46 protein-coding genes and 2 riboswitches (2 of these 48 only partly in view) are annotated in these 57,671 nt (G+C 52.6%); of the genes, 22 read left to right on the forward strand and 24 right to left on the reverse strand.

What is annotated here, in order from left to right:
* The 3 genes in view from ACFOLF_RS02055 to ACFOLF_RS02065 are tightly spaced (at most 36 nt apart) and all read left to right on the forward strand, a layout consistent with a single transcriptional unit that may run on beyond the window.
* Window positions 1–762: the 3' portion of a LysR family transcriptional regulator gene (locus tag ACFOLF_RS02055; RefSeq protein ID WP_210040420.1), read on the forward strand. The gene continues 123 nt to the left of window position 1, outside the view; the window shows 762 of its 885 coding nt (coding positions 124–885); the start codon falls outside the window, past its left edge; its stop codon occupies window positions 760–762.
* A gap of 36 nt (window positions 763–798) precedes the next feature.
* Entirely contained in the window at window positions 799–1,617 is an 819-nt protein-coding gene (locus ACFOLF_RS02060) for a ParA family protein (protein WP_210040418.1), read from the forward strand.
* Complete coding sequence (locus tag ACFOLF_RS02065) at window positions 1,580–1,993, forward strand: hypothetical protein (protein WP_210040415.1); 414 nt, start codon at window positions 1,580–1,582, stop codon at window positions 1,991–1,993. The genes ACFOLF_RS02060 and ACFOLF_RS02065 overlap by 38 nt, the downstream gene beginning before the upstream one ends.
* 156 nt (window positions 1,994–2,149) lie before the next feature.
* Here ACFOLF_RS02065 and ACFOLF_RS02070 read toward each other — a convergent pair whose 3' ends face one another.
* Window positions 2,150–2,593: an Hsp20/alpha crystallin family protein gene (locus ACFOLF_RS02070; protein ID WP_210040413.1), complete on the reverse strand. Its 444-nt coding sequence runs from the start codon at window positions 2,591–2,593 to the stop codon at window positions 2,150–2,152.
* Between the two features lie 416 nt (window positions 2,594–3,009).
* Between ACFOLF_RS02070 and ACFOLF_RS02075 the strand changes: the two genes are divergently transcribed.
* Window positions 3,010–3,522 (forward strand): class D sortase, encoded by a 513-nt coding sequence (locus ACFOLF_RS02075; RefSeq protein WP_379113881.1) that lies wholly within the window; start codon window positions 3,010–3,012, stop codon window positions 3,520–3,522.
* 85 nt (window positions 3,523–3,607) lie between these two features.
* A riboswitch (cyclic di-GMP riboswitch) is annotated at window positions 3,608–3,691 on the forward strand.
* A 39-nt stretch (window positions 3,692–3,730) separates the two neighbouring features.
* Window positions 3,731–3,811: riboswitch (cyclic di-GMP riboswitch) on the forward strand.
* A gap of 540 nt (window positions 3,812–4,351) precedes the next feature.
* Window positions 4,352–6,289, forward strand: coding sequence for a terpene cyclase/mutase family protein (locus ACFOLF_RS02080; protein WP_210040412.1), 1,938 nt, complete (start codon window positions 4,352–4,354; stop codon window positions 6,287–6,289).
* A 117-nt stretch (window positions 6,290–6,406) separates the two neighbouring features.
* Here ACFOLF_RS02080 and araA read toward each other — a convergent pair whose 3' ends face one another.
* On the reverse strand, window positions 6,407–7,897 hold the full coding sequence (gene araA / locus ACFOLF_RS02085; protein ID WP_210040411.1) for an L-arabinose isomerase: 1,491 nt from the start codon (window positions 7,895–7,897) through the stop codon (window positions 6,407–6,409).
* 568 nt (window positions 7,898–8,465) lie between these two features.
* Here araA and ACFOLF_RS02090 point away from each other — a divergent pair.
* The gene (locus ACFOLF_RS02090) at window positions 8,466–8,789 is read left to right on the forward strand and encodes a helix-turn-helix domain-containing protein (RefSeq protein WP_210040409.1); all 324 of its coding nucleotides are present in this window, start codon (window positions 8,466–8,468) and stop codon (window positions 8,787–8,789) included.
* A 40-nt stretch (window positions 8,790–8,829) separates the two neighbouring features.
* Here the strand turns inward: ACFOLF_RS02090 and ACFOLF_RS02095 are convergent, their stop codons facing one another.
* Complete coding sequence (locus tag ACFOLF_RS02095; protein WP_210040407.1) at window positions 8,830–10,950, reverse strand: ATP-binding protein; 2,121 nt, start codon at window positions 10,948–10,950, stop codon at window positions 8,830–8,832.
* 47 nt (window positions 10,951–10,997) lie between these two features.
* Here ACFOLF_RS02095 and ACFOLF_RS02100 point away from each other — a divergent pair, with 47 nt between their 5' ends.
* Genes ACFOLF_RS02100 through ACFOLF_RS02115 form a run of 4 tightly spaced genes read left to right on the forward strand, consistent with a single transcriptional unit; the run spans window position 10,998 to window position 14,659 of the window.
* Window positions 10,998–11,726: a response regulator gene (locus tag ACFOLF_RS02100; protein WP_210040405.1), complete on the forward strand. Its 729-nt coding sequence runs from the start codon at window positions 10,998–11,000 to the stop codon at window positions 11,724–11,726.
* A complete protein-coding gene (locus ACFOLF_RS02105; protein ID WP_210040403.1) occupies window positions 11,713–12,579 on the forward strand; it encodes a class I SAM-dependent methyltransferase in 867 nt (288 codons plus the stop codon). Before ACFOLF_RS02100 ends, ACFOLF_RS02105 begins: the two co-directional genes overlap by 14 nt.
* On the forward strand, window positions 12,576–13,334 hold the full coding sequence (locus ACFOLF_RS02110) for an RluA family pseudouridine synthase (protein ID WP_210040400.1): 759 nt from the start codon (window positions 12,576–12,578) through the stop codon (window positions 13,332–13,334). The genes ACFOLF_RS02105 and ACFOLF_RS02110 overlap by 4 nt, the downstream gene beginning before the upstream one ends.
* The gene (locus ACFOLF_RS02115) at window positions 13,331–14,659 is read left to right on the forward strand and encodes a CapA family protein (protein WP_379113883.1); all 1,329 of its coding nucleotides are present in this window, start codon (window positions 13,331–13,333) and stop codon (window positions 14,657–14,659) included. The genes ACFOLF_RS02110 and ACFOLF_RS02115 overlap by 4 nt, the downstream gene beginning before the upstream one ends.
* 137 nt (window positions 14,660–14,796) lie before the next feature.
* Here ACFOLF_RS02115 and ACFOLF_RS02120 read toward each other — a convergent pair whose 3' ends face one another.
* Window positions 14,797–15,204, reverse strand: coding sequence for a MarR family winged helix-turn-helix transcriptional regulator (locus ACFOLF_RS02120; RefSeq protein WP_210040398.1), 408 nt, complete (start codon window positions 15,202–15,204; stop codon window positions 14,797–14,799).
* A gap of 193 nt (window positions 15,205–15,397) precedes the next feature.
* Between ACFOLF_RS02120 and ACFOLF_RS02125 the strand changes: the two genes are divergently transcribed.
* Entirely contained in the window at window positions 15,398–15,568 is a 171-nt protein-coding gene (locus tag ACFOLF_RS02125) for a hypothetical protein (protein ID WP_210040396.1), read from the forward strand.
* A 6-nt stretch (window positions 15,569–15,574) separates the two neighbouring features.
* Here ACFOLF_RS02125 and gyrA read toward each other — a convergent pair whose 3' ends face one another.
* The 16 genes from gyrA to leuC all read right to left on the reverse strand — a co-directional run bounded on the left by gyrA (window position 15,575) and on the right by leuC (window position 41,278).
* Complete coding sequence (gene gyrA / locus ACFOLF_RS02130; protein ID WP_210040394.1) at window positions 15,575–18,010, reverse strand: DNA gyrase subunit A; 2,436 nt, start codon at window positions 18,008–18,010, stop codon at window positions 15,575–15,577.
* 89 nt (window positions 18,011–18,099) lie between these two features.
* Complete coding sequence (parE, locus tag ACFOLF_RS02135) at window positions 18,100–20,076, reverse strand: DNA topoisomerase IV subunit B (protein WP_210040392.1); 1,977 nt, start codon at window positions 20,074–20,076, stop codon at window positions 18,100–18,102.
* Window positions 20,077–20,590: 514 nt separating this feature from the next.
* Complete coding sequence (locus ACFOLF_RS02140) at window positions 20,591–21,577, reverse strand: ABC transporter permease (protein WP_210040390.1); 987 nt, start codon at window positions 21,575–21,577, stop codon at window positions 20,591–20,593.
* Window positions 21,570–22,508, reverse strand: coding sequence for an ABC transporter ATP-binding protein (locus ACFOLF_RS02145; RefSeq protein WP_379113893.1), 939 nt, complete (start codon window positions 22,506–22,508; stop codon window positions 21,570–21,572). Before ACFOLF_RS02145 ends, ACFOLF_RS02140 begins: the two co-directional genes overlap by 8 nt.
* Before the next feature lie 100 nt (window positions 22,509–22,608).
* On the reverse strand, window positions 22,609–23,433 hold the full coding sequence (locus ACFOLF_RS02150) for a GDSL-type esterase/lipase family protein (protein WP_210040386.1): 825 nt from the start codon (window positions 23,431–23,433) through the stop codon (window positions 22,609–22,611).
* Window positions 23,434–23,662: 229 nt separating this feature from the next.
* A complete protein-coding gene (purT, locus tag ACFOLF_RS02155; protein WP_210040383.1) occupies window positions 23,663–24,844 on the reverse strand; it encodes a formate-dependent phosphoribosylglycinamide formyltransferase in 1,182 nt (393 codons plus the stop codon).
* 128 nt (window positions 24,845–24,972) lie between these two features.
* The gene (locus tag ACFOLF_RS02160) at window positions 24,973–26,802 is read right to left on the reverse strand and encodes an ABC transporter ATP-binding protein (RefSeq protein WP_379113885.1); all 1,830 of its coding nucleotides are present in this window, start codon (window positions 26,800–26,802) and stop codon (window positions 24,973–24,975) included.
* Window positions 26,799–28,580 carry an ABC transporter ATP-binding protein gene (locus ACFOLF_RS02165; protein ID WP_210040381.1) on the reverse strand — a complete coding sequence of 594 codons (1,782 nt, stop codon included), beginning with the start codon at window positions 28,578–28,580 and terminating at the stop codon, window positions 26,799–26,801. Before ACFOLF_RS02165 ends, ACFOLF_RS02160 begins: the two co-directional genes overlap by 4 nt.
* Window positions 28,581–28,885: 305 nt before the next feature.
* The gene (locus ACFOLF_RS02170) at window positions 28,886–32,824 is read right to left on the reverse strand and encodes a dynamin family protein (RefSeq protein WP_210040379.1); all 3,939 of its coding nucleotides are present in this window, start codon (window positions 32,822–32,824) and stop codon (window positions 28,886–28,888) included.
* A 56-nt stretch (window positions 32,825–32,880) separates the two neighbouring features.
* The gene (locus ACFOLF_RS02175; protein ID WP_210040377.1) at window positions 32,881–33,147 is read right to left on the reverse strand and encodes an NAD/NADP transhydrogenase alpha subunit; all 267 of its coding nucleotides are present in this window, start codon (window positions 33,145–33,147) and stop codon (window positions 32,881–32,883) included.
* 25 nt (window positions 33,148–33,172) lie between these two features.
* Window positions 33,173–33,826 (reverse strand): endonuclease III, encoded by a 654-nt coding sequence (gene nth, locus ACFOLF_RS02180; protein WP_210040982.1) that lies wholly within the window; start codon window positions 33,824–33,826, stop codon window positions 33,173–33,175.
* Window positions 33,827–34,146: 320 nt separating this feature from the next.
* Complete coding sequence (locus ACFOLF_RS02185) at window positions 34,147–36,846, reverse strand: S-layer homology domain-containing protein (RefSeq protein WP_210040375.1); 2,700 nt, start codon at window positions 36,844–36,846, stop codon at window positions 34,147–34,149.
* Window positions 36,847–36,868: 22 nt separating this feature from the next.
* Window positions 36,869–37,417, reverse strand: a complete 549-nt coding sequence (locus ACFOLF_RS02190; protein WP_210040373.1) for a GerMN domain-containing protein — start codon at window positions 37,415–37,417, stop codon at window positions 36,869–36,871.
* A gap of 10 nt (window positions 37,418–37,427) precedes the next feature.
* The gene (locus tag ACFOLF_RS02195) at window positions 37,428–38,954 is read right to left on the reverse strand and encodes an N-acetylmuramoyl-L-alanine amidase (RefSeq protein ID WP_210040371.1); all 1,527 of its coding nucleotides are present in this window, start codon (window positions 38,952–38,954) and stop codon (window positions 37,428–37,430) included.
* Window positions 38,955–39,212: 258 nt separating this feature from the next.
* Entirely contained in the window at window positions 39,213–39,806 is a 594-nt protein-coding gene (gene leuD / locus ACFOLF_RS02200) for a 3-isopropylmalate dehydratase small subunit (RefSeq protein WP_210040370.1), read from the reverse strand.
* Between the two features lie 50 nt (window positions 39,807–39,856).
* The gene (gene leuC / locus ACFOLF_RS02205) at window positions 39,857–41,278 is read right to left on the reverse strand and encodes a 3-isopropylmalate dehydratase large subunit (RefSeq protein ID WP_210040368.1); all 1,422 of its coding nucleotides are present in this window, start codon (window positions 41,276–41,278) and stop codon (window positions 39,857–39,859) included.
* Between the two features lie 162 nt (window positions 41,279–41,440).
* On the opposite strand from leuC, the gene ACFOLF_RS02210 reads away from it, so the two are divergent.
* Complete coding sequence (locus ACFOLF_RS02210; RefSeq protein ID WP_210040366.1) at window positions 41,441–42,343, forward strand: LysR family transcriptional regulator; 903 nt, start codon at window positions 41,441–41,443, stop codon at window positions 42,341–42,343.
* Window positions 42,344–42,349: 6 nt separating this feature from the next.
* Here ACFOLF_RS02210 and ACFOLF_RS02215 read toward each other — a convergent pair whose 3' ends face one another.
* Window positions 42,350–43,150 carry a carbon-nitrogen family hydrolase gene (locus ACFOLF_RS02215; protein WP_210040364.1) on the reverse strand — a complete coding sequence of 267 codons (801 nt, stop codon included), beginning with the start codon at window positions 43,148–43,150 and terminating at the stop codon, window positions 42,350–42,352.
* A 128-nt stretch (window positions 43,151–43,278) separates the two neighbouring features.
* Here ACFOLF_RS02215 and ACFOLF_RS02220 point away from each other — a divergent pair, with 128 nt between their 5' ends.
* The 9 genes from ACFOLF_RS02220 (at window position 43,279) to ACFOLF_RS02260 (ending at window position 52,994) form a co-directional block, all read left to right on the forward strand.
* Window positions 43,279–43,722: a hypothetical protein gene (locus ACFOLF_RS02220; RefSeq protein WP_379113887.1), complete on the forward strand. Its 444-nt coding sequence runs from the start codon at window positions 43,279–43,281 to the stop codon at window positions 43,720–43,722.
* Window positions 43,723–43,845: 123 nt separating this feature from the next.
* Window positions 43,846–45,036, forward strand: coding sequence for a pyridoxal phosphate-dependent aminotransferase (locus tag ACFOLF_RS02225; protein WP_210040362.1), 1,191 nt, complete (start codon window positions 43,846–43,848; stop codon window positions 45,034–45,036).
* 406 nt (window positions 45,037–45,442) lie between these two features.
* Window positions 45,443–46,558 (forward strand): glutamate 5-kinase, encoded by a 1,116-nt coding sequence (gene proB, locus ACFOLF_RS02230; protein WP_210040360.1) that lies wholly within the window; start codon window positions 45,443–45,445, stop codon window positions 46,556–46,558.
* Window positions 46,559–47,044: 486 nt separating this feature from the next.
* Window positions 47,045–48,292: a glutamate-5-semialdehyde dehydrogenase gene (locus ACFOLF_RS02235; protein ID WP_210047091.1), complete on the forward strand. Its 1,248-nt coding sequence runs from the start codon at window positions 47,045–47,047 to the stop codon at window positions 48,290–48,292.
* Window positions 48,293–48,311: 19 nt separating this feature from the next.
* Window positions 48,312–49,196: a pyrroline-5-carboxylate reductase gene (gene proC, locus ACFOLF_RS02240; RefSeq protein WP_210047090.1), complete on the forward strand. Its 885-nt coding sequence runs from the start codon at window positions 48,312–48,314 to the stop codon at window positions 49,194–49,196.
* On the forward strand, window positions 49,189–50,421 hold the full coding sequence (locus ACFOLF_RS02245; RefSeq protein ID WP_210047089.1) for a 2,3-diketo-5-methylthiopentyl-1-phosphate enolase: 1,233 nt from the start codon (window positions 49,189–49,191) through the stop codon (window positions 50,419–50,421). Before proC ends, ACFOLF_RS02245 begins: the two co-directional genes overlap by 8 nt.
* The gene (locus ACFOLF_RS02250) at window positions 50,418–51,116 is read left to right on the forward strand and encodes a 2-hydroxy-3-keto-5-methylthiopentenyl-1-phosphate phosphatase (RefSeq protein ID WP_210047088.1); all 699 of its coding nucleotides are present in this window, start codon (window positions 50,418–50,420) and stop codon (window positions 51,114–51,116) included. The genes ACFOLF_RS02245 and ACFOLF_RS02250 overlap by 4 nt, the downstream gene beginning before the upstream one ends.
* 1 nt (window position 51,117) lies before the next feature.
* Window positions 51,118–51,765 carry a methylthioribulose 1-phosphate dehydratase gene (mtnB, locus tag ACFOLF_RS02255; RefSeq protein WP_210047087.1) on the forward strand — a complete coding sequence of 216 codons (648 nt, stop codon included), beginning with the start codon at window positions 51,118–51,120 and terminating at the stop codon, window positions 51,763–51,765.
* Window positions 51,766–51,872: 107 nt separating this feature from the next.
* Window positions 51,873–52,994: a MerR family transcriptional regulator gene (locus ACFOLF_RS02260; protein ID WP_210047086.1), complete on the forward strand. Its 1,122-nt coding sequence runs from the start codon at window positions 51,873–51,875 to the stop codon at window positions 52,992–52,994.
* Window positions 52,995–53,030: 36 nt separating this feature from the next.
* Here ACFOLF_RS02260 and ACFOLF_RS02265 read toward each other — a convergent pair whose 3' ends face one another.
* The gene (locus ACFOLF_RS02265; protein ID WP_210047085.1) at window positions 53,031–54,266 is read right to left on the reverse strand and encodes a DUF2515 family protein; all 1,236 of its coding nucleotides are present in this window, start codon (window positions 54,264–54,266) and stop codon (window positions 53,031–53,033) included.
* Window positions 54,267–54,511: 245 nt separating this feature from the next.
* On the opposite strand from ACFOLF_RS02265, the gene ACFOLF_RS02270 reads away from it, so the two are divergent.
* Window positions 54,512–55,198 (forward strand): SOS response-associated peptidase, encoded by a 687-nt coding sequence (locus ACFOLF_RS02270; protein WP_210047084.1) that lies wholly within the window; start codon window positions 54,512–54,514, stop codon window positions 55,196–55,198.
* A gap of 207 nt (window positions 55,199–55,405) precedes the next feature.
* Here ACFOLF_RS02270 and ACFOLF_RS02275 read toward each other — a convergent pair whose 3' ends face one another.
* Window positions 55,406–55,693, reverse strand: coding sequence for a stage VI sporulation protein F (locus ACFOLF_RS02275; protein ID WP_210047083.1), 288 nt, complete (start codon window positions 55,691–55,693; stop codon window positions 55,406–55,408).
* Window positions 55,694–55,768: 75 nt separating this feature from the next.
* Window positions 55,769–57,671, reverse strand: partial view of an ATP-dependent DNA helicase RecG gene (recG, locus tag ACFOLF_RS02280; protein WP_210047095.1) — the 3' portion only. The gene runs 146 nt beyond the window's last position; the window shows 1,903 of its 2,049 coding nt (coding positions 147–2,049); its start codon lies off the right edge, out of view; it ends in the stop codon at window positions 55,769–55,771.

Consider the following 57,671-nt stretch of genomic DNA (forward strand, 5'->3'; position numbering starts at 1 on the left):
GACACCGGGGTGGAGCTGTTCATCAAATACCACCGGCAATTTCGTCTTACGAATGCCGGCGAAGCGCTGCTGCCCTATGCCGAGCGCATCGTGACTCTGTTCGAACGCGCCGGTCAAACGCTGGCCGACTACCGCTCACACCGCAAAGGCCATATCCGCATCGGCTCCAGCTACACGCCGGCCACTTACCTGCTTCCGCCGTTATTGTCCAGCTTCAGCCAGAACTATCCCGATGTCTCGCTGCAGCTGACCGTCAAAAAAGCCGATCTCATTGTGGATCTGGTGAAGAACTTCGAGCTGGATCTGGGTATTGTTTCTCATACTCCAATGGAGGACGATCAGATCGAGCTGCGGCCGTTGATGGCCGACATGCTCAAGCTGATTCTTCACCCTCAGCATCCTTTGGCAGCCAAGGAAGAGATAACGATTCATGATTTGCACGGGCTTCCCTTCCTGGTTCATGAACCGGGCTCCACCTCGCGCAGGCTTGCAGATGAATGGGCAGCCGAGAATGGGATGAAGCTTGCCGTCAGCATGGAGCTTGGCGCGATTGAGCCTATCAAGGAAGGCGTGCGCTGCGGGATTGGAATCGGCATTCTGCCGCAAAGAAGTGTGCTTAAAGAGGTCGAACGGGGAGAGCTTGTGATGAAGGGTCTGCCGAATTATATCAATCACCGGTTTATTTGTCTTGCTATCCGCAAGGAAATGGAGCTTCCCGCTGTCGTCAGCAGACTTGTCGATCACTTTTCTGATATAATGTAATAAATACCAATTTGATAGGCAGGTGCTGCTTTTAGCATGGCTAAAATATTCGCGGTATGTATGAACAAAGGCGGTGTGGGCAAAACAAGTCTTGTGACTCATTTGGCCGCAGCGGCTTCCTCCCTGTTCCCGGACAAAAAGACGCTGATTATAGATACCGATGCCCAGGGCAATGCAGCCGTTGTTTTTGGCAGCGATCCCGATAAGTCCAAACTTACCATGTATGATGTATTCACTGGCGCCAAATCAATCAAGGATATCCTAATATCCATTAAATCCAATCTTGATTTGGCTCCGGCATCCGACAAGTTCAACATGCTGGAATTTCATATTTTATCCCAGCTGGAATCTTACCCCTCTCCTTTTCTGCTGCTAAAGAAAGAGGTTGATCAGATCAAGTCGGATTATGATTACATATTTATTGATTGCCCGCCTTCACTCGGCTTGATAGCCGGCAATGCGTTAAAAGCCGCTACCGATGTGCTGATCCCTTTTGTTCCGGAAGCTTTCTCCGTCAAGGGGCTCCAGCGCGTAATCCAGACTATCGAAGCATTCGGCTCCAAGGAGGAACCTTCGCCGCGGATTACCGGCATCATTGCGATGATGGTCGATGGGCGGTCCAAATTGCATCAGGAATTAGTGGGCCATGCCCGTGAGTTCTGCAGCAAGAAGGATATCCGGCTGTTTGAAACCGTGATTCCACGGTCGATCAGCTTTGCCAATGCCGCGGCCTATGAGGGCTCGCCGCTTGTATGGACTGACCGCTCCAATCCCGCTGCGGAAGCCTATTATACTTTGGCCAAGGAGGTGTTCGAATATGCCACCAAGAAAAAAAGAACTGCTCGTAAACTTTGAAGAGCCTGCGGACAAGCCGTCCTCCGCTGCACCGGAATCGATGGTAGACAAAGCCGAAAAAACGCTGCGCACCAGAAAGAAGCCGGCTGCAGCCAAGCAAGCCCGGAAATTGCCAGCCGACCCTCCCGGTCAGGAAGCTCCGCCAACTCCAGCTGTTAAAGTGGAGGAACTGGTGCCGCAGGTCAAGCTGGATAAGAAGCTGCGCAAGGAAACCCACTCCAAAGCCGAATTTTATATCCGCAAGGATCTGCTGGAACGGGTCAAAACGATATCGCAAGAAAAAGGCAAAGGCTTCAAAACCAACCTTATCAATTATGCGCTGGAGCAGGCATTGGATGGGCTTGAAGGATCAGACCATTCCCCTTCTGCGGACTAGCAATGCATCATCCATCTTAGATGTGTTTATGACAAAACAGGCAGCCAGCGGGTATTCCGCCAGCTGCCTGTTTTGTTGTGGTTTGCCCTTGTACTCTTGGCTGTGTTCCCCGACTACAGCGATTATTTCATCAGACCTTCAGCCAAAGAGATAATCTTATTGAATTTCAATGCGTTTCTTAACGGATTGCGCTTTTTCCTTCTTGGGTATTTCCAGCTTCAGAATACCGTTCTCGAAGCTCGCCGATATTTGGTCATCCTTAATATTTTCTACATAGAAACGGCGGACAAATTCGCCATAATAACGTTCACGCCGGATAACCTGATGATCTTCCCCATCCACATTCTGTTCCTGGTTGCGCGAAGCCTTAATCGTCAAATAATGATTGCTGTAGCTAATATCGATATCAGCTTTACTGAATCCGGGAAGCTCGGACTCAATCAGAAAAGCATCCTCGCGTTCGTGAATATCCGTGCGGAATGGATGGGTATTGCTTCTCATCGGCGCAAAGAAATCTTCATTGAAGATATCATGGAATGATTTCATCAAGCTGCGGCTGACATCTTCATTTCTTTTCCGAAACGGAACTAAATCCAACATGTACATCTCCTCCAATTTCTTATAATGTGATGCTTACACTTTTTATTATAAGGATGCTGCCTGCTCTCTTCAAACCCGATAAAACAACAATAAAAATCATTTTCCGTGAATTTAAGGAAATCCGGCAGTCCCCTCGTTATTTTTCTCAGTCTTTCTTTGACTTTCTCTGACTTTGATCTTTTTTGACCTTTCACTGCAGCTCGCGTGCTGCCCAGAATAGCCATGAGGACGTTACACTCCACATGTTGTTCAGATTTTGTACAGTTCCTATCTGGTTTAATGACCCTACAGGAGGGCCAGCCAACATGAAGAAACTGCTTTCTTTTTTGCTGATCATCACTGGGTTTGTGCTGATTGCGCTGCCTTTTGCAAAATAATGGCATTATGATCAGAAGCAGCGGCGTCTGCTTGATCGCATGGATCATAATACCTTCGCCTCCGCGGCTGAGAAATCCGATCGCCTGCTTGCAGAGAGTTACCAGCGATTATCCGACCTGTTCTCTAATGAAGCAGACGCTGCCGTACCTGAGGCTGTCAGCGACGATCAGAGCATGGAAGATCCTCAAGGAATCGCTGTTATTGAAATCGGCAGCATCGATGTGAAGCTTCCTGTGCTGGAAGGCGCCACAACGCAAAACATGAAGTACGCCGCTGTCCATCTGACAGAAACAGCCGCACTTGGAGATATTGGCAATGCTGCCCTGGCTGCACACCGGGCTCATACGAAAGGCCGATTGTTCAATAGGCTGGGGGAAGTTAAGATGGGCGACAAAATTACGATACGGGTCAAAGACAAGGTTATGGCATATACCGTATTCAAAATATCGGTCGTCAAGCCAACTGACCTGTCCGTATTGAATGGCAATGACACCGACAGGCGCTCACGCTTATCACATGCGATCCGCTTATTAATCCGACCCATCGTCTGATTGTTCAGGCGAAACTGTAATCTAATATCACTTAAAAATAGTTGTACATTCTATCAAATATTGGTATAGTTATTGTCAAGATAAGTCACGATAACGGCAAACCTGTCGAAAGGCAGCGACGCAAAGCTAGAGGGCCTTCCCATTATTTGGATGGCAGCCAGCTGCCGAAAGTTTGTCTTTTTTTGTTTTCTAAAAACAATAAACACTCAACGATAAACGGCAAACTTGTCGAAAGACAGGGACGCAAAGCTAAAGGGCCTTCCCGCTTGGATGGCAGCCAGCTACCGAAAGGAGTCTTATTTCATGAAATCTTTTTTTCTTGTTCTCGTGACCGTATTCATTTTGTCCCTTCCCCTATCCACAACTGTAGCAGCATCCGGTACGGACTCCCCGACTTGGCTCGATACGAAGCAATTGGATAATGGAATTATCGGAGCTGCATTTAAACCTGCCGCAAAAACTCCTGTTGTGCTGTTAATAACCAAAAACGGAGTAACTTATACATACAAATTGCCCGGGAAATTTGATTCATAGTCTATCCATACCTATATCGAAAGTCCCTGATCCCCCTTTTGGGCTCGTTGTTTTTTACCAGACACATTTCCCTCAGATTCAGCCCAATGACCTATCCATTAATCCTGCTGTTAACAAAAAGGCCGCCCGGCGGATATCACCGCGCGACGGCTGAACATTTATAATTCACTTCAAAGGAAACACCCGCGTTTTCCAGTATTCACGCATCAAGACCCTTCTCGGTTATGAAAATCACTCCGGCAGGCATACATATTATCCTTGGCTCTTTCATAACGGCCAACGGGGAGGGGATAATATGCTCCAAAATGTCAAATCCGGGATCAGTCTGCTCTCCAGCCGATTAATCAATCATCAATCGCCGGACGGAAGTTGGCGGTATGGCTTTATAGAAAGCGGGCAGACGCTTGATGCCGCAGCAATCATCCTGATGCGCATTGTAGAAGAGAAGCAGCCAGGCGATCCATTTGTTCAGGCCTTGGCTGAACGCATCATCGCAAACCAAGGCGATGACGGCGCCTGGCGCGTCTATCCCGATGAGCCTGCCGGCAATTTATCCGCTACAGCGGAAAACTACTGCGCCCTGCTCTATGCCGGCTTCGATGCCGAAGCACCCTTCATGACGAGGGCTTATGAAACGATCCGCAAGTTGGGCGGTTTATCCGGCGTTGACAGCCTGATGACCAAGTTCCTGCTTGCCGTTATCGGGCAATATCCCTGGCCCAGGTGGTTCCCGCTCCCCCTTTCCATCATGCTCCTGCCCTCTTATTCCCCCGTTCACTTTCAACAATTTTCCGGTTATGCCCGCGTCCATATGGCTCCGATGCTGCTTCTCGGGTACCGCAAGCCGAACTTTGGCCTAGCCTCCATCCCCCGGTTGGATTTACATAGATCCTCAACGAAGCCGGAAGATCCGTACGGGGAAAATGAGGATGCCAGCTCCTTATGGATGCGGCATTTTGACCGCAGCAAGCTGTCCCTCCTGCAGGATTGGCTGCTGGCCTTGAAGAAGCTTCCGCTGACCGGCGGATTCAGCTCCTTCCTTTCACAGAAGAATGCGGCAGCCCGCGCAGAGCAGTTCATGCTTGAACGGATTGAATCGAACGGCCTGCTTTACAGCTATGCAACCTCGACAATCCTCATGATTTATGCCCTGCTTGCCACTGGATATGAGCGCACTCACCCGGTTATCAGAATGGCGATGAAGGGACTTCAAAGCCAGATTTTCCAAAGAGACGGCCAACGGATGCTCCAAAATACCAATTCAACCGTGTGGGATACGGCATTAATCAGCTACGCGCTTCAAGAGGCCGGAACGCCTGCCGACTCGCCTGCTGCCCGAAATGCCGGGGCATATCTGCTTTCCAGGCAGCATACGAAGCTTGGCGATTGGAAGCTTGGCGTCCGGCATCCATTGGCAGGCGGCTGGGGATTCTCGGATATCAATACGATCAATCCCGATATGGATGATACTACAGCAGCGCTCAGGGCTATATCAGGCATGAAGGACCCCCGTTATGAAGCAGCAAGCTCCCGCGGACTGCAGTGGCTTTTATCGATGCAAAATAATGATGGAGGCTTTGCCGCATTCGAGCGCAATATCGATAATCCGCTTCTACTGTGGCTGCCAATTGAAGGAGGCAAGGATGCAGCCACTGATCCGTCCACGGCAGACTTGACGGGCCGAACGCTGCATTACCTGGGGCACACACTCGGACTTACTGCCAGACACCGTTTCGTCGAACATGCAGCAGAATGGCTGTATCATAATCAGGAGAACGACGGGTCCTGGTATGGGCGCTGGGGGGTTTGTTATATTTACGGAACCTGGGCGGCGCTAACCGGCCTGATGGCTGCCGGCGAACCGGCAGAGCAGCCCGCCATCCGCAAGGCTGCCCGGTGGCTTCAATCCATTCAGCATGAGGATGGCGGCTTCGGTGAGTCATGCCTCAGCAACCGGGTGAAGCGGTATATGCCGCTTGCCGCTTCCGTACTCTCCCAGACCGCTTGGGCGCTGGATGCCTTGATTGCGGTCAGAGATGAGCCGGATGAGCCCATCCGGCACGCCGCGGGTTTTATCCTTCAAAATCTGGACAGTAAAAGCATCGTCTCCAGTTACCCGACAGGTGCTGGACTTCCAGGCCATTTCTACAACCGATATGAGAGCTATTCGCTGGTTTGGCCGCTGCTTGCGCTTTCCCATTATGAGCAAAAGTATGGCGCATCTCCCAAATAGCAGTGCGCTCTTCGAAATTGATGATGGCATGCAAAAAAAAGCGCCCCTTCCGAGGGACGCTTGTCAATTAAAAGCCAGTGCGAATTGCGATTGAAATACGATATTGCTGAAGAAAGATTAACGGAGCTTCCAATACAAATCGCTCATGCGCAGCTCGTTGCGGAGGGCACGCGTGCTGGTCGAATTATCGATGATGACGTATTCGATGCCGGCCATCTCCGCCCAATCCACCAGCTGCTCCACTGTAACCTCATAGGAGAAAACGGTATGGTGGGCGCCTCCAGCATGAATCCATGCTTCTGCCGACTCGCTAAGGGAGGGCTGCGGCTTCCATAATACGCGCGCCACAGGCAGCTTAGGCATGTCGTGATCGGGCTGGACCGCATCCACGACATTGATGATCAGTCGGAACCGGTTGCCGAGATCGATTATGGAGGCATTCAACGCCTGCCCGCTGCGGCCATCGAATACCATCCGGGCCGGATCGGCTTTGCCGCCGATACCGAGCGGATGTACTTCAAGGCGCGGCTTGCCTGTGGAAATGGTCGGACAAACCTCAAGCATATGCGCACCCAGCACCATTTCATTCCCCGGTTCAAAATGATAGGTGTAATCCTCCATAAACGAGGTGCCTTTGTTGTCCGCAATCATCTTCATCATGCGGGTCAGGGCAGCCGTCTTCCAGTCGCCTTCTCCGCCAAATCCATAGCCCGCCTCCATCAGACGCTGTACCGCCAGACCCGGCAGCTGTTTGAGGCCGTGCAGATCCTCGAACGAGGTGGTGAAAGCCGTGAACCCTCCTTCCTCCAGGAAGGATTTCATCCCGAGCTCGATGCGTGCCTGCTCGCGTATGGCCTCCCATTTCTCGGGGGAATTTCTGGTTTCAGCTGCAATCACATACAGCGTTTCATATTCATCCGTCAGAGCGTTGACCTGCTCCTCGGAAATTTGCGCTATACGCGCGGCAAGATCGCCGACGCCATAGCCGTTGATGGACCAGCCGAATTTGATTTGAGCTTCCACCTTATCCCCTTCAGTAACCGCAACTTCCCTCATATTGTCTCCGAAGCGGGCCACCTTGAGGCTGCGTCCTTCTGTGAAAGCAACCGCAGTACGCATCCATCCGGCAATGCGTCCGCGGGCCTGCGGGTCTTCCCAGTGTCCAACAACGACTTTGCGGGCTATGCCCATGCGGGCACCGATGAAACCGTATTCGCGATCACCGTGCGCGGATTGATTCGTATTCATAAAGTCCATATCAATGCTGTCCCATGGAATATCGCGGTTAAATTGCGTATGCAGATGCAGCAGCGGCTTCCGCAGCTCGGACAGGCCGGCGATCCACATTTTGGCCGGAGAGAAGGTATGCATCCAGGTGATGATGCCTGCACAGCTCTCATCCACATTGGCTTGCGAACATAGCTTGTAAATCTCATCCGGCGATTTCACCACTGGTTTGAAGATCACTTCAAAAGGGATAGAGCCGTCGCTGCCCAGCGCCTCAGCGATCGTACGGGAATGATCTGCGACTTCAAGCAGCGTTTCCGGACCGTACAAATGCTGACTGCCCGTTACAAACCAAAACTGATAAGGCTTCACGTTAAGCATATTTTTTCCCTCCATACTGCAACCGTTAGATGAGTTATCCATCTCGGTTGTCAGTGAAATGTACTGCAACCGTTAGATGAGTTATCCATCTCGGTTGTCAGTGAAATGTACTGCAGCCTTTGAACGGGGAAGTGCCCATCCGGCTGCCTGTAAATCATTTGTCCGAGTTGTCAGTACATATTCCCAACTTGTACAGACAATCCAGTCCGTAAATCCTTCAATCACTTCGTGAACTGCTTATTCCCAGTGAAAATGCCTGTCCCTTTTCAACCAATCTCGCTCAACTTGTACGTACAACCATAACAATATGTATTGTACGCCCAAGCGGATTCTTTTTCAATACCTAATCTGCCCCCAATCCTGAACAAAAGGGCGGATGACAAATTTGAATCCATTCTAAATGGCCTAAAATCGATTAAATCATTGTTTTTCCCGTATTTCTTAGAGAAATTCACGGAATGCACTTGACATTGATACACTTTGTATCATAAATTACTAGTATATAGAATTAAAAGGTACCCGTTTGTACTAGGACTATTGTCCGGTGTGAACGTAAGGAGCTATTGCTATGACAATGGGAGATCGATTAAGGGAATTGCGATTGAGAAAGCGTCTGTCGCAGGAAGACGTCGCCAAGCAGATTGGAATCACCCGATCCGCGTACAGCCATTATGAGATCAACAACCGCCAACCTGTTTACGAAACCTTGAAGAAGCTGGCCATTTTGTTTAACGTAACGCTTGATTATATTATCGGCGGCGAGAGTACCAAGCAGGAACACAATGTTTCCCCGGATGCCTTCGAAATCATCCGCATTCTTAACGGCATGGACCATGACAAAAGAAAACAATCCATCGACCGGATGCTCGCTGTAATTAAGCAAGCCGAGTGACCTCTTTACAGCACAGCTTTATAATCTTTACAGCACGGCTTTATAAAATGAAAGCTGGAAGCGCTATCCAGATAGTTGTACCTATTCCAGGTTCGCTCTTGGCGCCGATTTTGCCGCCATGCGCTTCAACAATCTCTTTGGCAATCGCAAGGCCCAGACCGCTTCCGCCATCAGCCGAGTTCCGGGATATTTCTTTTTTATAGAAACGGTCGAATATATAGGGCAGATGTTCCGCTTCTATTCCGATCCCGGTGTCAGAGACGGTAATTAAAGCATCGTGGGAATCACGTCTATAAGAAAAAGAAAGCGTTATCTTGCCCCCTGTTTGGGTATGCTTGATGGCATTGTAGACCAGGTTTGCCATGACCTGGTCTATTTTTGGCAGATCAAGCTGAAGACTGATCTGCTGCGGATCCGGATAATCGCTGCCGTCCTTATCCCCTATGTATTCGCACTCAAAAGCGAGCCCTGCGCTGCGCACATCAATCTCGTACTGCTCGCAAAGCTGCTCCCGCCACTGCTCCAGGCTGACAGCCGCCTTGTCAAAATGCAGCTGCCCCGCTTCCAGCTTGGAGAGCTCAAAGAGATCATGGATCAGCCGTTCCAATCCGCCTACCTTGCCAAGCATCATGCGGACGTACCGCTGCCTCTGCTCCTCCGTGCTTACGACTCCGTCCTGAATAGCCTCAAGATACCCCTGCAGCAATGTAATCGGCGTTCGCAAATCATGTGAAATATTTGTCATTAAATGTCGTCTTGAGGTCTCCATCCGGCCAAGCTCCCGGTTCGCTTCCTCCAGCGTCTGGTTGGTCTGCTTCAGGGCGTCCGTTCTCTCCTCGATCCGTTCCTCCAGGTGCGCATTCAATTCCCTCAGCTCATTGGACACCAGTTCAACCCGGCGAAGGGCGCTGGAGAAGCGCGTGGAAATGATAAAGGACTGCATCAATATAAAGAAAAACAACCCGAGCGGCACAAGCTGTGCATATACAAGCCATTCATTATAGAAAAAAACATCATTAAATACGGTAAGAACAAAAACGCCCATACCTGCAAGAACAAAGCTTGCCCCCTCCCTTCTGTTCATCCTTGCAATGACCAGAACGACTAGGCAGTACAGCCCCACAACAAGAGCAAACAGCTGATAAAACAGCAGGATTTTGGAATAAATAATCGCCGGAACGATAAGAACGAAGAAGGTGAGTACAAAGCCGATGCCCATAATCGCTTTAATGGCTTTCCTGGACGCATCCTGCGGGAAGAGCCTGTATACGTACAAGTAACCGGAAATTGCGCATAACGGCAGTGATATGTAGCCCAGCTTCACCCCTGTTTCCCATGAGATCGGAAAAAACTGGAGCAAATATGAATCGCCGGTGACGCCCGCTCGTAAGGCTACGATCAAACACAGCAGGCCAAAATGAATCGTAAATTTCTCCTGCCTGCGGAATGCATACAACCCGATATGATAAATGCCAATAATCAGCAGGCTTCCGAAAATAACCATATCCTGCGCTGCAGACCATTTTTGCATGCGGAGCATGGAGTCGCTGCCCCCTAATCGGAATTCGACCCATATCCCGCCTTTTCGATGCTGAAAATTAGACACCTGCGCCACAATATCGATCTGCCCCGTTTCCGCCTTGAACGCCACTACGCTGGGATACTGCTCCGCTTTCGACGATTGACGGCTGGTCCCCACCGTGCCTTCCGAAGTCAAAAGCTCGCCATTGATCCACAGCTTGTAGGCGCTGTATATATTGGGCACCCGCAGGGCCAGCACCTGCTCCGTTGGATCGATCCGGACTGTCAGCCGGTAGGTGGCAAAACCCATCCCGTCCTTCAAACCGTAATCCCCGGGATAGCTGTTCCATGATTTCGGCACATCGACATAATGGACTCCCGGAGCATTCGAAGCCAGTTGCTCCGGCGTCAGCAGCTGGCGCGGATAGAATGCCCACTCCCCGTTCAATGCCACTGCTCCCTCTTCCAGAAAAGAGCGGTTGCGAAGATCCAGAGTTCCGTGCTCCGCTGCATGCTTGTGAGAGTCCCGGCTGTCTCCGCACCCTGCCAGAGCAAGGGGCAGTGTCAGCAATAAAATGAGTAAAATCAACAGGCGGCGAATAAAAAACTCACTCCTTTTTTGAAAACGCTGATTGCCCATACCTCCCTCCATTAGATATAATGGTTCGAGATAGGGGAGGGTGTAAGATGAACGGCAGTAAAATTTTGGTGGTCGATGATGAACCGGATATTACCGAGTTAATTGCCCTATATATGGAACGGGAGGGTTTTATTGTCCATTCCACGGATAATGGAGAAGAAGCCATCACACTTGCGGATGCATTGAAACCGGATCTGATCATTTTGGATATATCGCTTAAGACGCTCGACGGCTTCGAAGTTTGTACAAGAATTCGCGCTTCATCCGAAGTGCCCATCTTGTTCATTAGCTGTAAAAGCGATGATATGGATATTATACACGGTCTGAATGTGGGCGGCGACGACTATATCACCAAGCCCTTCAGTCCCAGCCAGCTGGTAGCCAGAGTCAAGGCCCACCTGCGCAGACAGAACGTCTTCGAGCAGCAGCGCGCCGAGCGGGAATACGAGGAGGTTCTGAGCTACGACGGCTTAATCATCGATCTTCTGGCCAGGACTGTCCATGTTCAGGGGAAGGAAGTATTCCTCTCAGCCAAAGAATTCGAGCTGCTTGTCCGTCTGGCCAAGTCTCCCAATCGGGCGTTTGCCTTGAATGAGCTCTATATGATCGTTTGGGGTCATGACAGCATGGGGGATACACGGACCCTTATGGTTCATATCAGCAATCTGCGCAAGAAAATCGAGCCCAATCCGGCAAATCCGCTTTACATTCTGACGGTACGCGGTGTGGGCTATAAATTCAATTTCAAGGAAGGAAGTTCTCATGTACAACGCTGATCAATGGAAGGATTATGAACTACTGGATACCGGAGGAGGTGAAAAGCTGGAGCGCTGGGGCTCCTTTGTGCTCAGGCGTCCGGATCCCCAGGTGATCTGGCCGATCACAAGCGAAGCCGGCTTGTGGACAAGCGCGGACGGCCACTATCACCGCAGCTCGTCGGGCGGCGGCGAGTGGGAATTCCGCACGAAGATGCCCGATCGCTGGTCGGTTTCATACGGAGAGCTGAAATTTCATATCAAGCCTACCAGCTTCAAGCACACGGGGTTGTTTCCCGAGCAGGCTGTCAACTGGAGCTGGATGATGGATAAAATCCGCAGAGCCAATCGTCCGATTCGGGTATTGAATTTGTTCGCTTACACGGGCGGTGCAACTGTTGCAGCTGCTGCCGCCGGTGCCGAGGTCTGCCATGTCGATGCAGCCAAGGGCATGGTGCAGTGGGCCAAGGAGAATGCCCAGCTGTCCGGGCTTGAGAATCATCCCATCCGTTACATTACCGACGATGTGTTCAAATTCGTGCAGCGCGAGCAGCGCCGTGGACGCGAATATGATGCCATTATTATGGACCCTCCTTCCTACGGCAGAGGACCAAATGGCGAAATGTGGAAATTGGAAGAGAATTTATATCCATTCCTGGAGTCCTGCAGAGCCATCCTGTCTCCGAATCCGCTCTTTGTCCTCGTGAATTCCTATACGACAGGCTTGTCCCCTTCTGTGCTGCATAACCTGCTGCATATGACAATCGGCCAGAAGTATGAGGGAACGATCCGCTGCGGAGAAATTGGACTACCCATTACGGCGTCGGGTCTGACCTTGCCCTGCGGTATATTGGGCCGCTGGGAGAGTCAATGATGAGCAGCGAATATCCCCTGCCCGGATCGGGGAAGCTGACGGTTTTATATGAGGATAACCACCTGCTCGCCGTCGTCAAGCCGCCCGGCGTCCTCTCCCAGGAGGATGATACGGGCGAACCGGATATGGTGAATCTGCTGAAGCAGGATTTGAAGGAACGCTACTCTAAGCCAGGCAATGTTTTTGTCGGCCTCGTACACCGGCTCGATCGTCCTGTTGGCGGAGCCATGCTTTTTGCCAAAACTTCCAAAGCGGCCTCACGTCTGTCTGATTCGGTCCGCACCCGTTCTTTCGATAAGATCTATGTTGCCCTGGTCCAGGGAGCTCCTGAAGCATCCTCCGGCCGTCTGGTGCACTATCTGAGCAAGGACGCGAAGCGTAATATCGTTTCCGTGTATGATCGGCCGGCAGCCGATGCCAAAGAAGCGGTGCTGGATTACGCCGTTGTCGCTAGCAGGGGCAGCTGCTCTCTGGTTGTTGTCCGCCTGCTGACAGGCAGATCCCATCAAATCCGCGCTCAAATGGCCGCAACCGGCTGCCCGCTGCTCTATGACCGGAAATATGGCGCGGCTGCGGTGGAGGGAGAACGGGATATCGCATTGTGGTCTGTATCAATCGGTGTGTCACATCCGGTAACCAAGGAATGGATGACCTTCCGCTCGCTTCCCCCCATGGAGGAGCCGTGGAACAGATTCGACGCTGAGGATTATTCCAGAGGGCTTGAGAAACTGCCTGCTTCAGGTGAACTGCGATGAGAATGCTGCGGCTTGTCATAACGGTAATCGTTCTTCTCCCGCTGCTGTCGGGCTGTATGGATACACCGAAGCTGAACGATAACCCGGGCATTGAGAAAAGCTCCGAAGCCGCAAACACGGATACAGATACGGAGCAGCTCCAACCAAAGCCGATTGAGTCTTCGCCTGCCGCGAAACCTCTTGACACCGAAGGGGAGCCCGCCAACGATATCGCAAATGATCCAGCTGTTGAAGAACCGGATTCCGCAGGAAACGATGAAGTTGTTCCAGATAGCGAAGCGGTATGGATGGCGGTCGGAGATATCATGATGCATATGCCCCAGCTGCCTTCTTCCTACGACGTGAAAACGAAAAAATACAATTTCAATCCCTTTTTCACTCAAGTGAAGCCGCTGCTGGAGCAGGGCGATTGGACGCTTGGCAATCTGGAGACGCCCATCGCCGGCAAGTCGCTTGGCTATTCCGGTTTTCCGCGTTTTAATTCCCCCGTCGAACTGGCCAGCGCTCTTAAGTATGCCGGCTTCAATGTGATCACCAACGCGAATAATCACGCCATGGACCGCGGGGCGCAAGGCATTGACCTGACGTTAAAGCATCTGCTGGAACAGGGCTTCACTGTCAAAGGAACGGCCAGATCCCGGGCGGAGGCGGACCACCTCACCCTTGTAGAGCACAAAGGAATACGCATGGGCCTGCTTGCGTATACGTATGGCACCAATGGTATTCCACTGCCCAAGGATAAGCCTTACGCGGTTTCTCTGATCGACGAAGAGGCCATGGTCCGCGACATCGGTCGTCTCCATGAGGCCGGGGCGGATTTTATCACCATTGCCCTCCATTTCGGCATTGAATACCAGACGGCGCCGAATGACGAGCAAAAGGCGCTGGCCCGCAAGCTTATTGCAGCCGGTGCGGATATTATAGCAGGCTCTCATCCCCATGTGCTGCAGCCCTATGAGACCATAGAAACGACAGAGCCCGATGGTTCTGTAAGACGCGGTCTGATCATATACTCGATGGGTAACTTTATTTCCAACCAACGCGGCGACACCAAGGATTACGGCGTGATTTACAAGGTTATGATTCATAAAAACAATACAACCCATCGTACAACGATCGGCGAAATTCAGACGATTCCGACATGGGTCTACCGCAGCGGAAACAAGGAAGCCTATAAATATGCGGTTGTGCCTCTTGCGCAGACGATTAAGAACCGCAGCCTCAAAGGACTTGCCTCTGCGGACTATTCGCTGCTTAGCAGGCAGCTGGAGCTGGTTAACAAACGATTAAATTCCATGGCGGTTCATGAGGCCATTGCCAAATAATCAAGCGGAGCAGCTTAAAGCTGCGCGGCCAGTCAGCAAAAAAACGCACATCCGATTCAACGTGAAGATGAAGTCGGATGTGCGTTTTTTTATTTTTTACTGGAGATTGACTAAGAGGCCGACATTCATGCGCCTTATTATGAATTTGCGACTTTACCGAGCAGATAAACAAGCAGCTGCTGATTATGCGAGGAGATCCGGTCCAGCGCTTCTCCGATATACGCATCTCTTAATTCAATTCCGCGCTTCGCTTCCGACTCGCCTTTAGCGGTCACATTCACCCATACAATTCTGCGGTCATGATCATCGCGGCTGCGCGTCACCAGACCGCCTCTCTCCATCCGGTCAAGCAGGGTGGTGATCGCGGCGGGCGTCGTCGTTAGATAAGCAAGCAAATCCGAGGGCTTCATCGGCTGATGCTGAAGCAAAAGCTCCAGCACGCCCAGTTGGCCTTCCGTTAAACCCGGTGCAAGCGACTCCTCCAGATGCATTTTCCATTCCTTTGTCATCTTCATCCACAAGCGGGCAAACTCCGCAGATACCATTACCGTCACCACCTCAAGCTCTCTGTATTCTTACCTTCATTATATCATTGGCAAATGTCGGATTAAAGGTTAATGCAATTAATATTTTGCGCCATTAATCGAGTCTTTAGAGAACCTTTAGACAACATATGACATAGATTATCAATATGGGCTGTTGACCAGGATCGAATTGAAGGACAGGAGCGTGAAGAGAATGGATGAGCGTAAGCTGGCTTTGATACAGAAGTTGATTGACGCCGGAATTATATTAAAAGACCCACAATGGCTGGACCGGTTGAATGAACCGGCGCCTCTGTGGGTCGTTCTGGATATTTTGACGCAGTTTATGGAGCGCAGCGAGCCGCCTTATCAGCCGTTTGATTGAATTCTCTTATACCTTATGGAAGAAGGTTACGAGCGGGTCCTTCTTATCGACAGTGACAATGGCCTTGCCTGTCGACTTCCGGTCGCCGATAGGAGCTTTTTCCGTGGTCGTGGTGTAAGCTGCGCCCGATGCCGTGACGGCCAGCAATTCCCGCTCTTCTTTGCAGTAAATGGCGCCGATAAGCTGCTCGCCGTTCGATCTTACCCGCTTGCCTTCCTTAAACTCAAAGCTGATCATGCCTTTGCCGCCCCGTCCCTGTATAGGGTAGTCCATAAGCAGCGACCGTTTTGCAAAACCGAGCTCGGTCAGGACGAGCACTTCTCCTTCATCTCCGGATACCCATACCGCACCCACGATTTCGTCCTCCGGACGAAGCTGGATCCCACGGACCCCTGCAGCTACACGCCCCATCGCGCTCACTTCGCTCTCAATAAACCGGATGCTCATTCCAAGCTTGCTGACCAGCAGCAGTTCCTTGGTTCCATCGCTTGGGACAACCTTGAGCACTTCGTCGCCTTCCGAGACTTTGATAGCCGCGATAGCTGTGGAACGCGTTGAGCGGTATTCCTTCAAGTCGGTTCGTTTAACCTGGCCGCGTTTGGTGACGAATGCCAGCGACCGGCCCTGCTCTTCAAAATCCTTTACCGGAATGATGCTCACGATGGAATCATCCTTCGGAATCGGCACCACATTGACAACCGCCGTCCCCGCATCCTTCCACTTGAATTCCGGAATAAGATGAACAGGCAGCATATAATAATGGCCTTTGCGGGTGAACAGCAGGAGCTGTTCAATCGTGTTCACATCAAGCATGGTCCGGATAAAGTCGCCTTCCTTGACGCCTGCGCTGGAGAGTTCTCCGCCTGATCGGGTGAAGGAGAGCTTCGAGGTCCGTTTGATATATCCATGCAAACTGAGTGTTACATATACCTCTTCAGCAGGCACGATAACCTCGAGATTCACCTTCAGTTCGTCGACTTCACCCTGAATGCCGGAACGCCGGTCGATTCCGAAGCTGCCGCGAATATCGAGAAGCTCATCCTTAATGACCCCGATCAGCTTTTTCTCACTGCCCAGAATGGACTTGTAATAGGCGATCCGTTTTTGAATTTCCTTCAATTCCTTCTCCAGCGAAGTAATTTCCAGATTCGTCAAACGATACAACTGGAGTGTCAGAATGGCATCCGATTGCCGTTCGGTGAATTCAAACTTCGAGACGAGATTGTTTTGCGCGTCCTGGCGGTTCTTGGAGGCTTTGATCGTGGCAATAATTTCATCCAGCAGATTCAGCGCTTTAACCAGGCCCTCCAGCACATGGGCGCGGTCCTCGGCTTTTTCCAATTCATATTTGGTGCGGAATGTAACGACTTCCCGCTGATGAGCAATATAAGCGGTGAGCATATCCTTAAGTCCCAGCTGCCTCGGGGTCTTGTTGACGATGGCCACCATGTTGAAATTATAGGTCACCTGAAGATCGGTTTTCTTGAGCAGATAGGCAAGGATCCCCTGCGCATCGACATCTTTCTTCAGCTCTACGACGATCCGCATCCCGTTTCGTCCGCTCTCGTCACGAACCTCGGCGATCCCTTCGACCTTTTTCTCGATCCGGATGTTCTCCATGGCGGTAACAAGGCGCGATTTGACGACTTGATACGGAATTTCGGTGATGACGATTTGTTGGCGTCCGGCCTTCATATCCTCAATAGCAACCTTCGAACGGATATAAATGCGGCCTTTTCCCGTCTCATAGGCTTCACGGATGCCTTCTTCCCCCATGATCAGGCCGCCAGTCGGAAAATCCGGTCCCTTCACAATGGACATCAGCTGTTCCAGATTCAGATCCGGCTGCTCCATCACCGCAATACAGGCATCAATGACTTCAATGAGGTTATGAGGCGGAATTTCCGTGGCAAAACCTGACGAAATCCCGCTTACCCCGTTAACAAGCAAATTCGGGTAACGGGATGGGAGGACGACGGGCTCTTTGGTTGTATTATCAAAGTTATCCTTGAACAAAACCGTCCGTTTCTCAATATCCCGCAGAAGCTCCATCGCGATTTTGGAAAGGCGTGCCTCCGTATAACGCATGGCCGCTGCGGGATCATCATCCTGAGAACCCCAGTTGCCATGTCCGTCAACAAGCATATGCCCCATTTTCCAGGGCTGCGCCATCCGGACCATACCCTCATAAATTGAAGAATCGCCATGCGGATGGTAATTTCCCATCACGTCGCCGACCGTCTTGGCAGACTTGCGGTAAGGCTTGTCCGGCGTGTTGCCGGCATCGTACATGGCGTACAGAATTCGCCGCTGCACCGGCTTTAATCCATCGCGGACATCGGGAATCGCGCGATCCTGGATAATATACTTTGAATAGCGTCCAAATCGGTCCCCGACGACCTCCTCCAGAAACGCCGGCAGAAACTGTTCCATCATACCCATTTATGTTTAGCTCCTAACCTTTATTGAGGGGCTGGTACAGGCTGCATCGCTTAAAGGTGCGTTCCTCTCCAACCCCGCTTTATTGCGGGTTATTCTTCATACTCCGTAAAATCGACATTTTCCACGATCCATCGTTTGCGCGGATCCACTTTATCGCCCATCAGCGTCGATACACGGCGCTCGGCTTTGGCCGCGTCCTCGATCTGGACCTGAAGCAGCGTGCGGGATTCCGGATTCATGGTGGTTTCCCACAGCTGATCGGGATTCATCTCTCCCAGCCCTTTATAACGCTGAAGCTCAAACTGCTTGCCAAACTCTTTCAAATAGTTTTGCAGCTGTTCGTCGGTCCAGGCGTACCGAACCGTCTCCAGCTTGCCGGATTTGCGGGTAATCTTGTATAGCGGAGGCTGAGCGATAAATACCCGCCCCAGATCGATAAGCGGCTTCATGTACCGGTAAAAGAACGTGAGCAGCAGCACCTGGATATGGGCGCCGTCCGTATCCGCGTCGGTCATGATAATAATCTTGTTATAGTTGCATGATTCCGCATCAAACTCGGGTCCGATTCCGGCTCCGATTGCTGCGATAATCGCCTTATATTCATCGTTTTTGAGGATATCGGCGAGCTTTGACTTCTCCGGATTCATCGGTTTTCCTTTAAGCGGCAGAATCGCCTGATGCTTCGAATCCCGTCCCTGCTTGGCCGAGCCTCCAGCGGAATCCCCTTCGACGATAAAAAGCTCGTTGCGGGTGTAGTCCTTGGATTGTGCCGGTGTCAGCTTACCGCCCAGATTGGAGCTCTCGCTCTTCTTCTTGCCGCTGCGAATTTCCTCGCGCGCTTTGCGCGCTGCCTCGCGCGCCCTTGATGCCTGAATCGATTTTTTCAACAGCATTTGGGCAGTTTGCGGATTTTCTTCGAGAAATACCTGCATTTTATCCGAAACAATCGCATCAACTGCGCCGCGCGCCGAGGCGCTTCCCAGCTGGTCTTTCGTCTGGCCGACAAATTCCACTTCCGACATCTTGATGTTAATGACAGCCATCATGCCTTCGCGGAGATCATTTCCCTCAAGGTTCTTGTCTTTCTCCTTGATCAGCGAATTCTTGCGTGCATAATCATTCATCACCCGCGTATAGGCCGTCTTGAACCCCGTCTCATGCGTACCGCCGCCTCGGGTTGGGATGGAATTGACGAACGAGGCCATCGTTTCCGTATATCCGTCATTGTACTGCAGCGCGACTTCGACTTCAATATCGTCCCGCTCTCCGGTAAAATGAATGACCTCATGCAGCACTGTTTTCTCTTCATTCAGAAACTGGACGAATTGACGGGCGCCGCCCTCATAATAATAAATATCCTGTTTGCCGCTTCGCTCATCCTTCACTGAAACCTTAAGCCCCGAATTGAGAAAGGCAATCTCCTGAAGCCGTTCGGATAAGGTATCAAAATTAATGGCGATGTTGCCGTGGAATACACGGGCATCCGGCTTGAAGGTGACCTTGGTGCCGGTGCGGTTCGTATTGCCGATAACTTCAAGTCCGGTCGTCGGCTCGCCGACATGCTCCTTGCCTTTCTTGTCGACCCAATATTCGAAGCGCTGCTTATGGATTTTACCGTCACGGAAGATTTCCACCTCCAGCCACTCGGACAGCGCGTTCGTAACCGAAGCGCCAACGCCGTGAAGACCGCCGGATTTCTTATATCCCCCGCCGCCGAATTTACCTCCTGCATGCAGCATCGTATAGACGACCTGCGGAGTCGGAATCCCGGTCTTATGCATCCCTGTCGGGATACCCCTGCCATTATCGCGAACCATGATCGAGCCGTCATTATGGATAACGACCTCAATAACGGAGCAGAATTTTGCCAAATGCTCGTCAACCGCATTGTCGACGATCTCCCAGACGAGATGATGAAGTCCCGAGGTAGTCGTGCTCCCGATGTACATCCCGGGCCGTTTGCGAACAGCGGTTAACCCCTCCAGCACTTGTATATCGTCTGCTTCATAGTTGCGATCGGCAGCCGAAGAAGTTGCGCCCGCAAACAGATCCACCTGCTCAGTCATACACGTCCTCCTAAAAGTTTTTGCGCGGCTCTGCCTGATGGGATCAGAACATGGTTCCATCAAGCAAAAACTCGCTTCGTAAGCGTTACTTAAGTTTTGTGTGATACAACTTGATGTACTTCAGCGCGAGCACAAAACTCGCTTCGTAAGCATAATCCAAGTTTTTGCGCGGCTCTGCCTGATGGAACCAGAACATGGTTCCACCAGACGAAAACTCGCTTCGTAAGCGTTACTTAAGTTTTGTGTGATACAACTTGATGTACTTCAGCGCGAGCATAGAACTCGCTTCGTAAGCATAATCCAAGTTTTTGCGCGGCTCCGCCTAATGGAACCAGAACATGGTTCCACCAGACGAAAACTCGCTTCATAAGCATTTCTTGAAGTAATTGTGTGGTACCACTGGTGAATCTCAGTCTCGGCTCAAAACTTGCCTTGTAAGCATAAGCTAATATTTGACGAATATGCAAGACCCTTTATGTTCTTTCGCAAATAAGCACCGCTTACCCAAGCTATTTTAATTCAAGATGTCCTGTTTCGTAAAGACGGTGAATGACACAATTAGTCCTCCGACAGCCCACGCCGCCAAGGTGAGAAGCGAAAATGTAAGGGTCATTCCTTCAATCGGAGGCGGCGAGCCCGCCAGATAGTCGGTCAGCTGCAGATTGACGGCAAAGACATACTTGGCGCTCTCCCAGGAGGAGGACATGCTGGCCAGGATTGTTCCGGCGATAACAGCCGCCATCATCGTGACAATGCTTGCCGCTGTGCTGCGGACCAGGACTGAAACCATTAAGGCCAGTATCGCCACAGTCATCGATGAGAACCAGATCAGACCCGATTGCATCAGCAGGTACTGCCACTGCGGGAGCGCATGAACCAGGCTGTTGTCCACGTTTGCGCCATTCAGCACAAAGCCCGTAAATATCGGCATATTCCAGCCCTGATAGCCAAAGAAGAGTCCTGAAATGAGATAACATAGAATACCGCTCGTGATGACGATCAGAGAGACATAAAGCGTCAGCGCCACCAGCTTGCTGAACAATATTTTCCATCTTCGTACCGGTCTTGTCAGCAGCATTTTGATCGTTCCGCTTGAACGTTCACCCGACACCAGGTCGGAAGCAATGGCCAGCACCAGCAGCGGATAGAACAAAGAGACGGAATTCTCCATAAATCCCCGTGTGAAGGTTACCCCGTCAGGCGAATTCGGATTTACATCGTGATTCAAATAATACTGCAGCTGCTGCACGGCGATTTTTCGATACCGTTTCCACTCTTCCGGAATCCGTTCGCTGGAAAGCGTATTCTGATAATCATTGATTTGCTGGACGAGCTGGTTGCGCCAATCCTTGAAATTCTTTTTGTTGGTTTCGGCAATTTTCACCTGGGCATAAGTAAATACCGGAATAAGGACGAGCAGGACGAGAATGACCACGTAGAAGCGGTTTTTTTTCCAAATTTTCAGCGTCTCATTCTGTATCAGCGGCAGCAATCTATCCAATGCTCTCCCCCTCCGTCATTTTCAAAAATAGCTCCTCGAGCGTAGGTGCAACGCGCTGAACAGACCGGACTCTGATACCGGCACGAACCGCTTGCTCAACGACGTACGGGATTCGTTCAAGCGGCATCGTCGTAATGACGGCCTGCTCCATTCCGGCCAATATCCCCTCGTCGATCTGATGCTCGTGATCTCCGACAAAGACAATATCCGGCTCGCCTGCAAGCAGCCGTCTCCCCGCGTCAGACTGATCGAACTGCCAGACCACATAGCTGCCGGCCTGATTGACAAGCTCGTCAACCGTTCCGACGGCAAGTACGCGTCCATGGCTGATTATGGCGACGCGGTCGCACATCAATTGAATTTCACTGAGCAGATGACTGGAGATAAACAGGCTCATTCCCTGACCTGCAAGCATGCGGACAAATTCCCGCAGCTCCTTGATTCCTTTGGGATCCAGCCCGTTTGTCGGTTCATCCAGAATCAGCAGTTTGGGCCGTCCGAGCAGCGCTTGAGCAATGCCCAGCCTTTGGCGCATACCAAGCGAGTATGTTTTGACTTTATCGTGAATACGCTGGTCCAGCCCTACAACGCCGACAACCTCCTGAATGCGTTTTTCATCAATTCCGTGCTGCATCCTGGCAAAATGCTCGAGATTCTCCCACCCGCTCATATAAGTATAGACCTCGGGATTTTCAACGATACAGCCAATATGCTTAAGCGCATTCTCAGGGTCCTGGTGAACATTATGTCCACAAATGCTGATTTCACCTGAAGTCGGCTTGATCAAATCTACCAGCATCCGGATCGTCGTTGTTTTGCCGGAGCCGTTCGGCCCGAGAAAACCGAAAATTTCACCGGCACGGACATCAAAAGAAACGTCATGAATAATCATTTTACGTCCAATTCTCTTCTTCACATCTTTGACGGACATGATAATCTCGTGATTTTCCGCTGGAACAGGCGGCTGAGGCGCTTGCAGCTTCTGATGGGGCGGTTGGGCAGCGGACATCGAACACATCGTATAAAGCCTCCTATTCCAAGGACTGGGCAATACGCGCGGCGATTTGCGCGTAGCCGTCATGATTCGGGTGAAAATGATCGGAAGAAATATAGGTTTGAATGGTATTCTCAAACAAATCGAAGGTTGGGATAAGCGTCATATTGGGATATTGATGAAGCAGCTCATAAGCCTGAGTGTTCCATTTCTGCACCTCGAGGCTGCCTTCGCGCAAATCCTGCAGATCATAAAACGGGTTATAAATACCCGTATATACCACCTGTGCCGTCGGATTTATTTCATGCAGCTCCGCAACAACGGACTTCAGCCGCGCGATCCCTATAGGCAGCTCCTTCCGCAGCTTGTCGAGACTGAAATTTCCGGTTGCCTCGCTTGCCTCTTCACCGGTTGCAATCTGGAACAAATCGTTTCCTCCGATGGTAAATAAAATCAAATTTGCTTGTGATATGGAATATCGGTAGCCCTTATCCGTTTTCAGCTGTTCCACAAGCTGATCGGCGCGCAGACCGTTGATGGCCAGATTATTATTCAGCTTAACAGGAATCCTGAATTTCTCCTGCAGCAGCCGGACAACCTGCTTCACGTATCCTTCGCCTGTCGCATCTCCGGTCCCCTTGGTCAACGAATCGCCAAAGGCCGTGATGCGAATTTCTTTACTCGCCGCGAGGCTCGCTGTTTTCTCCGGTTGAACGGCAGAGCTCTCGCCTTCGTATGCCTTGCCGGCCGGCCACAGCATATCTTTGACCGAGTAGCCGAATCCGAACAGGAGGAGAAGAGTGGAAGCAAGCGCGGTTATGCTTACGGCTCTCCAAAGCCCCGTCGACCGATTGCTCTTCATGTTATGTATTTCCCCCTATTACACGAAAATGTAAAATGATGCCCGGAAAGGTACATCAGGCCTGTATACGTTTAAAATAAAGCTTTGCCCACGAATTTGCAAATTATGACGGATTTTGGAAAACAGGTAAAAACCCGAGCGGGCGTAAGTCCGAGCCGGATCAGGTCATTTGCAGGACCTGACGATTCGTTTCACGCTGGCGCTCGGGCGAGATCATGATCACCACAAGTCAGCTGTATTCGATTGTTAGCGATTCCGCCGCCTGCCTTGCAAGCTCGCGCGCTTGCTCGGTGTTATCCGCGGAACATAGCGCAACGGCCATACGTCGGCCCGGCTTGGTGACAGGCTTGCCGAACACACGGACTTGCGTATTCGGCAGCGACAGCGCTTCGCCAATGCCGTTGATCCGGAAGGAATCCGAATCCCGGTCCGCCTTCAGCGTATAGGAAGCACCAGGCGTAAGCAGCCGGATCGTAGGTACCGGAAAGCCGAGAATCGCCCGGGCGTGCAGAGCAAATTCCGATAAATCCTGCGTCGCCATCGTCACCATTCCGGTATCATGCGGTCTGGGCGAGACTTCGCTGAACAAGACGCCTTCGGAGGTCAAAAACAGCTCTACACCGTAGATGCCGTACCCGCCCAGCTCCTCCGTTACCGCTCTCGCTATCGCTTCGGCTTCGGCAATCTGCTTGTCCGCCATGGCGTGCGGCTGCCAGGATTCAATATAATCTCCGTCCTTCTGAACATGTCCAATAGGCGCGCAGAATGCCGTACCCGACACGGAACGGACCGTAAGCAGCGTGATCTCGGACTCGAAATGGATGAATCCTTCCACGATCACGCGCTGTTTCTTCGCACGTCCCCCGTCCATGGCGATCTGCCAGCAGCCTTCGATATCCGCTTCCGAGCGGCAGACGCTTTGGCCTTTGCCGGATGAGCTCATAATAGGCTTGACTACGCAGGGAGTACCCAGCTCAGCCACTGCCTGCTGCAGTTCTTCAAGCGTATCGGCGAAACGGTATGGAGCCGTGGGCAGGCCAAGCGTCTCGGCAGCAAGCCGTCTGATTCCTTCGCGGTCCATGGTCAGCAGAGCGGCGCGGGCTGTCGGAATCACATGAAATCCTTCCTGCTCCAGCTCCACAAGCGCGCTTGTGGCAATCGCTTCGATTTCGGGCACAATGAGATCGGGTTTTTCTTGCAGAATAAGCTCTCTAAGCGCCGATGCATCCAGCATGTCGATCACATGGGAGCGATGAGCGACCTGCATAGCGGGAGCGTTGGCATACCGGTCTACGGCAATAGTTTCGATGCCAAGACGCTGCGCTTCCATGACAACTTCCTTGCCCAGTTCACCTGAGCCAAGGAGCATGATTTTTCGGGCATGAGGAGTAAGCGGTGATCCGTAAGACATAAAAAAAAGAACCTCCTGGAAGAAACCGATGAGAGCTAAGCTGCTGTCCTTACGTCATAATGGGACGCACAGCTCACATCGCTATCGTTTTCTTCCATTGTGGAGGTTCCTCGTCAAAAAATCAAGAATTATGCCGATAAAAAACGATATTGCGCTTCAATCAGGCCGTTATACGTGCCTCCATGCCGGATCAGCTCTTCATGACTGCCTTGTTCCACGATGACGCCATGATCCAGAACGACAATGCTGTCGGCATTGCGGATGGTCGACAGACGGTGGGCAACGATGAAGGAGGTGCGCCCCGTAAGAAGCGTCTTGAGCGCATCCTGAATTTTGAGCTCTGTCTCCGTGTCGATGCTCGCCGTAGCTTCGTCGAGAATGAGCACGCGGGGATCGGCAAGCAGCGCCCGGGCGAAGGACAGCAGTTGACGCTGCCCCATAGAGAGCGCATTCCCCCGCTCCTGCACCTGCGTGTCATAGCCATCAGGCAGATTCATAATAAAGTCGTGCGCGTCTACCGCCGTGGCTGCCCTCACCACTTCATCGTCCGTTGCATTCAGACGGCCATAACGGATGTTATCCCGGATGCTGCCCGAGAAAATAAACGTATCCTGAAGCACGATTCCGACCTGGGACCGCAGGCTTTCGATGCTTACATTGCGGATATCAATGCCATCGACGAGAACGGCGCCTTCAACGGGATCATAGAACCGGCACAGCAGGTTCATAATCGTACTTTTGCCTGAGCCGGTATGACCGACCAGCGCGATGGTCTGGCCCGCTTTTACGTCCAGCGTAATGCCCTTCAGAGCCGGTCTGCCCTTCTCGTATTCAAAGACGATGGAGTCGAATTTGACGTCGCCGCGGATAGCCGGGAGTTTATTGGCTTCATGGAGCTCTACAACCGTCGGTTTCTCGTCAATGAACTCGAAGATGCGCTCGGACGAAGCCATAGCAACCAGCAGCTGCGCGTACATTTGGCCCAGACGGTTGATAGGGTCCCAGAAATTCCCCACATAGTTGGCAAATCCGACCAGCACGCCGACTGTTATGACGTTGGCCTGGATGAGATGCGAGCCGTACCAGAACAGTATCAGCGTCCCGATTGCAGAGGTGATTTCGATAATCGGACCGAATGCCTGATTGAGCGCCGACGCCCGGTTCCAGGCTTTGATATTCGTATTATTGATATGATTGAAGAATGAGAAATTCGCTTTTTCCTGCGTATAGGCCTGGGTAATCTTCATCCCCTGGATCGCTTCATTCAAATGGGCGTTAATCCGCGACTGCTTCATCCGGACATCCTGCCAGGCAAAACGAATCCGTCTGCGCAGCGCTCCCGAAACGATGAACATCAGCGGCACCGTGATCATAACGGCCGCGCCCAGCTTGAAATTCCACAGCAGGAGGATGATAATAATACCAATAAGCTGCACGCAGTCCATCAGCAGGTTGACGACGCCGTTCGTGAATAAATCCTGAAGGGCATTGACGTCATTGGTTACCCGGACAAGCACCGAGCCGGCAGGCCGTTTGTCGAAGAAGCGGAAAGAGAGCTTCTGGATATGGCGGAACAAATCCTGGCGCAGGTCATAAATAACCCTTTGTCCAATCAAACTCGTGTACTTGATCCGGTACGTGTTGGCTGCCCACTGAATAATATAGAGCAGCAGCATCAGCCCTGCGTACATATATAGCTTGGTCAGGCTGGTTTCGCCGCTCTTGGGCGCAATGGCTTCATCAATGGCCACAATGATGATGGCCGGAACGGCAAGTCTCGTCGCGGTTCCCAAAATCATCGTCACGATGACCAAAGGAAGCAGCTGCTTGCTGTACGGCTTCATATACTGGAACAGCCTGCTCAGCTGCGACCAGTTAAAGGGCTTTTCAATCAGTTCGTCATCCTTGTAAATAAACCGTTCGCGATTATCGCCGCGAGCCGTCTTCTGCTCACTCACTGGGCGACCCTTCTTTCTGCTGCTGCCGGCTCTGCTGCAGATACTTGCGGCCGGTCGGCATATTGAATATTGTACGTATCCAGATAAGGGCCTGGAACCCGTATTAAATCCTGATGCTTGCCGCGCTGTACAATATGTCCTTTGTCCATGACAAGAATCTCGTCCGCATGGCGCAAAGAAGAAATCCGGTGGGCGATTATGAAAGTCGTCCGACCTGCCATAACCTCTTTGAAGCCCGCTTGAATCTCATGCTCTGTCTCCATATCAACCGCACTGGTGGAATCGTCGAGAACAAGAACCTTGGGATTCTTGATCAGCGCCCTGGCGATGGCAATACGCTGCTTTTGCCCGCCGGACAGTCCCATCCCCCGCTCTCCGACAATGGTATCATAGCCCTCGGGCAGCTCCATAATGAAATCATGGGCCTTGGACAGCTTAGCCGCCTGGATAATTTGCTCCTCCGTCACTTGATTGATGCCGTAGGCAATATTGTCCCGGATCGAACAGGAGAACAGGAAGGTCTCCTGAAATACGATCGCAATATGTGAACGCAAGCTTTCGAGCGTAAGATCATTAATATTAAAGCCGTCTATCGTGATCGTGCCCTTCTTGATATTATAGGCGCGCATCAGCAGCTGAATGATGGTGGATTTGCCTGAGCCCGTTCCGCCCAGCAAGCCGATAACGGTTCCTGGAGGCGCTTCGATGTTCAGATTCGTAACAGCAGGGGCTTTATCCGGATAGTTAAACGTTACTCCGCTGAAGCGGACATGCCCTTCTACGATATTGTCCTCCAGAACAACAGGCTCTTCGCCGGTTTTAACGTGGACATACTGGTTTAATAACTCGGTAAGACGCTCTCCGGAAGCTTTGGACTGCGTGTAGTTGTTGATCAGAAATCCGATATTCCACATCGGTCCGATAATGTACCATACCATACTGAAGAAGGCGACCAGCGAACCAAGGGTCAAAGACCCGTTAATCACCAGAGTACCGCCCGCCACGAGCAGGATAACGACGCAACAGCTGGCCAGGAGCTCCATAACCGGGAAGAATTTGGACCATAACAGCGATGCGCCGATCTGATTTTCTTTATACAAATCGCTGCGTTTGGAGAACTTGTCGATTTCATGCGGCTCGCGCGCGAACGATTTCACCGTTCTCATGCCGGTGATATTCTCTTGAACCGTCGTCGTCAGATTGCTCATCGCCAGCCGCATTTCCCGGAAGGCCGGATGGATCTGTTTCTCAAACCGGACTGCCGCGAATGCCAGAAACGGCATGGTCACCAAGGTAATCAATGTAAGCTGCCAGTGGATGTAAAACATCATAGACGCCCCGAATACGATCATCAAAATCATGTTCAAAATTTGCGCAAACCCGAAAGCGATAAAGTTCCGCACCGCCTCCAGATCAGCTGTCAGGCGGGACATCAGATCTCCCGTCTTGGCCGTATCATAGTATTGATACGATAGTTTCTGAAGCTTCTCATAACATGCGTTCCTCAGCCGGAATGCCACCCGGTTGCCGAGCTGGCCGGCAAAATAACCGTGTAAAAACTGCAGGCATCCTTTTAAACTGACGATACCTACCACGGTCAGCGATAGCGCAGGCACCCACTTGAAATCACGAGGCTTGATGACATCGTCAATCAAGATTCGCAGCATGTTGGGGTACACAAGCCCTAGCGCTGTTGCACAGATCAGAAACGCAATCGATGCAATCATTTTCTTGCGTTCGACCCAATAATACTCCTTGAGTTGCCTAAAGACGTCCAATGGGTTTTCCTCTCCTTGTTCCTTGCTTTTTTTTATTGAATATGAATGAATATTAACAGCATCATTCCGACACGGCAAACAGAGCTTCGACGCATATAGATGGCAGAATCCGCTTTCTCTTCCATATTGACGATTTGTTAGGGGGTATTCTTCGATATCGTCGCAAATCATGACCAACATGCACACATTGCTCCGTTTTTGCATAATTAGTCTTTGTTTTTGCAAATTAATTTTCACAGCAAAGAACCTTGCTTCATCCACAGGGATGATTGGCAAGGTTCTTCTTCTTATTTTCAGCTGGGTCTTTATAAAATCATCAATTGATTCTGGAGCTGTTTGAGCTTCTCCAGATCGGTATTTCCTCTGATCGAGGAAAGCTTGCCTGAAGCAAACGACTCCAGATCCGCCAAAAGAACCCCGATGACAGCCTGCGCCGCCATTTGCCAGAAGCCGTCATAGCGCCCTCCCCACTGAAGCTCTGCCTGGGCAATCCAGCTTTGCAGCGGCTGCGTCAATTCGGCCTCCAGGGCGCTGCGCAGCGCCCCCTTGCCCTCCCCTTCGAAGAAGTGGCGCGGCGATTTGAAGCGGCTCCACAGCCATTTGGAATCGATGGCATTCGCCTGCCAGGGAGGCTGCTCCTCCGGTGTAGGGATCTCCAGCGGTTTAAACGCAGAAGCGTGAAAGCCCTGGAGAGCCTCTGCCACCTCTCCGGCCAGATCAGCAAATTGCTTGGCAGCCAACCGGTTAAGCGTATTGTCAAGGCGAAGCGAAGTAGCCTGGAGCTCCTGGGCGAGCTCGATTTGCAGCAGCCGCTGGAGCTCCAGCCAGGCGGTCCATAACGCCTTGCGCAGATCCCGGCCGTCATCCTGCAGAACTGCCGGATTAAAGGCAAAATTAAAGTGCTCGCCGAAGCGCAGCTGCACACGCTGCAGAACATAAAACAGCAGCTCCTTAAGCTCCTGCTCCAGCTGGGGATTGCCTCTGGATAAAGGCTGCTCCATCTCGCGGATCCTGCCGCGCGCAATATCGGCGCTTGCGAGCAGCTCTTCCCCCGCTTTCGCGCGTGAGGCCGCATCGCCCGAGGCCGCATCAATCCAGTCGGCCAGCGTGCGTCTGGCCCGCTCCAGCTCCAGTTCCGCCGAGGCAACAGCCAGGCGGCCCAGATCATCGCGGGTGAAGGAGAGAAACGCCTCTTCGAAGGCTGCAATGCCCGAAGCGCTGATTAATGTCAGGTCGCTGCGCAGCTTGCCGTCCAATGCCTGCAGGCTGGATAACGGGAAGATCCGCGGAAAGCGGATACCCTGCTGCTGCAAATTGCGCTGCACATGGGCGAGCACGCTCTCCAGCTCATCGCTGTCGGCCGCGAGATCCGCGGCATTGACGATGAAGAACATTTTATCCAGCTCGAACTGGTCCTTCACACGGCCCAGCTGCAGCAGAAACTGGCGGTCCGCCTGCGAGAAGGCGTGATTATAATAGGTTACAAACAGAATGGCGTCGGCATTCTTAATATAATTGAAGGCGACGCCCGTATGCCTTGCGTTGACGGAATCGGTGCCCGGCGTATCTACAAGAACAATTCCCTGCGCTGTCAGCGGATTATGGTGGTAGAGCTCAATCTCACGGACAAAACAGGACTTTGCCTCTTCGGCCACATAGCGGCGATAGGCTGCGCTGTCCACATGCAGCTCGCTGCCAAGCAGAGACTCATGCTCCTGCCAGCCTTGGTAAGCGGCTTTGAGGAAGCTGTAATGCGGCCTGCCGCCGGCATGCACCCCGTCAGGAGACAGCTTGGCGATGCTTTGCATCAGTTGATCAGACGTCAGGCGCTCAGCCGCTTCTCCAAGCAGGGATAAGGAATAGCGAAGATCGTCGAGCATTTCTTCCCGCGTTTTCAATAATACGCTCGCGGTGCCGTGGACCTTCTCCCCTGCCGGAGCGACAATACGGTTGACAGCTGCCGTTGTCGGATTCGGCGACACCGGCAGGACGGAATCGCCCAAGAGCGCATTCGCCAGCGAGGATTTGCCCGCACTGAATGCTCCGAACAAGGCAATGGTGAAGCGGCTGCCCTGAAGACGGCCCGCTTTGTCGCGCATTGCCTGCACGGCGGATGAGAAATCCTGGTTGGGCGCAAGCAAATCCGCGGCGCGGTACAGCCGCTCGGCAGCCTGGCGCTGCGGGCCAAGCGCGCCGCTGTCCGGTTCGGATGGCGGCGTCACGCTTGAAGCTCCCTGCCGGCGGTCATTGTCGGCGGCGGGCGGCGGCGAATTGCTGCCGGAGCTTGCCTTGTTATTCGGCGCGTCGTCTGGCTGCGCCGTGCGGTCTTCAAGGTGCCCGACGCCGGCGATGCCATCCGGCGGTTCAGTCCTGTTGCCGGAGGCGAGAAGCGGAGCTGAATTGGGCTCTTCGGCAGCGTCGTTGTCCGCGACGGCGATGCCATCCGGACGCGGCTTGGATGTATTGCCGGCTGCGGGTATTTGGTCCGCAGCCGTATTAGCGCCAGGAGCATCGGCGTTGACCGTGCCGATGCTGCCGTTATTCGCGGGGGCATTCCCGCGAAGCATGCGCGCTGCGGAATCGCCCGGAGTCCTTGGCGATTGCGCGGCCTGCGGCACCGGCAGCGCCGGGCGCTCCGGCGCTGGCGGCAGCAGCGCCGCCAGGCGCGCCAGGTGCACGCTCGCGCGCTCCGCCAGCGCGGCAAGCTGCGCCAGCGCCCCGGCCTGGGCGGCAAGCACGCCCAGCCGCTCGCGCACAGGAGCGGCTGCAGCTTCGCCGGCCGCCGCTGCCCGCTGCCCAAGCGTGTCGATCCACTCCATCGCCCGCTTGCGGTAAATCCCCTTCACATCCGCGGCAAGCTCGCGGCAGTAGTTCATCGTGTACTCGCTGCCGAAGACGGCGCCGGCTTTCACGTGATTCAAGAGCCACTGCGCTTCCACCGGTCCGGCAATCGCCGCGACCAGCTGCTGCTCCATCGCTTCCCCGCGCCATCCGATTTCATCGGCAGCCTTGCGGAGCAAGTCCAGCAAATGCCATTCAATCCCGGCTTTCACCAGGGATTCAAAATCCGCTTGAAAGGCCGCAAGGCGCCGCTCCTGCTCCGCGGCCGTTTTACCGCCGGAGAAGAGCAGCCCCATCTTAAAGCCGGGCTTACGGCTCTCCAGAAACGACTGCGCCAAATCACGCGTCGGAGCCGGCGTCACATTCGCATTGTCGAGCAGGCGCTGCATCTCGAGGCGCAGGCGGACGGGAAGACCGTCTGACTGCGCCTCCAGCTCTGCCAGCTGAGCTTCTAAACCGGACAGTTCCTCAGCAGCCTGCTGCGACCCTTCTTCTCCGCCGGCTGCCGCCAATAAAAGCTCCCGCTCGGGCTCTGCAAGCTCATCCAGCGCTTTGCCGTGGGAGCGGATCAAGTGGCGCGCTGAAGCATCTACGCTGCAGAGAGCCAGAGGGCCGCGCAGCCCGGCGAGCTCTGTCAGCAGCCACTCAAGCTTCGTCCACTCCGAATAGGGATGGCCGGGCTCCCGGAGAGACAAATAAACGATCCCGCTCGGCTCCAGATGCCAGTTGGCGAACGCTTCATCCACGCTTTGACGATAAGCTTCAAAACTCAGCTCGCTGTCGCGGTGCTTGTCGATTTGATTGACGATCAGATAAAGCGGCTTGCCCCAGTCCTTCAACTGCTTGGCGAAGGAAAAATTGATTTCCGACTGTACGTGGTTATAGTCCATAACGTAAAAAACGACGTCTGCCAAATGCAGCGCCGATTCGGTCGCCATCCGGTGAGCGTCATCAGTCGAGTCGATGCCGGGCGTATCCAGAAGTACAGTGTGACCGCCAAGCCGTGGAATCGGATAAGACAAGGAAATCGATTGAACCCCTTCCCCATCCTTGCAGTAATCATCCAGCAGCTCCAGGGCAATGTCCAGCGTCTCTTCTCTGCCGCCCCGCATACGGGTGATGGTTGCTTTGGGCTCCCCGCTTTGGATTGTAACCACATTGGCGCTTGTCGGGATCGGACTTGAAGGCAGCAGCTCCGTTCCACAGAGCTTGTTGACCAGCGTCGATTTGCCTGCGGAGAAATGCCCGCAGAATGCGGCTGCAAGCTGCCCGGCATGTAATTTGCCGCGCAGCTCCAGCAGCCGATCCGCATTCCGCTTGTCGCCGGCCTCGGCCATGAGGGACCCTATTTGTTTCAGAGCGGCGTCAAGCGGATGAACAGCAGTTGCACTAAGTTGATTCATTTCTCTCTCTCCCATTATCCATAACCCTACCAATTCGCTATGTCAGTGGTTTATGATTAAGCTGTTTGCTCGGACGGCAAACAAATTTCAAATACTTCGCCATGCTGCAGGATCGTTACGCTGCGTTCCTTTTCTTTCATCACGACAACCTCGGGCTTTACGCGCATGCGTTCAATATATTGATCCGGAACATCCCCTGCTCCGCTGACTGTAACGCCTTCGATGATGACTTCTTCGTTTTCTTCGGGAGGTGCTTCCATGATTTGCTCGTAAATATCGGAAAACAAAGCAAAGTCCTTCGTGTACACAGAAATGCATTTCATTCTTAATCATCCTCTTCTCTAAAATTTAATTAGCCTTTGCCTTCCGGCTTGTGTTCATCTTCATGCGCTGCTGGCCTTCCTTGCACAGATCAAGCAGCGGGCATACAGGGCACTGCGGATTTTGAGCTTTACAATGATACCTTCCGAAAAAAATAAGCCGGTGATGTGTATCGGTCCACTGCTCGCGCGGAACAAGCTTCATCAGCTTCTTCTCCACCTCGAGCACGCTATCGTCCGCTTTGGCGATACCTAGCCGTTTGGACACCCGTTCAACATGCGTATCAACCGCAATCGCCGGAACGCCAAAAGCATTGGATACGACGACATTGGCCGTCTTGCGTCCGACACCGGGCAACCTGGTCAAATCCTCATGCCGCCGGGGCACTTCTCCACCGTATTCGTCCAGCAGCATGCGGCAAAGCTTCTGGATATGGGAGGCTTTGTTGCGATACAACCCGATCCGGCGGATATCCTGCTCCAGCTCTTCAAGCGGAACTGCCAAATAATCGGCTGGTGTCTCATATTTCTTGAATAGGTCGGCTGTCACTTTATTAACCGTTTCATCCGTACACTGTGCCGAAAGAAGAACGGCTATGGTCAGTTCAAACGGATTTCGGTGGTTCAGCTCACAGTGAGCATCCGGAAACATCTCGCCAATGACCCGCAAGATATAAGCCATCTTATCCTTTGCTTTCAACTGTCTCTCTCCCCTATTTGGGCTATCGAATCAAAGTGTAGCGAAAAATGTCACAATAAGCAACCGTAAACAGGGGCTTCCTGCGACTTTTTCAAGAGATTTTCATAAAATTATTTAATTTAGCCGCAATTCCATAAGAATAACCTGTCCCTTCCAAAAATTAGCGCAATCCTCCCAAATGAAATGTTATAAAAAGATTTAAATGTTTTACGTCATGATCACCCTCTCCTGGAGGTGAAAATGGCCATAAGGTTTAAAAAAGCGCTGTGGGATGATCCCGCAGCGCTTTGTTTAAACCTGATTTAACTCTTTTTCACAACTTCCAGCAGCTCGCCTTGAACGATGTAAAGGGTGATGCTGTCTCCTTCTTTTAAATCCGACCACTGAATAGCCGCATCGCCTTGGGACAACTTGGTCCTGGACGTAACCTTAAAGGTGTAATTATTATCCGTTAGTCCTGTTCGCTTAACCGAAAGCAGGCCTGCCGAGCTGTCAAACTTCCAGAAGCTTCTTGCTGTACCGCCGTTTACAGTTATCAGAGTCTGTTCTGCGGCATCCTTGCGGACCTCGACCCGGTCACCTGCCTGCAGCACAGCTGCGGAGCTGCCGGACACTCCATTTTTGATAACCGTATAGGCTGTACCAAGCGGAACTTCAGTGGAAACACCGTTATAGTCGACGATGGTCACTTTATCGGCGGCAACTGCCGACACCCTGCCTGATGCAACTGCGACCTTCTTGAACGACGACGGCGTGGAACCTGTAAAGGTGATATTGCCCACTTGACCGGCTGTCAGGCCGGAAAGCGTAATAAGCTCTCCGCTCTCATTATAGAAGCTCCAGCCGCTGACTGCCCATTCATTGGTAGTCTGATCGGCATTTTTAACCTTCAGCTTCTGGCTGTTCACGTCAACCGAGACCACTTCCACCTGTTTAGCGGAATGAATCTGAAGAGTGACGGCCTTATCCTGAGTGGTGTTCAATAGCAGGGTGACCACATCACCCGCCTTCACATCTGCGAGTGTAGCGTTCTTGCCAAGCGCCTCCACTCCCAGCGCATCAAATCCGATTGTGAACGGAGAACCGCCGGTCAGCGTCAAATTCAACTGCCTGGAGGTTTGATTAATCGAAACAACCGTACCGGTGTACTTATAAACGAACTGAATGGATATCGCTTTGTCATCCGTATAGCCAATTGTAACCTTGCGGTCCTTGATCAGCATCGTTGCAGCACTTGTCAGCGGAATTGCTGTTCCGTTCATATCGATCTTCGTGCTGTCCGTCAAATAGATCGGAATTAATTTCGTGCCATTTTTGACGACCAGTGCTTTGAGCTCAGGCTCATAGCTAACGATTACCGCGCCATTGATTGTCTCAACCTTGCGGTTCAGCACTTTAATGGCGCTGACTTGATCCTTCTCATTCAACGTCAGCTCGAGACGATCACCTTTGACCAGATCAACGAGGCTCGTGGACGTTAGACCCTCGATCGTAACATTAATGGAATCCGCTACGAATTTGGCTTCCAGCTGCGTTCCGCCATCCCGAATATAATTGATGGTTTTATTGTCACTGCTTGCGGAATAGAACTCGCCCTGCACCGACTTCGCTGATGTTTGCTGAACGGTAATTTTCGTCACAATGCTGTTCTGAACCTCATATGTCAGGGAGTCTCCGGCTCGAACCCCGGCAAGGCCGCCCTGCAAAATACTTCCCTGCCACAAGATGACCGCTTGCGGCGAGACGCTCAGCTGCTCCTCGGCATTTGATGCCGAATTGATGACGCTGATCGTCGAGGCTGCGGCATCTACAGCTTTTACGAGACCGCTGCCCGTTTTATTGATTGGCGCGGATTGCACAGCGATAGAAAGTACACGCGGCACTTCACGATAGGTATCGCGGGTGATCGAAAGCGTGCTGTCCTTAACCAGCGAAGCTACCGGAATCACAGAGCCGGCGGCATCCTTGACCGTTACAGAACTGTCATAGGCTACTGCAACCGGGGTATCGTTGACCCATATCCACAGCTTGTTCTCAGCAGGAACTGCACGGTCGAAGGTACCTGTAATCGTCTCCACCAGCTGCTTGTCATCCAGCTGTTCCACATATAATGCTTGATCCCCGTAGGTGATAACTGTCACATTCGTATTTGGCAGAAGCTGATCCAGGCCTACAGCCTTCTCGGAGTCATAGCGGTAAACATTCGTATCCGGCGACAAGAGCAGCGTCTGATCGCCTTGCGGCTTGTACAATTGAATGGAAGTGTCCGACTTGGAGGATAAAATGCCTGTCTCCTGACCCGGAAAAGCAACGGGAAACTGGCTCTCCGCCCGGCTAAGCAGGGTTGCCATAGCTGCCCTTGTTATCGCGCCTTTCGGCTCGAATTTGTCGGCAGTCACACCATTGACCAATTTCAGGGAAACGGCCGCATTCACATAGCCGGCAAACCCTTCGCTCACGCTGTTCCTGTCAGAGAAGGCCACAGGCGTGGAAGCCAGCTCAGCGGCTGCGGATTGTTTGCCGATCGCATTGACGACAAGCTTGGTGATCCATTCCCGTGTTGCTTTTTTGGCTCCCCATGTGACGGCCTCGTTCTCTTCCGCCAGTTTGAATTCTTCATCCCGGTCAAGCAGGCCCTTCTGAAAAGCAAGTGCGACATAAGGCTTGAAATAATCGTTTACCTTGAATGCGCTGGAGAAGACGACAGCCTGATCCTCCTTGACTTCATTCTCAATCCCGATAAAACGGATAGCCATCGTGACCGCTTCCTGCTGGCTGACATTGTCATTTGGCTTGAAGACGCCATTGTCGCCCTTGACAATACCTTGAAGAGCCAGCTTGGTAATATGCTTCTGCGCCCAATGTGCGACAGGAACGTCACTGAATTTCGTAACTGCAGAGGAATCCGCAAAAACAGCTCCACCAGTGATGGTGAAGCTTGAGAGTACGGAGAATATAACAAGCGATGAGACCCCTTTTAACCATTTGTTTGCTTTGAACATACCGGCGAACTCCCCCTAATGACTATTGTTGCTTCATGATTGGATGATCGAGCTCCACATGACCCATTAAACTTTCTTCTTTCTCGCCGTCTACAAGAATATCAAGAGAAGTCACATCTTCGAATTGAAACATGGTCTTCTGGACAGCATCAACCGCCATCTGTTCGCCCGGACCTCCTAAGCGCGCTTCATCGTTGATATGAATATCCAGCGTTACCGCACCGTTCTCCACCTTGGCGCTGAGAAGGTCGATATGCTTCCATAGCGACAAGCCTCCGTCTTTACCATCCTGTTGAAGTGCTTTATAAGCATTTTCAATTTTTTCTTTGGTGTCCGCGTACTGAATATCTGCCTGCTGCTCCTGCAGCTCCGTCATTTGCTCATCGGTATAATAAACCTTGATCGTCTCGCTCTTCTTCTCTACTACCGGGACCGGCTCCGGAGGCGTCTGCACCTGATCGGAACTTCCCCCTTGCGTGTTATCCGGCCTGCTCCCGCATGCACTCATGGTCAGTATGGCTGCGGCAGCGATCAGGACAAGCAGTATGCGTGAAGCAGCTGGTTGTTTCATCGGCTTCCCCCTAGGTAATATTCAAGTATTCTTTAATTCCGGCTACAACCTGAGCTGCTATAGCATCCTGTCTTGCCGGATCGAAGAGTGCTGCGGCATCGCCTTTGTTGGAGAGATATCCCGCTTCCAGAAGAATAGCCGGCATCGTCGTTTTCTTGATAACTACAAAGCTGGCTTGATGGACCTTCCGGTCGGGGAGAGCGGTCCCTGCCACGAGATGCTTATGTATCACATTCGCAAGCGCGAGACTGCTGGCACGGTTATAATACGTTTCCGAACCTGATGCTGACGAGCTTGTAGCCGAGTTCGCATGGAAGGAAATGAATATATCCGCATTCATATCATTGGCGATTTTGGCTCTGTCATCCAGCTCGACGAAGGTATCGTCCGACCGGGTCAGGTAAGCTTTAATTTTCGGTTCATTATCCAGCAGCGCCTTCACTTTAAGCGTGATGGACAAATTGTATTCTTTTTCGTGCTTGCCGTTAACGGCAGGCGCACCTGGATCTTTGCCTCCGTGGCCGGCATCCAGAACGATTTTGTATACGCCGGGATCTGCCGGATCAACATTACCTGGAATGCCTGGATCAACATTGACAGGATCGGTCGGGGCTACAACATCAGTAGGCTCCAGAACGTCAATGCGGATCACCTTGTCCTCCCGGGCAATATTAATAGGCGTCGGCGCTGTCAAATCCAGCACGACTCTTACCGTTGAAGGCTTGTCCTTAAACAAGGAATAACGCACACTTACGAGCGACGGATGATTATCCATCGAAAATTGTCCGGAATAGCCGTTTGATAGATTTGCCATAAACGTAGACGAGAAGGCCGTGTATGGAAAATCTATAGCGATTTTCTGCTGAATTTCTCCGCTTCCCGCAATCGTTTCTTGTACCAGATCGCCTATTTCGCCGTCATACCTTACATAGATGCTTCCTATACCGTCATATTCAATGGTGTTGATCGTTCCGGTAGTTTCCGCCGACGGCGAACCATCGCTTCCGGTTTCCGTTCCGTCCTGTCCGGGGATTGTCCCGTCTCCAGTACCAGCGTTGCCATCCTCTTCACCTGGAAGCACTACTGGCGGTTTCTCGACTTCTTGTCTGGACTTGTCAAACATCTGGACCGTTCTTGTGGCGGTGTCCCAGGATACCTCGAGCCCAAACTGCTCTCCGACAAATCGAAGCGGTACAAGGGTAGTATTCTTCGATATGTATGCAGGCACGTCCAGAGAAACTTTCTGCCCATTCACCAATGCAGTTTTACTGCTGATCGTCAGGACCATAATCGTTTCCCCATTGGATATATTGACGTTCGGGGAAGACCATGCCACATCAAAACCCAGTTCTTCCGTTACTGTTCGCAGCGGCACCATCGTCGTTTGTTTGACTATTTGCGGCGCTGCAGGCGATTGTAGTAGTTTGCCGTTCAAATAAAGCTTGGGAACAGGCACAGCGGCGGCAGCTCCCACCAGACCAGGGAACATAGAGACGAACAACGTTAATAACATTATAGCGGTTACAAACTTCTTCATCTTTCACCTCGATGACTTGATTTTCGCCTCCGAGCAGAGCGAACAGGCCGATGCTTACAGACATTTATTAGACGCAGCTTGTCAGAAAAAGTTGCGTATTCAGGAAAATTGTAACTCTATCGCCAATGAAAGAAGAAACGGCTTGACGCGCACCAAAATAACGGAATCTGAAAGTTTATGATATTTTGAAATGCAAAAGGCCTCCGGCAAGACCGGAGGCCTGTATCAAAACCTATTGTTTTATCAATTGATCAAAAATTAATAGGCAACCCGGCTCGCTTCATAGGCTGAAATCGCCTCTTCATGCTGAAGAGTAAGGCCGATATCATCCAGCCCTTGCAGCAGGAATTGACGGCGGTGCTCATCCAGATCGAAGGAAATTTCAAGCCCTGCGCCGTCAGTGAGTTTCTTGCTCACCAGATCAACCGTCAGCTTGTAGCCTTCTTCAGCCGCAGTGCGTTGGAACAGACCATCCACCTGCTCTTCACTCAAGCGAATCGGCAGAATACCGTTCTTGAAGCAGTTATTGTAGAAAATATCTGCAAAAGAAGGTGCAATAATGACTTTAAAGCCATAATCAAGAATGGCCCAGGGCGCATGCTCACGCGAAGAGCCGCAGCCGAAGTTGGCACGGGAGATCAACACCGAAGCGCCTTGATAACGCGGCTGGTTCAGGCTGAAATCAGGAATAACGTCACCCTTCTCATCCCAGCGCCACTCAAAAAAGAGGAATTGGCCAAAGCCGCTCCGTTCAATACGTTTAAGAAATTGTTTTGGAATAATGGCGTCCGTATCCACATTGACGCGGTCCACAGGGGCAACTAGCCCCGTCAGCTCTTTAAACTCTTCCATCTATGGTAACCCCTTTCGAATCTTGTTTCATGAAGTCAGGTCCGTCAAAACTAGCTCAGTACTTCGGATTTGATTTTCCAGTCGCGAACATCGGTGAATTTGCCCATAATGGCGGCAGCTGCTGCCATAGCCGGGGATACGAGATGCGTGCGTCCTCCGCGTCCTTGACGGCCTTCGAAGTTCCTGTTGGATGTCGATGCGCAGCGCTGTCCAGGCTGCAGAACATCGGGGTTCATAGCCAGACACATGGAGCAGCCAGCATCGCGCCATTCGAATCCGGCGTCGGTGAAGATTTGATCCAGACCCTCCTGCTCGGCTTGAATTTTGACACGGCCCGATCCTGGAACCACAATGGCCGTAACACGGTCGCTGACCTTGTAGCCTTTGGCAATTTCAGCCGCAGCGCGCAGATCCTCAATCCGTCCATTCGTACAGGAGCCGATGAAAACATAATCAATCGGGATTTCATTCATAGGAGTTCCTGGTGTCAGACCCATATACTCCAAAGCCTTCTCTGCCGCTTTGCGTTCATTCTCCGTAGGAAGCTCAGCCGGTACTGGCACTTTCGACGTAATGTCTGTTCCCATACCAGGGCTTGTGCCCCAGGTCACTTGAGGAATCAAGGAATCTACATCAAATTCCAGCACTTTATCATAAGAGGCGCCGTCGTCCGTTGCCAGATCCGTCCAAATCCGGACAGCGCGGTCAAAGGCTTCTCCCTGCGGCGAATACTCACGGCCGCGCAGGTAATTGAACGTGGTTTCGTCAGGAGCGATCAAGCCTGCACGCGCACCTGCTTCAATCGACATATTGCAAACGGTCATCCGCTCTTCCATAGACAGGGAACGAATAGCCTCGCCTGTAAATTCCATGACATAACCGGTACCGAAATCGGTTCCGTATTTGGCGATGACGCCAAGAATCATATCCTTCGCGGTCACACCAGGTTTGCGGCTGCCGACAAAACGGATTTCCATCGTTTTGGGCTTCGATTGCTGCAGACATTGTGTGGCCAGAACATGCTCCACTTCGGAGGTGCCGATACCGAATGCCAATGCGCCAAAAGCGCCATGAGTCGAAGTGTGGCTGTCGCCGCAGACAATGGTTTTACCCGGATGAGTCAGTCCCAGCTCGGGGCCCATAACGTGAACGACCCCTTGATCGAGACTGTCCAGATCAAACAGCTTTACGCCAAAATCCTTGCAGTTTTGAGTCAGTGTGTCAATTTGCTGCTTGGAGATCGGGTCCGTGATATTGAAGCGGTCCTTCGTCGGTACATTGTGGTCCATCGTTGCAAAAGTCAAATCCGGGCGGCGTACCTTGCGGCCCGTCAAACGGAGTCCTTCAAAGGCCTGCGGGGATGTAACCTCATGCACCAGCTGCAAATCGATATACAAAACACTCGGTTTGCTCTCTTCGGCATGAATGACATGATTGTCCCAAATCTTCTCTACCATTGTTCTTTTTGCCATTGTTTTCACCTCATAAGTTCAATAATTCGTTCTCTTTTTTATCGATGATAGTATCATAGCATTTCTTTCTTCATTGATCCAAGATATAATATCTATAACATCAATAGGTTTGGCCTATGGCACCCGTGTAACGAAAATATCGCTGAAGGAGCGTCACGCATCTTGGAATTCCGCCAACTGCAATATGTCATTCAAATCGCCAAAGAGAAAAACTTTTCCCGCGCCGCGGAAAAGCTTCATATCGCCCAGCCTTCCCTCAGCCAACAGCTGTCGAAGCTGGAGAAGGAAATCGGTGTTCTGCTGTTTCGCCGGACCACTAATTCTGTCGAGATGACGCATGCCGGCTCCGTATTTGTGGACAAGGCGCAGAATATTCTCGACAGCATCGAACAGCTGAAGCAGGAGCTGGACGATATCGCCCATATGCGCAAAGGCAAGCTGGTTGTCGGCAGCCTGCCCATTACCGGCTCTCATGTTCTGCCGCTCGTGCTTCCGGTATTCGGCAGACGATATCCGGAAATCGAGGTCGCGCTTGTCGAGGACAGCTCGTTCCGGCTGGAGCAGCTGACCGCAAGCGGACAAACGGACTTGAGTCTGCTGTCGCTGCCGCTTCACGAACCCTCTCTGGCCTGGGAGCCCTTGATCGAGGAGGAAATCTGTCTGGCCGTGCCTCCCGAGCATCCGCTTGCCCTTAAGAACGAGGCTGTAAACATCCAAGACCTCGCCCAAGAGCCCTTCGTACTGCTCAAGAAAGGACAAGGCTTCAGGCAAATCGCTATCGAGCTTTGCGAGAAAGCCGGATTTCAGCCCCGAATTGTATTCGAGAGCGGAAATATTGAAACCGTGCAATCGCTCGTCGCCGCCGGAATGGGCATCGCTTTTGTTCCCAAGATGGTGGCAAGGGCCAAATGGTACGAATTCGCGCCTGCCTATTTGCCTTTTGCCGAGCCTGCGCCTTCGCGTACGCTTGTCATTGCAAGCCGCAAAGGACGGTATCTTTCGAAAGCCGCGGAGGCGTTCATTGAGACGATGAAATCAACAATCGAAAGCCATTTTCATTCTTGAACTTCCTTAGTAAAGCGATGGACGGCGATCCTCAAAAACGGGAATTCTTCCGCGTATTTGATCGACCAGCTCCAGATCGATTTCTGCCCGCAGAATGGTTTCTTCATCACCGGCTTCAGCGATGATTTCTCCCCATGGATCAATGATCAGCGAGTGGCCGAAAAAGGAGCTTGTGCCGCTGGTGCCGCAGCGGTTGCAGGCGATCACGAACATCTGGTTCTCAATTGCGCGCGCCATAAGCAGCGTACGCCAGTGGTGCATTCGGGGATTCGGCCACTGTGCGGGAACAAACAACAGCTTCGCCCCATCCAGCGCCAGCTTCCGGGCCAGCTCCGGAAACCGGATGTCATAGCAGATCATCATACCGGCATCCGCTCCGGACACGCGCAAGCTGCCCACTTTATCCCCCGGCTGCAGATGCTTCTCTTCATTCATCAGACGGAACAAATGAATTTTCGAATACTGCGCCTCCACTTCGCCCTGAGCATTAAACACATAAGTCGTATTATAAACGCCCTCGTCCCTGCTCTCGGCAATGGAGCCTCCCACTATTTGAATACCATGCCCCCGGCTGAATGCAGAGAGCAGCGCCTTCGTCCGCTCACCCCCACGGTCCGCAATTTCACTGATTTCTTCAAGCGCATACCCGGTATTCCACATTTCAGGCAGCATAATCAAATGCGGCTTGTCATTGCCTGCGGCCGCCTTCTCAAGCATGACTTCCAACTTCTTGAAATTCTCATCCGGATGACCGGCCTCCACATCCATCTGAACCAGAGCAATTAGCAGTTTATTCTTCGTAGTCATAGCTTGCGTCCACCTTCCTGTTCGGGCAGCATTTTCTTTTCCCTAATGATACCGCCTCATGGTTCTCTGTCAAGATGGGCATCGTAACAAGGTAACCATCTAACATGAATCGTAAAGGAGAAATGAAAATGAAAGTAAGTGCCAAGCTGATTTCTCTTCTGATGCTTGTTTTCTGTTTAATGATGCCGGCTGTTGCCAGCGCCCGTTTGGCTGACGACGGAACCGCTTCTCAGAGGCCGGTTCAGGCCTTTGATATCGCAGCCGGAAAAGTCGTCAAATCCGTTCCAAACAGCAAGGAGTTCCAAACTTATGCGATCAATTGGCTGGGCTCGGTTACTGGTCTGGCCCCCCAGACCAAGCCGGATGACAAATGCGGCTACGTCTTCCGTATTCCGCTTAACGAGCCGGCAGTTGTCCAAGCCGGTTCGGTCACAGTGCGCACTGCAGATGTGTTTCTTTTTTATTGTCCCGGCAAGCCTCAGATTCTGCTCATCTTCGACGAGAACAGAAAGCCGTATTTGCTGCAGTTTAAAGCGGACACCAAGCCTTTCCTGGCTCAAATGGGGCTTTAATGTGATTGTTGGCCAGGAGCAGCCCCGGCCTTTCGTCAGCCACTTTGCTCGACACCTCTTCCTATAATATGCTAAATTAGGCTTAGGTTTTTGGTACGCAGCAAATTAGTGGAGTGATCAACGATGAAGGATATCAAATCTTTTCCAATAAGTCCGGCAGACCGGATGTCCGGCTTGCCGGCGCAATTTTTTGCAGCGCTGGTCGGCAAGGCGGGAGCCCAGGCAGCCAAAGGGCTAGACGTTATCAATCTGGGACAGGGCAATCCGGATCAACCTACCCCTGCGCATATTGTTGCGGCTTTGCAGGAAGCGGCACCCAATCCGGAATATCACCGCTACCCGCCCTTCAAGGGCTTTCCTTTCCTCAAGGAAGCCGTTGCGCAGCGTTATAAGGAAGACTACGGCGTTACCTTGGATCCTGAGAAGGAAGTCGCCATCTTGTTCGGCGGCAAGACCGGTCTGATCGAAATCAGCCAATGCCTGCTCAATCCAGGTGATATCTGTCTGGTTCCGGACCCGGGTTATCCCGATTACTGGTCGGGTGTCGCGCTTGCAGGCGGACGGATGGAATATATGCCGCTAACGGCAGACAATCAATTTCTCCCTGACTATGACGCCATACATAAAGACATCGCAGACCAGGCCAAGCTGATGTTCATCAATTACCCGAACAATCCCACAGGAGCTGTGGCCGGACCTGAATTTTATGCGCAAACGGTTGAATTTGCCGCGCGCCACGGCATTGTGGTGGCAAGTGATTTTGCATACGGAGCGATTGGCTTTGACGGCAACCAGCCGGTCAGCTTTCTGCAGACCCCCGGAGCCAAGGAAGTCGGGATCGAGTTCTACACCTTATCCAAAACCTATAATATGGCAGGCTGGCGGGTTGGTTTTGCGCTTGGAAATCCGGAAATTATTTCGCTTATTAATTTGATTCAGGATCATTATTACTGCAGTCTTTTCGGGGGCATACAAGCCGCATCGGCTGTTGCGCTAACCGGCCCCCAGGATTGCGTGGCCGAGCTTCGCACAACGTACGAAAGCCGCAGGAACGCTCTCTACAATGCTATGGGCAGGATCGGCTGGGAAGCTCCCAAGCCCGGGGGCTCCTTCTTCTGCTGGCTGCCGGTGCCTAAAGGATATACCTCGGCCTCATTTGCCGATCTGGTCCTCGAGCGGGCTGATGTTGTCATCGCCCCGGGGATCGGCTTCGGGAGCTATGGCGAGAATTATGTCAGGCTGGGGCTGCTAGCTCCGGAAGCGCGCCTCGAAGAAGCGGTGGCACGGATTGGCAGGCTCGGTCTCTTCAGGTAGTTTGCCCCATATTCTTGGTTCTTCATCAGGTGCAGGATGAGGTTCAGGAATGACCCCTGTCCACCGCCTTTACAGGTCGTGTCAGATCATGATATGCTTGATTTAATTGAACACGAACGTTGTGATGGGGAACAGTACGCAGGTTTGAGTCGTGCACAGAGAGTAAATTCGTCAGCTGCGAGAATTTACCCGACCAATGCAGAAATCCCGCCCCGGAACGGCCGGCGATGAGCCGGACAGCACCTGCTGTTATCAGGCTTGATGAAGCGAATGCGGCTTGTTTTCCTTTTAGGAGTACAAGACCGTTTTAATTAAGGTGGTACCGCGGAGGTTATACTTTCGTCCTTTCTATTTATGTAGAGGGCGGAAGTTTTTTTATTTTATTCAGGGGAAAGGATTTGCGATAATGACGGAACGAATCGTGGTCAAAATCGGCAGCAGCTCGCTGACATCGGATGAAGGCGGCTTGAACCGGGAACGGATTGCTTTCTTCTCCCGTGAACTGGCTTCGCTGTATGATGCCGGATATCAGGTGCTGCTCGTCACCTCCGGCGCAGTGGCTGCGGGTTTCCGCAAAATTGGGTACCGGTCGCGTCCAAAGCTTGTTCATGAAAAGCAGGCAGCTGCGGCTGTAGGCCAGGCTCTGCTGATGCAGGCCTATCAGGAGGCCTTCTCAGCCTACGGTACAAGCGGCGGAATCGGTGTTGCGCAAATCCTGCTCACCCGTGCCGACTTTTCCAACCGCAGGCGAATCCAGAATGCATTAATGACCATTGAGGAGCTTCTGGAACAGCGGACCGTACCGGTCGTCAACGAGAATGACACGGTTGCAACGGACGAATTGAAATTCGGGGATAATGACACCCTCTCCGCGTTGGTCGCCAATCTTGTAAAAGCCAAGCGGCTGCTCATCTTAACCGATACGGACGGCCTGTACACAGAGGATCCCAGAATCAACCCCGAGGCGATCCGGATTGACCGGGTAGAGGTTATTTCCGAAGATCTCGTCAAGCTTGCCGGCGGCTCAGGATCTTCCGTTGGCACTGGCGGCATGCGCTCGAAAATTGAAGCCGCCCGGATTGCCATGCGCGGAGGCGTGCCTGCCTTTATCGGCCGGGTTCTTGAGCCCGGAGATATGCAGCTTGCGGTTGAAGGAGGCGGAAAAGGCACTTATTTTGATACAAGTCTGCATAATCTGCCTATGAAAAAGCAATGGGTAGGCTTCCACTCGCATACCCAGGGACGGATTATCGTGGATGAAGGCGCCGAGAAAGCCCTTCTGCAGGGCGGAAAAAGCTTGCTTCCTGCGGGGATCCGGGAGATCGAAGGCGAGTTTCATCCCGGCGACGTCGTGGAAGTCGTTAATCTGCAGCAGCAGACCATCGGCCGCGGTGTCGTGAACTATGCCGCATGGCAAATCCAGGCCGTCGCCGGGCTCAGCACGCAGGAGGTCCGCCGGCGGGTTGAAGTCAACCGGATTGAAGTCATACACCGCGATGAATGGGTATCGTTCAGCGGATAGACGGATCACAGTAAAACTCTAAAGCTTATGCTTCCGAAGTGAGTTTTCCTGTTCAACGAAGAAGTATATCCCATGATGGATCACAGTAAAACTCTAAAGCCTATGCTTCCGAAGTGAGTTTTCCTGTTCAACGAAGAAGTATATCCCATGATGGATCACAGTAAAACTCTAAAGCCTATGCTTCCGAAGTGAGTTTTCCTGTTCAACGAAGAAGTATATCCCATGATGGATCACAGTAAAACTCTAAAGCCTATGCTTCCGAAGTGAGTTTTCCTGTTCAACGAAGAAGTATATCCCATGATGGATCACAGTAAAACTCTAAAGCCTATGCTTCCGAAGTGAGTTTTCCTGTTCAACGAAGAAGTATATCCCATGATGGATCACAGTAAAACTCTAAAGCCTATGCTTCCGAAGTGAGTTTTCCTGTTCAACGAAGAAGTATATCCCATGATGGATCACAGTAAAACTCTTAGGAGGGAACTATAAATGAGTGAAGTACGCGAGAAGGCGGCCCTTGCCAAGCAAGCGGCTGCCATAATGAACCGGATGACAACAGAGCAAAAAAATGCTGCCCTGCTGGCCATGGCCGATGCGCTCGTTCGCGAGCATGCCTCGATCACTTCGGCCAACGGGCTTGATATCAAACGCGGCCGTGAGAACGGAACGAGTGAATCATTGCTGGACCGGCTTAAACTGAATGAGCAGCGGGTTGCGGCAATAGCAGACGCGCTGCGTCTCGTTGCCGGGCTGCCGGATCCGGCAGGTCAGGTTCTGGAATCCTTCGACCGTCCCAACGGCCTGCAGATTACCAAAATCTCCGTGCCGCTTGGTGTAATCGGCATGATTTACGAAGCGCGTCCGAACGTCACGGTAGACGCCGCAGGCCTTTGCCTCAAAACAGGCAATACCGTTGTCCTGCGCGGCGGATCGGCTGCCATCGAATCGAACCGGAGGATCATTGAAGTACTGCGCGGCGCACTGGAGGAGACGGCGCTGCCCCCTGACGCGATTCAGCTGATAGAGGATCCCAACCGCTCATCTGTGGATGAAATGCTTAAACTCAATGGCCTGCTCGACGTGGTTATTCCCCGCGGCGGTGCTTCCCTGATTCGCAATGTCGTGGACAATGCGACTGTGCCGGTTATAGAAACGGGCGCCGGAATCTGTCATACTTTCGTCGATGAGAGCGCCGATCCGCAAATGGCCTCCGATATTGCCTTCAATGCGAAGGTACAGCGCCCATCCGTATGCAATTCGATGGAAACCTTGCTCGTGCATGAAGCGTTCGCCCCAGATCATCTGCGATTGCTTGCTGACCGGCTATTAGCCGCCAATGTTGAAATTCGCGGATGCGAACGGACCTCCGCACTTATTCCTAAGGCCAAAGCGGTAACCGAAGAGGATTATGCCACTGAATACAATGATTACATTCTAAACATCAGAATAGTAAATAATCTGGACGAAGCGCTTGCTCATATCGGGAAATATGGAACCATGCACTCGGAGTGCATCGTCACCGGGAATCAAGCGAATGCCGCGCGTTTTCTCCAGGAGATCGACGCTGCAGCTGTCTACCATAATGCATCCACGCGCTTCACAGATGGCTTTGAATTCGGCTATGGCGCCGAGATCGGCATCAGCACGCAGAAGCTGCATGCGCGTGGTCCTATGGGCCTTCCGGCTCTGACGACAACAAAATTCCTAATTTCCGGCAGCGGGCAAATCAGAGGTTGATGAGGAGGTTATCTTTAAAATGTCACAATTATTCTCTGCCGGTGTTTCTCCGCAGATCAGTTCGCTCCGGTTGTGCTTTTACGGTGCGGGATCGATGGCGGAAGCGATTGTTCGCGGCCTGCTGGACCAGGGGCTGACCGCACCCGGACAGATTGGTATGATCAATCGCCAGAATGCATCCCGGCTTGACGAGCTTGCCGCGCGTTACGGCGTTCAGGCCGCGTTTGATAATGAAGCCAAAACAACCATGATCGGCGAAGCCGATATCGTATTTCTGGCAATAAAGCCGAAGGATGCCGCTGAGGCTTTGAAGCAGCTGCGCCATGTGCTTCGTCCCGATCAATTGATCGTCTCGGTTATCGCCGGCCTGTCGATTCATACGATGGAAACACTGCTGGGCCAGCCGATGAACATTGTCCGTACGATGCCCAATACGTCAAGCACGATCAGTCTTGGCGCAACCGGCATCAGCTTCTCCTCCACGGTATCCGAGGGGCAGCGCAGCCTCGCAGAGGCCATGTTCAAATCCGTCGGCATGACGGCAGTCGTCGAGGAGCATCTTCTGGATGTCGTGACAGGTCTCTCGGGCAGCGGTCCGGCTTATATTTATTATGTCATGGAAGCGATGATCGAAGCCGGCCGCGGCCGCGGTCTCAGCGAGGAGGCTTCCCGCGAATTAACGATCCAGACCGTTCTGGGCGCCGCCCATATGGTCAAGGCGACCCATGAGCATCCGGCGGAGCTGAGAAGAAAAGTGACTTCCCCCAACGGAACGACACAAGCCGCAATAGAGACGCTTGACGCGCACGGCTTCACTCAAGCCCTCGTCCATGCGATAGGGCGGGCCACCGACCGCGCCGCCGAGATGGGCAAAGACATCGAGAGGAGTGCAACTCATGAGTGATCAGGTATGCATCGCGACTTACCGCTGTTATGACGATAAAGCTGATTTTCACAAGAAAGCCCAGGGCATTGCTGTCGGGCTGACCGTTGGCAGCTGGACCGATTTGCCCGAAGCCCGCAAGGCGGAGATGGAAAAGCATCTTGGGCGTGTCATAGCCGTCACCGTTCATGAGCCGGAAGGTGCGGTGCCCGGCGAGCGGTTTGCCGACCTCCAGATCGCGTATCCAGACATTAATTTCAGCCGGGATCTCCCCGCCCTGCTCGTCACCGTATTCGGCAAGCTGTCGATGGATGGCAAAATCAAGCTGCTGGATCTTCAATTTTCCTCAGCTTTCACTTCGGCATTCCCCGGCCCCAAATTCGGTATTGCCGGGGTAAGGAAGCTGCTTGGCGTCCACGACCGCCCTCTGCTGATGAGCATATTCAAATCCGTCATCGGCCATGACCTGACCAATTTGCGGGAGCAATTTTATCAGCAGGCCCTGGGCGGAGTCGATTTGATCAAGGATGACGAAATTCTCTTCGAGAACCCGTTGACTCCATTGGAGAAACGGGTAGAGGTTTGTATGGATGCCGCGCGTCAGGCGGAACGTGAAACCGGACAGAAGCTCCTGTATGCAGTCAATCTGACGGGGCCGACCTCACAGCTTGCCGCTAATGCCAAACGGGCAATCCGTGCAGGCGCGAATGCGCTCCTGTTCAATGTATTGGCGTATGGCTACGATGCCCTGCATGAATTGAGCTGCGACCCGGATATCACCGTCCCGATCGCCGCCCATCCCGCCATGGCAGGCGCTTTCTATCCGTCGCCGCATTATGGGATCTCCGCCCCGCTGCTGCTGGGCAAGCTGATGCGTCTTGCCGGGGCCGATCTGGTGCTCTTCCCTTCGCCTTACGGCTCTGTTGTTATGCCTAGAGAAGAAAATCTCGCTGTCCAGGCAGCTCTCGTCGATCCCGGCCTCCCCGTTCCGTCCAGCTTTCCCGTCCCTTCTGCGGGTATCCATCCCGGACTCGTTCCGCTTATTTTGCGCGACTTTGGACAGGAAGTCGTTGTCAACGCGGGCGGCGGCATTCATGGCCATCCCATGGGGACAGCGGCGGGCGGACAAGCTTTCCGTCAGGCCATAGCGGCAACGCTTGCCGGAATTTCACTGCCAACGGCAGCGGAGCAGCCGGGACAAGAAGCTTTGAAAGCGGCCATCGCCAGCTGGGGGTATAAGGAATGAGCCTGGAAATAACGAATCCGGTATCGGTCAGAGGGAAAAAGCGCATCATTTTTTGCGATTTTGACGGGACTATTACCGAGAACGACAATATCGTGGCCATCGTGCGGCATTTCAATCCGCCGGGCTGGGAGCAGATCGTCGATGATGTCGTGTCACAGCGCAAATCCATCCGCGAGGGTGTCGGCGAGATGTTCCGTCTGCTTCCGGCAGCGCGAAAAAAAGAGGTTGTGGAATACGCAATCAGCAATGCGCGCATTCGTGCGGGCTTCAGCGATCTGCTGGCATACAGCGAAGCCCATGATATCGAATTTTATGTAACGAGCGGCGGGATTGATTTTTTTGTATATCCCCTGCTTGCTCCCTTTGGCATTGCCGAGGACCATATATACTGCAACGGCAGCGATTTTACAGGAGAGCAGATCGAAATCACCTGGCCTCATCCCTGCGACGGAAACTGCAGCAACGACTGCGGCATGTGCAAAACGACCATCATCAGGCGCTTTCCTTCTGAGGCGTACACGCGGATATTGATAGGCGACAGCGTAACGGATTTTGAAGGGGCCAAACTGGCTGATGTCGTATTTGCCCGTTCCCACCTGATCAGCAAATGCAAGGAGCTTGGACTGCCTTATAATGAATTTGAGACGTTTCATGATGTGATTGCCGTTCTTAAACATGAGGAGGATTCCCATTAACATGATGTTCGCAGACATTGCTACAGAAGAGAAACAACGGGTTCTGGCCGAGCTTGGCGAGGTCAAGCGTTTATTCGCTTCCCGCGGCTGGTTCGCCGGAACAAGCGGCAATCTGTCCATCCGGGCAGGAGAATTTGCATCCGATTCGTTCAACTTTGCCATAACGGCAAGCGGGAAAGACAAGTCGCTCTCAACGCCGGAGGATTTTCTGTTCGTCGATCAGAACGGGTCGCCCAGCGAAACCACCAGGTTAAAGCCATCCGCAGAAACCTTGATTCACTGCGAGATTTACAAGCTAACCGGATGCGGAGCCATCTTCCATGTCCACACTGTTATGAATAATGTGATATCAGAGCTGTTCTGGGACCGCAAATCGATCCCTGTTGACGGCGTGGAGCTGATCAAGGCTTTTAATATCTGGGAGGAAGAAGCCCATATTGAAATTCCCATTGTCTCAAATTTCGCTCACATTCCAAGCATCGTTCCAGAGATCACTGACCGGCTGGATCCGCGAATTCCCGGCATCATGCTGCGCAAGCACGGCATCTATGCCTGGGGCGCCAATGCTTTTGAAGCCAAACGGCATTTGGAGGCATTCGAGTTTCTGTTCGAATATGTATACCGCTGGGAGCTGCTGCAGCGAAAATAAGGAATCATTCCGCAGCATACTTCATCCGGCGGATTGGGCGGCATAGATGGCGCTTGACCTTCACGCAGGGTCAACGTTTACAATCGGATATGAAGGAGATGGTTCATATGCCGCTGTACATCCATGAAACCGCAAAATGGCTCGGGACTACGCCCCGGGCCATTCGTTTATATGAAGAAAAAGGATTGATCGCGCCGGACAAATCCCCTGTGAACGGATATCGCATCTATAGGAAGCACGACCTTGAGCGTCTGCGGTGGATTATTGCGCTGCGGGAGCTGGGCTTATCCCTGGCTGCGATCAGCGACATGATTCCCGCTGCCCGGCCATTCCTCCGGGCAGTTGAAGATTCGGATTCCATGGATTCCACAGACATCCCGGATCATGCTCCCGGCATATCCTCGCATACCCGGAAAGATGCCTCTCTCGCGCTTCTTGGCAAACTGGATGAAGCCAGAAAAGCGATCTACGAGGAATGGTCCCGTCTCTCGCAAGCGCTGCAGGCTCTGGACAGTATGCTTGCATCAGGATTTGTCCGGCAGGATCTGACTTTAACGGAGCTTGAATCAACCGCTGCCGAAATCAGGCAATTGTCAGCCGTAAGAAGCTCCTGGCATGATCAATGGGATTATGACCGTCTGGCCTCGAGCCATCGCGAGCTGGCCGTTCTTCAGGCGCTTCACCCGCTGGTGAATGAACAAGACTATCAGCTTGCACATGATGCTATTGCGCAGTGGATCGATCCTGTCTCTGGCGATCGCGGGATTGACCTCGCTGCGGGAACCGGCAGTCTGACCGCCCGTCTGGCCCGGTCGGGGGCTGTATTAACGGCGGTAGAGCAATCCGTGGAAATGCTCGCCCTTCTGCGCAAAAGCCTGCCTGAAATCGAAGCAAAGCAGGGAAATCTGCTCGCGCTGCCCTTCCAGGGAGCGGCATTTGATTTTGCCTCCTGCGCATTTGCCATGCACTATCTGGATGAGCGTCAGCAGCAGCTGGCTCTGGCCGAAATGGATCGTATGCTGCTGCCTGACGGCCGTCTTTGTCTGGCGGGTGTTGTGATTGAATCATCCCCGGCGGATCCTCCAGCGAAATCGCCAGCACAATATCCAACCGACCCCAAGCAGGTGGCCGCATGGCTCGGACAGCTTGGCTATGAAACCATTATGCCAACGCTCACGCCCTCGCTGTGGATCATTTTTGCCCACAAACAAAGACGGAACCGAACATGAATGGTTATGCTGCCATTTTAACCATGCCTCGAATTATCACGGCATCCCGGATTGGAGACGCTCCGCCCCCATCACCGCCAATTCAACTTTGTTAATGCCCAGGCAGTGTTCATTCGTAATTTCAAAAATCGGCGGCAAAGGCAGGCTTTCAAAATATTGCTCGATCCCCCCTGCCCACTGCATCCAATCCTCACCGCCCGCCCGTTCGAAGGGCTCGTCGGACCAGGCTGCCTCGAGCACTGGGCTGTAAAGCGGCTTGGCGCCGTTTATGAGCCCGCATCCATTCAGACGCTCGGAATATCGCTTGGGCTGCCGGCCGCCGCTTCTCCTGGAAGCAAACAAATGCGGAGCGTAATCGGCCCTGGAGCCCGTATGGGGAACTGCCCTCACAAAAGCGAGCACGCCTTCGAATACCTCCGGCACTCCGAATAGAATCGCATACAGCCGTTTACCGAATTCAATCCGCTCCTGCAGGCTGCTGAAGTCTTCAAGCACAAGCCCGGCGAGCTTCATCTGCCCAGCCACCGGCGAACCGTAGGGCATAAATACCGCATTGGTCTGAAGCGGGGATTGCAGCTGAAAAACAAGCTTGCTCAGCACATGCTCCTTGTAGAAAGGCTGCTCCACCACACGCTTTTCGATGAAATGCTGTTCGTTCACGATGAGCGCCGTCGTCAGCAGCGCTGTCTCTTTACGCTGCCAGAATTGAGCCCATACACAGCTCATGAAGCTGGATACTCCGAGCTCCGGGAGGAGATGCGAGTAATTCATGCCGTTCCTTTTCCCCGCCTCATACAGCAGCAGCTGGGGATAGGCATCCGAGAAAATCAGCGCATTCGCCCGCTCCAACAGAAGAAAATCTGACCGCCGCTGCTCTTCAGGAAGCAGTCTTGGCAGCAAATCCCCCTGCAGGTCTGTCATGTTCCAGCCGCCATTGCGGGAAACCATATGAGCAAGCAGCGCCCAATGCAGCTCCGGACAGCGAAAATAAATGGCTCGGTAAGCCTCTGTGCGCGTCATATTGTTGCGGTTGGCCCGCTCGGCATCAAGCTGTATCCGATAAAGCAAAGTGCGCTCCGCCTTGTTGATTTCCTTGTGTTTGCCTGAATGCTCCGCCCGATCCGATTCAGCAGCTTTATTCATCTCCGTCCAGGCTGTATGAAGCCTGCGTACCGAATCCTCGTGCAGACGGGGAAGCTTGGCCGTATCAGCCAGGCGCCGCGACAGCTTCCGGGCATTTCTCTTCTCCTCCAACAATCGGATAGCTTTCATAGGGAGCTTTATTATGTTTTTGATTATTTGGTATACTCGTTTTAGTAATGAATGCTGATCCGCCAAATTCCCAGTCCCCATCCTGCCGCCCCTTTACACTGCTATTATTTATCAGTATGGGCAAGCCGGGGCGCTGTTAGCCATTCAGGAGGCCCCCTTCTTGAAGGACTGCGGCTTGCCAGCCAACGGAGCAGGCTCATTTGTCATCTGAACTGATTTTATTGAATAAGGAGGCGCATTGGCTTATGTGCGGACGCTATACCATAACGGTATCCATCGAGGAGTTAATGCTGCGCTACTGGAATCTTGATACGGCCATCCCCTTTCATCATCCCAAGTACAACGTCGCTCCGGGACAGATGGTGACCGCCATCATTCACGACGGCAAGAAGAACCGGCTGGGCGAGCTGAAATGGGGGCTGGTCCCTTCATGGGCGGATGATCCGAAGATGGGCGGCAAGCTGCTGAATGCGCGCTCCGAGACCGTATGGGACAAGCCGGCCTTCAAAAAACTCATTCAGCGGAAACGGTGCATCCTGCCTGCCGACGGCTTCTATGAATGGCGCAAGGATGCGGCCGGCAAGCAGCCGATGCGGATTGTTCTCCGCAATTCCAGCCTGTTCAGCATGGCTGGCCTGTACGATACATGGCTTTATCCCGATGGGCAGAAGCTCAGCACCTGTACAATTCTGACGACGGATGCCAACGAGCTTATGGAGCCTATCCACCACCGGATGCCGGTCATCCTGAAACAGGAGGATGAGCAGGCTTGGCTGGATCGGACGTTTCAGGACCGTGAACGGCTGAGCCAAATGTTGATGCCTTTTTCAGCGGACGAGCTCCGCGCTTATCCTGTTACTACGGACGTAGGCCGGGTATCCTTCGATGAACCCGCCTGTATTGAACCGCTGGCTGACGACAGTACGCCCTGATGCTGAAATAGATGGATAAGCTCCATTGCTGCTGCGCAGGGGCGGTCCACTTATTCGTAATTCCATGAACAGCAAAAAACCGCTCCCTCGCGATGGGAGCGGCTTTTTGCTTCTGATGCATTTTTTTTGAGTACTCATTGGCAGTGGTTAGAATGTACACGATCGCAATTCAGGATACGCACTGATCCGGTCGCCAGGTTTGCCGGTCTAACGGAACATCGCCCATAATTTAATCAGATGAATCGTATTCTTAGGATCTATGCGCTGTCCCAGGACAAATGAAATCATCTGATCCTCCTGTACCTGCGTGAGCGGCTCCTGTAAAATTCCCGCCGTGGTACGGACCAGCTTCCGCACCTTCGTCCGGTCCTGCAAATCCGATTTGCTCAAACCATCCAGCGCTTTCTTGACACGATCCTTGGTAGCTTGGTTTTTCATTTTCACTTTGACGCGCTCGACCAATTCGGGCCGAATCCCGTATTTTGTGTAGCTCATCAGCAGTTTTAGCACCTCCGTCCGGCTTTGAAAAGCCAATCGTAGTACTATATGCCATAGACGGGCTGAAAAAAACTAGTCCAACAATTCGCCCTGAAAAAGTTGATCCTGCCTGAGCACCGCGCGCAGCCTTTCGTATGCCGCCGCCGTCCAGAAATCCGCCTGCCCCGTCAAGTCAGCGGCATCGTCGCGGGCCATCTCCAGCACCTCGAAATCCGCCGCCATATCGGCCAGCTTGAAGTCGGGAACGCCGCTTTGCTTGGTTCCAAAAAAATCGCCGGGTCCGCGCAAATCCAAATCGCGCCGGGCCACTTCAAATCCGTCGTCCGTCTCCGTCATGACCTTCATCCGTTCACGGCCTGTCTCCGATTTGGGATCGGCAATGAGGACGCAGTACGATTGATGGCCGCCACGGCCCACACGGCCGCGGAGCTGATGAAGCTGCGACAGTCCGAAGCGCTCGGCATCCATAATGATCATGAGCGTCGCATTCGGCACATCCACACCGACCTCGACAACCGTCGTGGCCACGAGCACATGGATGCGGTTATCGCTGAATGAGCGCATAACCTCGTCTTTCTCCGCGGCCGGCAGTCTGCCATGGAGCAGACCGATTGCCAAATCGGGAAATGCCTGCTGCAGCTGGACATGCAGATCGATGGCGTTTTGCACGTCAAGCTTCTCCGATTCCTCTATGAGCGGACATATAAAATAAGACTGCCGCCCTGCATCCACCTCACGCCTGATAAATCCGAAAACGCGCTCCAGCATCCCGTGCTTTACCCAGTAGGTCTGGATCGACTTCCTGCCTTGAGGCCGCTCGCGCAGCGTGGAGACATCCAGATCGCCAAAGGCTGTAATCGCCAGCGTCCGCGGAATCGGCGTAGCCGTCATCGTCAGCACATCGGGGTTCAGGCCCTTCCTGCGGAGAATGCTCCGCTGGTTGACGCCGAACCGATGCTGCTCATCCGTTACCACAAGACCCAGACTGCGGAAATTGACGCCTTCCTGAATGATGGCGTGGGTCCCGACGACAATATCGGTTAAGCCCATTTGCAGGCTGGCGACGGCATCCTTTTTCTTGCGGTCGGTCAAACTGCCGGTTAATAAACCCACTTCCATCCCCACCGGTTCAAATAAACGCTGCAGCGAACGAAGATGCTGCTCGGCCAATATCTCGGTCGGCACCATAAGCGCCCCCTGATGGCCGGCTTTGACTGCAGCGAAGAGCGCAATGGCGGCGACCACCGTTTTGCCGGAGCCAACATCGCCCTGCAGCAAACGGTTCATGCAGGAGGGCTGCCGCATATCGGTCAGGATCTCATTGACGACCTTCTTCTGTGAGTCCGTCAGCTCGAAGGGCAGCGTCTGGGCGAACATCCGGATGGATTCCGCGTCGACGACATGCGCGATTCCATCCATCCGCTTCCGGTTTAATGAGCGGTAGGCCTGCAGCTTCAATTGAAAGAGGAATAACTCTTCATATACCAGTCTGCGCCTGGCCGCCTGTCCTTCCGATGTATCATCCGGATGGTGGATGCGCTGCACCGCCTCCCGCCGCGGCATCAGACGATGCTTGTCCACCAGCACATGCGGAAGCACCTCTTCAATCATCGCCCCATACTGCTCCAGCGCCTGTTTAATGGTTTTCCTGATCCAGGGCTGGGTAATGCTGCCCCCGACGGAATAGACCGGCTGGAGCGTCCCTGAGCGCGCTGTGCCCTTATCCGGGAATTCCGAGTCGGAGACCGTAAGCTGCAGTCTGCGCTGCTCCCATTTGCCCGTCAAGATGATTTCCCGGCCGGGAGTCAGCTGATCCTGCAGAAACTGCCGGTTAAACCACACCGCCGTCACCAGCAGGCCGTCCACCATCACCTTGCAGGTCAAGCGCGATTTGGCACGCCCGTAACGCTGCAGCGAGGGAACGCTCATAATTTTCCCTTGAACGGTTCCTTTTTCCCCGTCCTTCGTTTCCGCC

The organism is Paenibacillus sepulcri, from assembly GCF_042647105.1.
GTDB classification, from domain to species: domain Bacteria; phylum Bacillota; class Bacilli; order Paenibacillales; family Paenibacillaceae; genus Paenibacillus_Z; species Paenibacillus_Z sepulcri.

Coding starts and splice junctions, on each gene's coding strand:
- ACFOLF_RS02060 (WP_210040418.1), top strand. CDS start 799: ATGGCTAAAATATTCGCGGTATGTATGAACAAAGGCGGTGTGGGCAAA.
- ACFOLF_RS02065 (WP_210040415.1), top strand. CDS start 1,580: ATGCCACCAAGAAAAAAAGAACTGCTCGTAAACTTTGAAGAGCCTGCG.
- ACFOLF_RS02070 (WP_210040413.1), bottom strand. CDS start 2,593: ATGTTGGATTTAGTTCCGTTTCGGAAAAGAAATGAAGATGTCAGCCGC.
- ACFOLF_RS02075 (WP_379113881.1), top strand. CDS start 3,010: ATGGATCATAATACCTTCGCCTCCGCGGCTGAGAAATCCGATCGCCTG.
- ACFOLF_RS02080 (WP_210040412.1), top strand. CDS start 4,352: ATGCTCCAAAATGTCAAATCCGGGATCAGTCTGCTCTCCAGCCGATTA.
- araA (WP_210040411.1), bottom strand. CDS start 7,897: ATGCTTAACGTGAAGCCTTATCAGTTTTGGTTTGTAACGGGCAGTCAG.
- ACFOLF_RS02090 (WP_210040409.1), top strand. CDS start 8,466: ATGACAATGGGAGATCGATTAAGGGAATTGCGATTGAGAAAGCGTCTG.
- ACFOLF_RS02095 (WP_210040407.1), bottom strand. CDS start 10,950: ATGGGCAATCAGCGTTTTCAAAAAAGGAGTGAGTTTTTTATTCGCCGC.
- ACFOLF_RS02100 (WP_210040405.1), top strand. CDS start 10,998: ATGAACGGCAGTAAAATTTTGGTGGTCGATGATGAACCGGATATTACC.
- ACFOLF_RS02105 (WP_210040403.1), top strand. CDS start 11,713: ATGTACAACGCTGATCAATGGAAGGATTATGAACTACTGGATACCGGA.
- ACFOLF_RS02110 (WP_210040400.1), top strand. CDS start 12,576: ATGATGAGCAGCGAATATCCCCTGCCCGGATCGGGGAAGCTGACGGTT.
- ACFOLF_RS02115 (WP_379113883.1), top strand. CDS start 13,331: ATGAGAATGCTGCGGCTTGTCATAACGGTAATCGTTCTTCTCCCGCTG.
- ACFOLF_RS02120 (WP_210040398.1), bottom strand. CDS start 15,204: ATGGTATCTGCGGAGTTTGCCCGCTTGTGGATGAAGATGACAAAGGAA.
- ACFOLF_RS02125 (WP_210040396.1), top strand. CDS start 15,398: ATGGATGAGCGTAAGCTGGCTTTGATACAGAAGTTGATTGACGCCGGA.
- gyrA (WP_210040394.1), bottom strand. CDS start 18,010: ATGGGTATGATGGAACAGTTTCTGCCGGCGTTTCTGGAGGAGGTCGTC.
- parE (WP_210040392.1), bottom strand. CDS start 20,076: ATGACTGAGCAGGTGGATCTGTTTGCGGGCGCAACTTCTTCGGCTGCC.
- ACFOLF_RS02145 (WP_379113893.1), bottom strand. CDS start 22,508: ATGTCCGTCAAAGATGTGAAGAAGAGAATTGGACGTAAAATGATTATT.
- ACFOLF_RS02150 (WP_210040386.1), bottom strand. CDS start 23,433: ATGAAGAGCAATCGGTCGACGGGGCTTTGGAGAGCCGTAAGCATAACC.
- purT (WP_210040383.1), bottom strand. CDS start 24,844: ATGTCTTACGGATCACCGCTTACTCCTCATGCCCGAAAAATCATGCTC.
- ACFOLF_RS02170 (WP_210040379.1), bottom strand. CDS start 32,824: ATGAATCAACTTAGTGCAACTGCTGTTCATCCGCTTGACGCCGCTCTG.
- ACFOLF_RS02175 (WP_210040377.1), bottom strand. CDS start 33,147: ATGAAATGCATTTCTGTGTACACGAAGGACTTTGCTTTGTTTTCCGAT.
- nth (WP_210040982.1), bottom strand. CDS start 33,826: ATGGCTTATATCTTGCGGGTCATTGGCGAGATGTTTCCGGATGCTCAC.
- ACFOLF_RS02185 (WP_210040375.1), bottom strand. CDS start 36,846: ATGTTCAAAGCAAACAAATGGTTAAAAGGGGTCTCATCGCTTGTTATA.
- ACFOLF_RS02190 (WP_210040373.1), bottom strand. CDS start 37,417: ATGAAACAACCAGCTGCTTCACGCATACTGCTTGTCCTGATCGCTGCC.
- ACFOLF_RS02195 (WP_210040371.1), bottom strand. CDS start 38,954: ATGAAGAAGTTTGTAACCGCTATAATGTTATTAACGTTGTTCGTCTCT.
- leuD (WP_210040370.1), bottom strand. CDS start 39,806: ATGGAAGAGTTTAAAGAGCTGACGGGGCTAGTTGCCCCTGTGGACCGC.
- leuC (WP_210040368.1), bottom strand. CDS start 41,278: ATGGCAAAAAGAACAATGGTAGAGAAGATTTGGGACAATCATGTCATT.
- ACFOLF_RS02215 (WP_210040364.1), bottom strand. CDS start 43,150: ATGACTACGAAGAATAAACTGCTAATTGCTCTGGTTCAGATGGATGTG.
- ACFOLF_RS02220 (WP_379113887.1), top strand. CDS start 43,279: ATGAAAGTAAGTGCCAAGCTGATTTCTCTTCTGATGCTTGTTTTCTGT.
- ACFOLF_RS02225 (WP_210040362.1), top strand. CDS start 43,846: ATGAAGGATATCAAATCTTTTCCAATAAGTCCGGCAGACCGGATGTCC.
- proB (WP_210040360.1), top strand. CDS start 45,443: ATGACGGAACGAATCGTGGTCAAAATCGGCAGCAGCTCGCTGACATCG.
- ACFOLF_RS02235 (WP_210047091.1), top strand. CDS start 47,045: ATGAGTGAAGTACGCGAGAAGGCGGCCCTTGCCAAGCAAGCGGCTGCC.
- proC (WP_210047090.1), top strand. CDS start 48,312: ATGTCACAATTATTCTCTGCCGGTGTTTCTCCGCAGATCAGTTCGCTC.
- ACFOLF_RS02245 (WP_210047089.1), top strand. CDS start 49,189: ATGAGTGATCAGGTATGCATCGCGACTTACCGCTGTTATGACGATAAA.
- ACFOLF_RS02250 (WP_210047088.1), top strand. CDS start 50,418: ATGAGCCTGGAAATAACGAATCCGGTATCGGTCAGAGGGAAAAAGCGC.
- mtnB (WP_210047087.1), top strand. CDS start 51,118: ATGATGTTCGCAGACATTGCTACAGAAGAGAAACAACGGGTTCTGGCC.
- ACFOLF_RS02260 (WP_210047086.1), top strand. CDS start 51,873: ATGCCGCTGTACATCCATGAAACCGCAAAATGGCTCGGGACTACGCCC.
- ACFOLF_RS02265 (WP_210047085.1), bottom strand. CDS start 54,266: ATGAAAGCTATCCGATTGTTGGAGGAGAAGAGAAATGCCCGGAAGCTG.
- ACFOLF_RS02270 (WP_210047084.1), top strand. CDS start 54,512: ATGTGCGGACGCTATACCATAACGGTATCCATCGAGGAGTTAATGCTG.
- ACFOLF_RS02275 (WP_210047083.1), bottom strand. CDS start 55,693: ATGAGCTACACAAAATACGGGATTCGGCCCGAATTGGTCGAGCGCGTC.